At 71.2% G+C, this 57239-nt stretch carries 47 protein-coding genes, 8 tRNA genes and 1 riboswitch (2 of these 56 only partly in view); of the genes, 28 read left to right on the forward strand and 27 right to left on the reverse strand.

Annotation, left to right across the window (positions count from 1 at the left end):
* Positions 1-1446: the 5' portion of a serine/threonine-protein kinase gene (locus ACIRPT_RS23015; protein ID WP_403829897.1), read on the reverse strand. 276 nt of this gene lie to the left of the window's left edge; the window shows 1446 of its 1722 coding nt (coding positions 1-1446); it begins with the start codon at positions 1444-1446; the stop codon falls past the left edge of the window.
* 587 nt (positions 1447-2033) lie between these two features.
* On the opposite strand from ACIRPT_RS23015, the gene ACIRPT_RS23020 reads away from it, so the two are divergent.
* From ACIRPT_RS23020 to ACIRPT_RS23035, 4 genes are all read left to right on the forward strand, one after another.
* Complete coding sequence (locus tag ACIRPT_RS23020; RefSeq protein WP_403829899.1) at positions 2034-2828, forward strand: VTC domain-containing protein; 795 nt, start codon at positions 2034-2036, stop codon at positions 2826-2828.
* A 376-nt stretch (positions 2829-3204) separates the two neighbouring features.
* Entirely contained in the window at positions 3205-4584 is a 1380-nt protein-coding gene (locus ACIRPT_RS23025) for an aspartate aminotransferase family protein (protein WP_403829901.1), read from the forward strand.
* Between the two features lie 244 nt (positions 4585-4828).
* Positions 4829-5506: a GntR family transcriptional regulator gene (locus tag ACIRPT_RS23030; protein WP_403500714.1), complete on the forward strand. Its 678-nt coding sequence runs from the start codon at positions 4829-4831 to the stop codon at positions 5504-5506.
* Between the two features lie 182 nt (positions 5507-5688).
* The gene (locus tag ACIRPT_RS23035) at positions 5689-6336 is read left to right on the forward strand and encodes a hypothetical protein (protein WP_403500437.1); all 648 of its coding nucleotides are present in this window, start codon (positions 5689-5691) and stop codon (positions 6334-6336) included.
* Positions 6337-6426: 90 nt separating this feature from the next.
* On the opposite strand, the gene ACIRPT_RS23040 is transcribed toward ACIRPT_RS23035, so the two are convergent.
* A complete protein-coding gene (locus ACIRPT_RS23040; protein ID WP_403829903.1) occupies positions 6427-7308 on the reverse strand; it encodes an SLATT domain-containing protein in 882 nt (293 codons plus the stop codon).
* A gap of 291 nt (positions 7309-7599) precedes the next feature.
* Here ACIRPT_RS23040 and purD point away from each other — a divergent pair, with 291 nt between their 5' ends.
* The 4 genes from purD (at position 7600) to ACIRPT_RS23060 (ending at position 13872) form a co-directional block, all read left to right on the forward strand.
* A complete protein-coding gene (gene purD, locus ACIRPT_RS23045; RefSeq protein WP_403829905.1) occupies positions 7600-8862 on the forward strand; it encodes a phosphoribosylamine--glycine ligase in 1263 nt (420 codons plus the stop codon).
* Positions 8863-9183: 321 nt separating this feature from the next.
* A complete protein-coding gene (locus tag ACIRPT_RS23050; protein WP_403829908.1) occupies positions 9184-11022 on the forward strand; it encodes a hypothetical protein in 1839 nt (612 codons plus the stop codon).
* A 228-nt stretch (positions 11023-11250) separates the two neighbouring features.
* Positions 11251-12729 carry a N,N-dimethylformamidase beta subunit family domain-containing protein gene (locus ACIRPT_RS23055; protein ID WP_403829910.1) on the forward strand — a complete coding sequence of 493 codons (1479 nt, stop codon included), beginning with the start codon at positions 11251-11253 and terminating at the stop codon, positions 12727-12729.
* Positions 12730-12957: 228 nt separating this feature from the next.
* Positions 12958-13872, forward strand: a complete 915-nt coding sequence (locus tag ACIRPT_RS23060) for a phosphoribosylaminoimidazolesuccinocarboxamide synthase (RefSeq protein ID WP_403829912.1) — start codon at positions 12958-12960, stop codon at positions 13870-13872.
* A gap of 92 nt (positions 13873-13964) precedes the next feature.
* Here ACIRPT_RS23060 and ACIRPT_RS23065 read toward each other — a convergent pair.
* From ACIRPT_RS23065 to ACIRPT_RS23100, 8 genes are all read right to left on the reverse strand, one after another.
* Positions 13965-14037 (reverse strand) — tRNA-Gly (locus tag ACIRPT_RS23065).
* A 34-nt stretch (positions 14038-14071) separates the two neighbouring features.
* Positions 14072-14674: a response regulator transcription factor gene (locus tag ACIRPT_RS23070; protein ID WP_403500717.1), complete on the reverse strand. Its 603-nt coding sequence runs from the start codon at positions 14672-14674 to the stop codon at positions 14072-14074.
* Between the two features lie 11 nt (positions 14675-14685).
* A complete protein-coding gene (locus ACIRPT_RS23075; protein ID WP_403829914.1) occupies positions 14686-15987 on the reverse strand; it encodes a sensor histidine kinase in 1302 nt (433 codons plus the stop codon).
* Between the two features lie 58 nt (positions 15988-16045).
* Entirely contained in the window at positions 16046-16864 is an 819-nt protein-coding gene (locus ACIRPT_RS23080; protein ID WP_403829918.1) for an ABC transporter permease, read from the reverse strand.
* A complete protein-coding gene (locus ACIRPT_RS23085; RefSeq protein WP_403829920.1) occupies positions 16861-17958 on the reverse strand; it encodes an ABC transporter ATP-binding protein in 1098 nt (365 codons plus the stop codon). The genes ACIRPT_RS23080 and ACIRPT_RS23085 overlap by 4 nt, the downstream gene beginning before the upstream one ends.
* 183 nt (positions 17959-18141) lie before the next feature.
* Positions 18142-18214, reverse strand: a tRNA-Gly gene (locus ACIRPT_RS23090).
* Between the two features lie 75 nt (positions 18215-18289).
* Positions 18290-18361: transfer RNA gene (locus ACIRPT_RS23095), tRNA-Gly, on the reverse strand.
* Between the two features lie 126 nt (positions 18362-18487).
* Positions 18488-18808, reverse strand: a complete 321-nt coding sequence (locus tag ACIRPT_RS23100) for an Lsr2 family protein (protein WP_403500462.1) — start codon at positions 18806-18808, stop codon at positions 18488-18490.
* A gap of 298 nt (positions 18809-19106) precedes the next feature.
* On the opposite strand from ACIRPT_RS23100, the gene purS reads away from it, so the two are divergent.
* The 6 genes from purS to ACIRPT_RS23130 all read left to right on the forward strand — a co-directional run bounded on the left by purS (position 19107) and on the right by ACIRPT_RS23130 (position 24717).
* Positions 19107-19370: a phosphoribosylformylglycinamidine synthase subunit PurS gene (gene purS / locus ACIRPT_RS23105; protein ID WP_403500465.1), complete on the forward strand. Its 264-nt coding sequence runs from the start codon at positions 19107-19109 to the stop codon at positions 19368-19370.
* Positions 19367-20047: a phosphoribosylformylglycinamidine synthase subunit PurQ gene (gene purQ, locus ACIRPT_RS23110; RefSeq protein WP_403500468.1), complete on the forward strand. Its 681-nt coding sequence runs from the start codon at positions 19367-19369 to the stop codon at positions 20045-20047. Before purS ends, purQ begins: the two co-directional genes overlap by 4 nt.
* Positions 20047-22296: a phosphoribosylformylglycinamidine synthase subunit PurL gene (gene purL, locus ACIRPT_RS23115; protein ID WP_403829924.1), complete on the forward strand. Its 2250-nt coding sequence runs from the start codon at positions 20047-20049 to the stop codon at positions 22294-22296. The genes purQ and purL overlap by 1 nt, the downstream gene beginning before the upstream one ends.
* A 166-nt stretch (positions 22297-22462) precedes the next feature.
* Entirely contained in the window at positions 22463-22993 is a 531-nt protein-coding gene (locus tag ACIRPT_RS23120) for an ArsR/SmtB family transcription factor (RefSeq protein WP_403829927.1), read from the forward strand.
* 30 nt (positions 22994-23023) lie between these two features.
* Entirely contained in the window at positions 23024-23878 is an 855-nt protein-coding gene (locus ACIRPT_RS23125; RefSeq protein WP_403829929.1) for a M23 family metallopeptidase, read from the forward strand.
* 41 nt (positions 23879-23919) lie between these two features.
* Complete coding sequence (locus ACIRPT_RS23130) at positions 23920-24717, forward strand: sterol carrier family protein (RefSeq protein WP_403829931.1); 798 nt, start codon at positions 23920-23922, stop codon at positions 24715-24717.
* A gap of 115 nt (positions 24718-24832) precedes the next feature.
* On the opposite strand, the gene ACIRPT_RS23135 is transcribed toward ACIRPT_RS23130, so the two are convergent.
* Together ACIRPT_RS23135 and ACIRPT_RS23140 are read right to left on the reverse strand one after the other, a co-directional pair.
* Positions 24833-26353 (reverse strand): sulfatase, encoded by a 1521-nt coding sequence (locus ACIRPT_RS23135; RefSeq protein WP_403829933.1) that lies wholly within the window; start codon positions 26351-26353, stop codon positions 24833-24835.
* A gap of 235 nt (positions 26354-26588) precedes the next feature.
* Complete coding sequence (locus tag ACIRPT_RS23140) at positions 26589-26843, reverse strand: putative leader peptide (RefSeq protein WP_403829936.1); 255 nt, start codon at positions 26841-26843, stop codon at positions 26589-26591.
* Between the two features lie 4 nt (positions 26844-26847).
* Between ACIRPT_RS23140 and purF the strand changes: the two genes are divergently transcribed.
* Together purF and purM are read left to right on the forward strand one after the other, a co-directional pair.
* Positions 26848-28407, forward strand: a complete 1560-nt coding sequence (purF, locus tag ACIRPT_RS23145) for an amidophosphoribosyltransferase (RefSeq protein WP_403500490.1) — start codon at positions 26848-26850, stop codon at positions 28405-28407.
* 34 nt (positions 28408-28441) lie between these two features.
* Positions 28442-29515 (forward strand): phosphoribosylformylglycinamidine cyclo-ligase, encoded by a 1074-nt coding sequence (gene purM, locus ACIRPT_RS23150; RefSeq protein ID WP_403829939.1) that lies wholly within the window; start codon positions 28442-28444, stop codon positions 29513-29515.
* Between the two features lie 205 nt (positions 29516-29720).
* On the opposite strand, the gene ACIRPT_RS23155 is transcribed toward purM, so the two are convergent.
* The gene (locus ACIRPT_RS23155; protein ID WP_403829942.1) at positions 29721-29969 is read right to left on the reverse strand and encodes a DUF3073 domain-containing protein; all 249 of its coding nucleotides are present in this window, start codon (positions 29967-29969) and stop codon (positions 29721-29723) included.
* Between the two features lie 324 nt (positions 29970-30293).
* A complete protein-coding gene (locus ACIRPT_RS23160) occupies positions 30294-31412 on the reverse strand; it encodes a Leu/Phe/Val dehydrogenase (RefSeq protein ID WP_403829944.1) in 1119 nt (372 codons plus the stop codon).
* Positions 31413-31651: 239 nt separating this feature from the next.
* Here ACIRPT_RS23160 and ACIRPT_RS23165 point away from each other — a divergent pair, with 239 nt between their 5' ends.
* Entirely contained in the window at positions 31652-32488 is an 837-nt protein-coding gene (locus tag ACIRPT_RS23165; protein WP_403829946.1) for a hypothetical protein, read from the forward strand.
* 458 nt (positions 32489-32946) lie between these two features.
* The gene (gene bldC / locus ACIRPT_RS23170) at positions 32947-33153 is read left to right on the forward strand and encodes a developmental transcriptional regulator BldC (RefSeq protein ID WP_003949541.1); all 207 of its coding nucleotides are present in this window, start codon (positions 32947-32949) and stop codon (positions 33151-33153) included.
* A gap of 528 nt (positions 33154-33681) precedes the next feature.
* On the opposite strand, the gene ACIRPT_RS23175 is transcribed toward bldC, so the two are convergent.
* From ACIRPT_RS23175 to hrpA, 3 genes are all read right to left on the reverse strand, one after another.
* Positions 33682-33915, reverse strand: a complete 234-nt coding sequence (locus ACIRPT_RS23175) for a DUF6274 family protein (RefSeq protein WP_403829949.1) — start codon at positions 33913-33915, stop codon at positions 33682-33684.
* A gap of 252 nt (positions 33916-34167) precedes the next feature.
* A tRNA-Asp gene (locus ACIRPT_RS23180) sits at positions 34168-34242 on the reverse strand.
* Positions 34243-34336: 94 nt separating this feature from the next.
* Complete coding sequence (hrpA, locus tag ACIRPT_RS23185) at positions 34337-38362, reverse strand: ATP-dependent RNA helicase HrpA (RefSeq protein WP_403829951.1); 4026 nt, start codon at positions 38360-38362, stop codon at positions 34337-34339.
* Between the two features lie 127 nt (positions 38363-38489).
* Here hrpA and ACIRPT_RS23190 point away from each other — a divergent pair, with 127 nt between their 5' ends.
* On the forward strand, positions 38490-39566 hold the full coding sequence (locus tag ACIRPT_RS23190) for an ABC transporter permease (protein ID WP_403829953.1): 1077 nt from the start codon (positions 38490-38492) through the stop codon (positions 39564-39566).
* Positions 39567-39639: 73 nt separating this feature from the next.
* Positions 39640-39846 (forward strand): hypothetical protein, encoded by a 207-nt coding sequence (locus ACIRPT_RS23195; protein WP_403829956.1) that lies wholly within the window; start codon positions 39640-39642, stop codon positions 39844-39846.
* Positions 39847-39898: 52 nt separating this feature from the next.
* On the opposite strand, the gene ACIRPT_RS23200 is transcribed toward ACIRPT_RS23195, so the two are convergent.
* From ACIRPT_RS23200 to ACIRPT_RS23215, 4 genes are all read right to left on the reverse strand, one after another.
* Positions 39899-39972 (reverse strand) — tRNA-Phe (locus ACIRPT_RS23200).
* Positions 39973-39976: 4 nt separating this feature from the next.
* Positions 39977-40051: transfer RNA gene (locus ACIRPT_RS23205), tRNA-Asp, on the reverse strand.
* A gap of 48 nt (positions 40052-40099) precedes the next feature.
* Positions 40100-40172, reverse strand: a tRNA-Glu gene (locus tag ACIRPT_RS23210).
* A gap of 82 nt (positions 40173-40254) precedes the next feature.
* Entirely contained in the window at positions 40255-41877 is a 1623-nt protein-coding gene (locus tag ACIRPT_RS23215; protein ID WP_403829959.1) for a metallophosphoesterase, read from the reverse strand.
* Between the two features lie 129 nt (positions 41878-42006).
* Between ACIRPT_RS23215 and ACIRPT_RS23220 the strand changes: the two genes are divergently transcribed.
* The 5 genes from ACIRPT_RS23220 (at position 42007) to ACIRPT_RS23240 (ending at position 47257) form a co-directional block, all read left to right on the forward strand.
* Positions 42007-42357: a metallopeptidase family protein gene (locus ACIRPT_RS23220; RefSeq protein WP_403500519.1), complete on the forward strand. Its 351-nt coding sequence runs from the start codon at positions 42007-42009 to the stop codon at positions 42355-42357.
* 242 nt (positions 42358-42599) lie between these two features.
* Positions 42600-43169: a hypothetical protein gene (locus ACIRPT_RS23225; protein WP_403829962.1), complete on the forward strand. Its 570-nt coding sequence runs from the start codon at positions 42600-42602 to the stop codon at positions 43167-43169.
* A 238-nt stretch (positions 43170-43407) separates the two neighbouring features.
* The gene (locus tag ACIRPT_RS23230; protein ID WP_403829965.1) at positions 43408-45609 is read left to right on the forward strand and encodes a DEAD/DEAH box helicase; all 2202 of its coding nucleotides are present in this window, start codon (positions 43408-43410) and stop codon (positions 45607-45609) included.
* Positions 45610-45803: 194 nt separating this feature from the next.
* Positions 45804-45876: transfer RNA gene (locus ACIRPT_RS23235), tRNA-Lys, on the forward strand.
* A 241-nt stretch (positions 45877-46117) separates the two neighbouring features.
* Positions 46118-47257 (forward strand): PP2C family protein-serine/threonine phosphatase, encoded by a 1140-nt coding sequence (locus ACIRPT_RS23240; RefSeq protein ID WP_403830034.1) that lies wholly within the window; start codon positions 46118-46120, stop codon positions 47255-47257.
* A 41-nt stretch (positions 47258-47298) separates the two neighbouring features.
* Here the strand turns inward: ACIRPT_RS23240 and ACIRPT_RS23245 are convergent, their stop codons facing one another.
* Positions 47299-48456, reverse strand: a complete 1158-nt coding sequence (locus tag ACIRPT_RS23245; protein WP_403829967.1) for a DUF2332 family protein — start codon at positions 48454-48456, stop codon at positions 47299-47301.
* Positions 48457-48949: 493 nt separating this feature from the next.
* A riboswitch (cyclic di-AMP (ydaO/yuaA leader) is annotated at positions 48950-49083 on the forward strand.
* Positions 49084-49094: 11 nt separating this feature from the next.
* On the opposite strand from ACIRPT_RS23245, the gene ACIRPT_RS23250 reads away from it, so the two are divergent.
* Positions 49095-50273, forward strand: coding sequence for a M23 family metallopeptidase (locus tag ACIRPT_RS23250; RefSeq protein WP_403829970.1), 1179 nt, complete (start codon positions 49095-49097; stop codon positions 50271-50273).
* 118 nt (positions 50274-50391) lie between these two features.
* Positions 50392-51333 (forward strand): aldo/keto reductase, encoded by a 942-nt coding sequence (locus ACIRPT_RS23255; protein ID WP_403829972.1) that lies wholly within the window; start codon positions 50392-50394, stop codon positions 51331-51333.
* Between the two features lie 82 nt (positions 51334-51415).
* Here ACIRPT_RS23255 and ACIRPT_RS23260 read toward each other — a convergent pair whose 3' ends face one another.
* Entirely contained in the window at positions 51416-51718 is a 303-nt protein-coding gene (locus ACIRPT_RS23260) for a hypothetical protein (RefSeq protein ID WP_403829975.1), read from the reverse strand.
* Between the two features lie 293 nt (positions 51719-52011).
* On the opposite strand from ACIRPT_RS23260, the gene ACIRPT_RS23265 reads away from it, so the two are divergent.
* Positions 52012-53112 carry an MrcB family domain-containing protein gene (locus ACIRPT_RS23265; RefSeq protein ID WP_403829978.1) on the forward strand — a complete coding sequence of 367 codons (1101 nt, stop codon included), beginning with the start codon at positions 52012-52014 and terminating at the stop codon, positions 53110-53112.
* A 13-nt stretch (positions 53113-53125) separates the two neighbouring features.
* Here ACIRPT_RS23265 and ACIRPT_RS23270 read toward each other — a convergent pair whose 3' ends face one another.
* The 4 genes from ACIRPT_RS23270 to ACIRPT_RS23285 all read right to left on the reverse strand — a co-directional run.
* Positions 53126-54487 carry a PrsW family intramembrane metalloprotease gene (locus ACIRPT_RS23270; RefSeq protein ID WP_403829981.1) on the reverse strand — a complete coding sequence of 454 codons (1362 nt, stop codon included), beginning with the start codon at positions 54485-54487 and terminating at the stop codon, positions 53126-53128.
* Between the two features lie 52 nt (positions 54488-54539).
* A complete protein-coding gene (gene trmB, locus ACIRPT_RS23275; protein ID WP_403829984.1) occupies positions 54540-55433 on the reverse strand; it encodes a tRNA (guanosine(46)-N7)-methyltransferase TrmB in 894 nt (297 codons plus the stop codon).
* 120 nt (positions 55434-55553) lie between these two features.
* Positions 55554-56765: an L-2-hydroxyglutarate oxidase gene (gene lhgO, locus ACIRPT_RS23280; protein WP_403829986.1), complete on the reverse strand. Its 1212-nt coding sequence runs from the start codon at positions 56763-56765 to the stop codon at positions 55554-55556.
* 190 nt (positions 56766-56955) lie between these two features.
* Positions 56956-57239: the end of an MFS transporter gene (locus ACIRPT_RS23285; protein WP_403500557.1), read on the reverse strand. It continues 1165 nt past the right edge of the window; the window shows 284 of its 1449 coding nt (coding positions 1166-1449); its start codon lies off the right edge, out of view — the gene reads right to left on this strand; the stop codon is at positions 56956-56958.

Genomic DNA, 57239 nt, shown 5'->3' on the forward strand with positions numbered 1-57239 from the left:
GGCGTCGGCGCCGACCGTGGTCTCCCAAGTGCCCAGATAGTCCGAGGGGATGCTCCGCTTCCCGGTCGCCTGTCCCGTCTCGCCCTTCGCGTCCGCCGGCCGCACTCCCCCGTCGTCCCCGTTCAGCAGGAGGTACGCGGTGACCGCGCCGGCCGCGGCGACGGCCAGGGCGACGGCGGTGATCAGGGTGGAGCCCCCGCGCCGGCGGCGGCGGGGCGGCCGGTGCGTCCCCGGGGCGGTCGGCGGGACGGGCACGTACCCGTACTGCCCTGGTGGGGAGGCGTAGGGATCCTGGGGGAGGGGCGACGGCGGTGGGGTGTGGGGTGCGGCCGCGGGCGGGGCGCCGGTCGGTGTGGCGTGCGCACCGGGGTCCCCGCCGGGATGGGGGGAGAACGGGGCGCCGGGCCCGTCCGCGGCGCGCGGGTCCGGATCGCCCTCGGGGTTCTCCGCCTCCAGCAGTGCCACGGCATGCCGCCCCAGCCGGGCGACCAGCGCCCCCGGCAGCCAGGGATCGTCCTCGTCCGCGTGCTCCGCCGCGGAGCCCTCCGTCATCGCCAACAGCTGGGCGGGAGTGGGGCGTTGGGCCGGATCCTTGGTCAGGCAGGCGGCGACCAGGGCGTGCAGTCCCTGGGGCAGGGCGGAGAGGTCGGGCTCCTCCTGGGCGATGCGGTACATCACCGCGTGCACGCCGCTCTCGGCCGTGCCGAACGGCTGCCGCCCGGTGGCCGCGTACATCAGGACCGACCCGAGGGAGAAGACGTCGCAGGCGGGACCGATCGGTTGGCCGCGTACCTGCTCGGGGGCCATGAAGCCGGGCGAGCCCACCGTGGCGCCGGTGCGGGTCAGACCGTTGTCGGTCACCGCCTCCAGGGCGCGCGCGATGCCGAAGTCGATGACCCGGGGGCCGTCGAGGGTGAGCAGCACATTGGACGGCTTGAGGTCGCGGTGGACGATGCCGGCGGCGTGGATCGCCTGCAGCGCGCGGGCCAGTCCGGCCGCCAGGATCCGTACGGTCCGCTCCGGCAGCGGGGCGAGGGGGCCCGCCACCCGGGTGCCGGGAGGGGGCGAGCCCGCGACCACCTGCTGGAGGGAGGGCCCGGCGATATAGCCCGTGGCGACCCAGGGCGTTTTGGCCTCGGTGTCCGCGTCCAGGACGGGGGCGGTCCACTCCCCGCCGACCTGCTGCGCGGCCCGCACCTCCCGCCGGAAGCGGGCCCGGAACTCCTCCTGGTCGGCCAGTTCGCCGCGGACGAGTTTGACGGCGACCGTACGCCCCCGATCGGAACGGGCCAGGAACACCTTGCCCATTCCGCCCTCGCCGAGCCGCCTGATCAGGCGGTAGTCCCCGATGCGCTGCGGGTCCCCGGCCTGGAGGGGCTCCAGCCCTCCGGGCCGCCCCGCCCGCCCTGCGCGCCCCTGCTGTCCCGCACGTCCCGGCTGTTCCACGATCCGTCGCCCTTTCCCCCGAACCCGCCCTGCCCGCGGCCCGCGTCCGCGGTGAGGATATCCAGGGGCGCGCAGGCCCGGAGAGGGGGAGCGCCCCTGGCTCCGCCGCCCGCGAGGGGGGCGCGCCGCTCGTCACCCATGTCGCCGCCCGTCCACGGCCGTTGCCCGGAATCTTCCGCGCCGTCATCATCCCGGACGCGGTGCACTCCGGCCAGGATGCCCTCCGCGCCGACCTGGCCCGATGCCCCGGTGAGCCGCTGACATGGGCCGTGCAACGGGCCGACTTTGTCCGGGACTTGACGTTCGTGGATGTCGGATTCCGGGTCCCGGAACTTTCCGCGGGTACGGAACGTAGAACGCGTACCGCTACGTATCCCCTCGCGCAGAACCCGGCGCACGGCGCGGTGCACGGTACGGCGCAGACCCCGCCGCGGCGCGCACTGCACGGAGCGCAGTACAGGCCGCAGCGCAGAGCGCACCGCCGAGCACCGAACGCCGAACCTGAAGCCGCTCGTCCCGCCCGTCCCGCTCGTCCCCGCCCGTTCCCGCACGATCGCCCGTCCCCGCTTCCCTTCCAAGGAGACCGTGTGATTCCCGCCGTACGAGCCCTCGCCCGCGCCGCCATGGCCGCGCGCCCGGTCCCGCTCGCCGACGTCCAGGCACGGGCCGAACTCCTCTCCCGCTTCGGCAACAGCTATCTCGTCCCGGTCGAGGTCTTCGCCGCCTTCGCGGCCGAGCTCACCGACCGGCGGCGGCCCGGCGGCCCGTTCGCCGCGCTGTGCATCAACGGCCGCCGCTGGTTCCGCTACCACTCCGTCCATTACGACACCCCCGACCTGCGGTCCTTCCACGACCACCGGCAGGGCCTCCGGCTGCGCTACAAGATCCGCGAGCGGCTGTACGCGGACACCGGGGAGCGGCAGTTCGAGATCAAGCTCAAAGGGCACCGGGGCGAGACGGTCAAGCACCGGCAGCCGCTGCTGCCGGGCGACCCGGCCCTCGGCGAGGCCCCGCGCGGCTTTCTCGCCTCCGTACTGGACCGCTCGTACGGCATCGTGGCCCCCACCGAGCTGGGCCGCTCCATAGAAACCGACTACACCCGTACCACCTTCGTCGCCAATGGCCAGCGCATCACCTGCGATGCGGCCCTGCTCTGCCGGGACCTGGAGACCGGCCGTACGGTACGGGCCGACGGCGGACTGGTCTTCGTCGAGACCAAGACCACCGGCCGGCTGACCGAGGCGGACCGTCTGCTGCACGGCTATGGCCTACAGGCCGCCGAATTCACCAAGTACTGCGGCGGGTTGGCGGCGCTGCGTCCGGACCTCACCGCCCATCACTGGCGGCGGGCGGTGCGCACGGCGTTCCCCACGGCGGCCTGACGGCACCGGGCGGCTGGTTTCACGTGAAACCAGCCGCCTTCTGCTGGACGCAGAGGCGGAGGGGCGCCCGGGGCCCGGCGCCGGACGGTCCCCCACTGCCGGGCCTCCCGATGCGGGGCCTCCCGTGGACGACGGCGCGGCCCGCGGCCCGGCAGCCATCGCCCCGCCATCCGCCCCCGCGCCCCCTGCCTCCGGGGCCTGGAGGTTCCTCCAGACGCCGCAGACATTCCATGTCTCCCGTAGACATTCTGTCCGTGCGGGTGGTGAGCGCCATACACAGTGTCGGTACCGGTCACCGGGCCGTGATCCTTAGGCTGAGGGCGTTCGCCGGGCCTGTCCACCGGCGGCCCGAGCGACCCGATCCGAGGTACTGACCGTGACCACGACGCCCTCCGCCTCCTCTGCCGCCGACCCCGCCGCCGGCGCAGCAGTCAAGGCCGCCGACCGCGCGCACGTCTTCCACTCCTGGTCCGCGCAGGGCCTCATCGACCCGATGCCGGTCGCGGGCGCCGAGGGCTCGTACTTCTGGGACTACGACGGCAACCGCTACCTCGACTTCTCCTCCCAGCTGGTCAACACCAACATCGGCCACCAGCACCCCAAGGTCGTCGCGGCCATCCAGGAGCAGGCCGCCAAGCTGTGCACCATCGCGCCCGGCTTCGCCGTCGACGTGCGGTCCGAGGCCGCCCGGCTGATCGCCGAGCGCACCCCCGGAGACCTCGACAAGATCTTCTTCACCAACGGCGGCGCGGAGGCCGTGGAGAACGCGGTCCGGATGGCCCGGCTGCACACCGGCCGCAGCAAGGTGCTCTCCACCTACCGCTCGTACCACGGCGCCACCGCCGCCGCGATCAACCTGACCGGCGACCCGCGCCGCTGGCCCTCGGACACCGCCTCGGCGGGCGTCGTCCACTTCTGGGGACCGTTCCTCTACCGCTCGCCCTTCCACTCGGAGAGCGAGGCGCAGGAGTGCGAGCGCGCCCTCGCGCACCTCGAGGAGACCATCGCCTTCGAGGGCCCGCAGTCCATCGCGGCGATCATCCTGGAGACCGTCCCGGGCACCGCCGGGATCATGGTTCCGCCGCCCGGCTACCTGGCCGGCGTCCGCGAGATCTGTGACCGCTACGGCATCGTCTTCATCCTCGACGAGGTCATGGCGGGCTTCGGTCGCACCGGCCGCTGGTTCGCCGCCGACCACTTCGACGTCACCCCCGACCTGCTGACCTTCGCCAAGGGCGTCAACTCCGGCTATGTCCCGCTGGGCGGCGTCGCGATCAGCGCCGAGATCGCCGCCACCTTCGACCAGCGCCCCTACCCCGGCGGCCTGACGTACTCCGGGCACCCGCTGGCCTGCGCCTCCGCCGTCGCCACCCTCAACGCGATGGCCGAGGAGCGGATCGTGGAGAACGCCGCGGAGATCGGCGAGACGGTCATCGGTCCCGCGCTCCGTGACATCGCCGAGCGGCACCCCTCGGTGGGCGAGGTGCGCGGTCTGGGCGTCTTCTGGGCCCTCGACCTGGTCAAGAACAAGGAGACCCGCGAGCCCCTGGTGCCGTACAACGCCTCCGGCGCCGCCAACGCCCCGATGGCCGAATTCGCCGCGGCCTGCAAGCGCGGCGGTCTGTGGCCGTTCGTGAACATGAACCGGACGCATGTCGTCCCGGCCTGCACGGTCACCGAGGCCGAGGCCAAGGAGGGCCTGGCCGCCCTCGACGAGGCCCTGACGGCGGCGGACGCCCACACCGACGCGGCCTGAGAACGCAGCCGCGGGGGTCCCGTACCGGGCCCGGACGGGATTCGCGGCCGACCCGCGGGGCCCGTTGCGGACCCGTTCCGGAGCCTTGCCGGGCCCTCGCCGGACCTGTGAAGCGGCGGCCGCGCGCCCTGCCTGAGACGTATCGTCCCAGGTACGACGCGTGGCCGCCGTCTCCCTCGCCTATCGTTGGCGAGGGCCGCTTCCCATCTGCGCGGTCATGAAGTCGTCGAAGGAGACGCTCACGATGGCCGTCGGCGGAGACAGCTCAGTCATACGGCGCAGCACCCTGCGCCAGCAGATCGCCGACGCGCTGCGCGACGAGGTCCTGGCCGGCCGGCTGCCGTCCGGCCACCCCTTCACCGTCAAGGAGATCGCCGAACAGTACGGCGTCTCCGCCACCCCGGTCCGCGAGGCGCTGCTCGACCTGTGCGCCCAGGGCCTGCTCGACGTCGAACAGCACCGCGGCTTCAAGGTGCACGCCTTCACCGCCGACGACTTCGTCGCCATGGTCGAGGCCCGCACCCTGGTCATCGAGGGCATCTTCCGCAGCGGCGCCGAACGCGCGCTGCGCGCCACCCCCGCCGAGGTGCTGATCTCCATCCGCCGCCGCGCCGACGAGGCCGAGCGGGCCGCGCGGGCCGGCGACCTCGACGTTCTGATCGGCTACGACCTGCGGTTCTGGCGCGAACTCGGCAGCATCGTCGGCAACCCGTACATCAGCGACTTCCTCGACCGGCTCCGCGTCCAGACCTGGATGTTCGCGGTGCCGCTGCTGCGCCGCGCGGACGACATCGGAAGCCGGCTCTGGCACGGCCACAGCCAGTTGGCCAAGTCCCTCGTCCAGTACGACCTGGCCGAGGCCCAGCGGCTGATCGCCGAGTACAACGAGCACTCCCTCACCCTCGTCGGGAAGCGCGGCTAGGACCGGACGGTCCCGGCGGGCATCACCGGGCAGCCTTCCGGCTAGTACTACTGGGAAAGCGCTGCTGGGACTACGCTGTCCCGACCATCGGCCGTAATGGGTCGTACCCGTACCCGTAGCCGTATCCGTGACTTCCCCTGCGCGCCGGTGACCCGTCCCCGACCGGAAGCGAGCCCTCACTCGTGGCATGTGACCTGTGGCTGGTGCCCCTCGTAGACGTGCTGTGCCACAGCCCCGACAACCCGTTCTCCGAAGAGATCGCCGCCTACGACTCGGCCCTGACGGACGCGGGCCTGCCCCCGGTACCGGTGTTCAGCTATATGCCGGGCCTCTCCGGCGATGTCGCACCGGTCGCCGGCTTCGACTACGACGCGCTGCACTTCCTGCGCCGCGCCTATCTCCTGCGCCTGTGCGGGCTGGAGGTGACGCCGGTGGACGAACTGGGCGGCGACTACGAGCAGTTGCTGGAGATGTTCGAGGCGACGGCGCAGCAGTCCCACCTGGTCTGGCACTACGACCACGCGGGCGCCTATGTCCCGGTCGACTTCCCGCATCCGCTCGCCAACGACGCACTGCTGGAGGGCGGCGGCCCGCTGGGTTCCTCGCACGGGCTACTGCGCGAACTCGAAGTGGTCGCTCCGTCCTTGGGCATCGACCCGGCCAATCCGCCGGCCGCGCCGGAACCGCCGGCCGGGCCCACCACGCTGGAAGAGCGGGCTGCCGTCCCCCTGGACGACGGGCCGTTCGCCAGGGAGCGGCATGTGTGGCTCGGGCTGCACGCGGCCGCGACCAGGAGCCTGGGGCAGGGCTCGATGATCGTCTTCAGCTGACGGACGTGTCGGACGTGTCGGCCGTGACGTCGGTGACGTCCGTGACGGCCGTACCGGTGCGCCGGGGTGTCCTCCCCGGCGCACCAGCCCTCAGCGCCCCGGCTCCGGCGGCCGCTGCCGCGGCATGTTCGGCCGGGTGCCCGGCGGCAGCATGAACCGCGCCGGCGGCTCCACGGCCTCCTGCCGCGGCGCCGCCCACGGCACCAGTGCCCGCGTCGCCGACGGCGCGGGACCGGCCCGGAACTCCGCCATCCAGTCCGCCGTTTCGGCCCGGACGAGCTCCCCGAGGTCCTCGTTGAACCTCCGCAGCACCCCCAGGCAGCGCTCCGCCGCCTCGCCGGCCGTGCCCTCCGTCGGCCCGAGCACCTCGCGCACGCTCTCCGACGCCCAGTCGAACTGCAGCGCCTCCAGCCGCCGGTGAATCGCCTGGGCGGTCGCAAGATCCCGCATCCAGCCGGCCGTCACCCCGAAATACCGGTCGCAGCCCACGCACACCGCCGCGAACAGCAGCGACAGATACCCCCAGGGCGCCCCGCCGTCACAGGCCCCGGCGAAGTCCAGCAGCGGCAGCAGCCCGCCCACCGACACCCCGGCCGCGGTACCCAGCCGCAGCGCCCGCGCGCCGCGGCGCTTGGCCTGCCGGTCGTGCAGATACCAGTCGGCGGCCCGCAGCGCGCCCTCCTCCGTCCAGAGATAGAGCGCGTCCAGACGGTCGGCCGGCTCCCCCCAGTCGCCCAGGGGGAACAGCCGCCCGGCAAGGTCCTCGCGCCCCCGGATCAGATCGCCGGGCTCCCGGCCGTAACCGGCCTGCAAGTCGTCCCGGTCGCGCTCCCGGCCCCGGCCCCGCTCCCGGAAACGGCCGCGGTGCCGGTCCCGGTCGCGATACCGGTCCCAGCGCTCGCGGCCCTGCCACCGCCTCTGTCCGCCCTCCCTCCGGGGAAGCCCCTCGGGCTGCATCTCCGGCTGACTCACCCGTGCTCCCTCTATACGGCTCCGTGCGGTGCGCGCGTGACGGACGAGACGGCCGTTGCGCGCAGCCCCCATTCCTACCGCCGAACGGTTGGCGTCCCACGCAAGATCGCCTGATTTCCGCCCAGAAGTGGTGGTGGATCCGGTATAAGGCGACCCGGTACCTCACTCGAAAGAGTTGTTCCCGAGAGTTGCCCCGGTGACGGCGGGCGGTTTCCGGCCGAGGCGTGACCCTTGTGTGATCGGGGTACGGCCGACGTCCGGCCTTCTGGTGCGTTCGTCTAGGCTGCCTCCGTGAAGGTCCTTGTCATCGGCGGCGGCGCCCGCGAACACGCCCTGTGCCGCTCTCTGTCCCTCGACCCCGACGTCTCCGCGCTGCACTGCGCTCCCGGCAACGCCGGAATCGCCGAGGTGGCCGAATTGCATGGGGTCAACGCTCTCGACGGCGCGGCCGTCGCCGAACTCGCCGTCGGCCTGGAGGCCGACCTGGTCATCGTCGGCCCCGAGGCCCCCCTGGTGGCGGGCGTCGCGGACGCCGTACGCGACCGCGGCATCCCGGTCTTCGGCCCCTCGGCCCAGGCCGCCCAGCTGGAGGGCTCCAAGGCCTTCGCCAAGGACGTGATGGCCGCCGCGGCCGTCCCCACCGCCCGCAGCTACGTCTGCACCACCCCGCAAGAGATCGACGAGGCCCTGGACGCCTTCGGGGCGCCGTACGTCGTCAAGGACGACGGCCTGGCGGCGGGCAAGGGCGTCGTCGTCACCGAGGACGTCGAGGCCGCCCGCGCGCACGCCCTGGCCTGCGACCGCGTGGTCATCGAGGAGTTCCTCGACGGCCCGGAGGTCTCCCTCTTCGCGGTCACGGACGGCGAGAGCGTCGTCCCGCTCCAGCCCGCCCAGGACTTCAAGCGCGCCTACGACGGCGACCAGGGCCCCAACACCGGCGGCATGGGTGCGTACAGCCCGCTGCCCTGGGCCGACCCGAAGCTGGTCGACGAGGTCATGGCCACCGTGCTGCAGCCCACCGTCGACGAGCTGCGCCGCCGCGGCACGCCGTTCTCCGGGCTGCTCTACGCGGGCCTGGCGATCACCTCGCGCGGTGTGCGGGTGATCGAGTTCAACGCGCGCTTCGGCGATCCGGAGACCCAGGTGGTCCTCGCCCGCCTCAAGACCCCGCTCGCCGGTCTGCTGCACGCCGCCGCCACCGGCACCCTCGCCGCCCTCCCGCCGCTGCGCTGGAGCGACGGCGCGGCGGTCACCGTCGTCATCGCCTCGCACAACTACCCCGACACCCCGCGCACCGGCGACCCGATCTCGGGCCTGGCCGACGTGGCGGAGGAGGATGCCCCCGAGGCGTATGTGCTGCACGCGGGCACCCAGCGCGACGAGTCCGGCGCGGTACTCAGCGCGGGCGGCCGGGTGCTGTCCGTCACCGCCACCGGATCCGACCTCACCACCGCCCGGCAGCGCGCCTACCGCGCGGTCGGCCGGATCTCCCTGGACGGCTCCCAGCACCGTACGGACATCGCCGCCAAGGTGGCCGGAGACGCCGTTTCGTAAGCTGGGGCGCCTGGTTCCCGGCTTTACCCAAAGCCATTCCATCGAGTGACGACGCCAGGTATCCGCTGACGGAACCCCCACCCCCAACTAGGGTGCCGCGCAAGCGTCCTGCGACGGCCGCGCCGGAATTCGGCGCGGCTGCCGCGGTGGCGTCCGGCAAGTGGCTCACCGGCATTGCGATGTCAGTGGCGGGTGCCACAGTGGTGGTGGAGCGAGCTCGGTCCGATGAGCCCGCCCGCCCGCACAACGCGCAATTCTCGTCAGTCCGTCCCGTGTTCTCTCCGTCCGGCTCCATCAGGACAGCAGGGGGTGTACAGGCTCGTGGCAAGTCCGGAAACAGGCGTCCTGGCGGCGCGCGCCCGCGCCCTCGCCGTGCTGCGGATCCGCAGCTCAGCGACGGCCGTGGCGCTGTTGCCCGCGGCGGTTGCGGTGGTGCTCTTCGCCGGCCGCGCGACTGGCCATCTCGGCGCGGGAGGCGGCTGGGACACCGCGCGCTGGGCCGTGAGCGGCCTCGCGGTGCTGGTGCTGCTCCTGGCGGCGCTGGTCGCCGCCGTCATCGCCCGCGCCAGGCCCGCGCTCAGCCCCTCCGTGCCCATCTCAGAGAAGTCGGCACCCGACCTCTACCGTCTGGTACGCGACCTCGCCGAGCGGCTCGAGGTCCCGGCGCCGTCCGCGATAGCGCTCACTCCCGACTGCGACAGCTGGCTGGAGGACCGTACGCACCGCGCCCACGGCCCGCCCCGCGCCCCCGAGGACCGCCGGGCGTCCCAGGCACCGGTCCTGGTCATCGGCTCGCCGTTCCTGTGGTGGATGCGGGTCGCCGAGCTGCGCGCCCTGCTCGCCCCGGTAGTGGCCGGCACGGGCCCGTCGGCCAATCCGGACATAGCCGCCGCCCGCCGCTTCATCCGCGGCCTGGACGCCGCCGTAGCGGTCTCGGCCCGCGCCACGGGCCCGCTGCGCGGCCTGCCGCTCCGGTTCGCCGGCAGGGTGGCGCGTCTGCTGCTGCGGGCCTGCCGCGACCACGCCACGATCATGGAGCGCGGGGTCGCCGCGGCCGCCTCCGAGCGCGCCCAGGGCGTCGACTACGGCCTGCGGATCGTCGCCCAGGAGCAGGTCGGGCTGGCCTACGCCGGCTGGGACCGGCTGCTGACCCGGGTCGCGCTGCCCGCCTGGCGGATGGGCCGCTGGCCCTCGAGGCTGGACGCCGGTGTGGTCTCCGCGCTCACCGAGCTCTCCCGCCGCGACCGCCTCGCCGAGGGCTTCGCCTCCCGCCTCGGCGAGCGGCCCGCCTGCGACCTCCTGGAGGAGCCCGGCGCCATCGACCGCGCCGCCTCCCTGCTGGCCGCCCGGCTCTTCCACGGCGGTCCGGCCGAGCCCGGCCCCGACTGGTCCCCGGTGGGCTGGAACCAGTACCCGGAGGAGGTCGTGGACCGCAAATGGCGCCTGGAGGCCGCCCGCCTCCACCGCGTCCTCGACGACCTTCCGGCCACGGACCTCCCGGCGGCGGGCCAGGGAGCGGGCCCGGCGGCCGGTACGGCGACGCCGGCCGGTGCACCCGCCGCGGCGGGCACACCCCGCTCGTACGCCCGCACCCCCGCCCGTACGGCCGCCGGCCACCGGCTCCCGTCCCGCCAGGCCACCGATCACGCGCCGCCCGGCCTCGCCGCCCCCGACGGTCTGACGGCCGCCGCGGCGGGCCCCACGCTCGCCCGGGTCATCGACCGGCTGGCCCGCGACGCCCACGCGGGTGACCTGCTCGCCGCCCGGCTCGGCGCGGAGGTCGCGCGCGAGGAGCGCGAGGAAGCGGCCCGCCAGGCCGCGCGCGGAGCCTTCGCGCAGGACGCCGCCGCGGGCGTGGCCTGGGGCGACGGCCTGGCCGAGGGCGGCCTCCCGCTCTTCCCGCTCCAACCGCCCCGTACGGGCCGCGAGCTGCTCGCCGACCACGTCACCGCCATGGTGTGCTGCGCGGCCGTCGACACCGCGGGTGCCGCCCCGGGCCTGGACTGGCTGGACGGCCCGGCCCTGCTGGTCGACGGCGCCCGCCGCGCCGACCTCGGCCTCCCGGTGCTCAGCCTGGTGGATGACGGCGACGCCGAACCGCTCCGCGGCTGGCTGACGACGATCGGCGTCCGCCCCGAGAAGCCGGTCCGGCTGGTGTGAGCCGGGGCCCCGACCCCGGCTGCACCGGCTGAATGTTCCCCTCCAGCTCGTGTTTCGGGCCAAGGGGCCCTAAATTCACGACGAAGGGTGACGGAGCGGGTGCGTAATGTGATGTGCTGTGACATGGAGCCGCATTAGTGCGGCGGGGACATAACGCAACCCTCGTACCGAAACGGCCGGTGTCGGCCGCGACCGATGGGGGACGCGGACGCGGGAGGGGAGCGGAAGGTGGGCACGGAACAGATCAGGCGCTGGGAGTCGGGCGCGCTCGCCCACGCGGTCACGGACCCGTTCGGGCAGGGCCCGCTGCCCTGGCTGCGCGGCAGCGAGAACTACTTCGACTCGGGCCGGGTGGTGCCCTGGTACGTGGACCCCGCCGTCGCCCAGGGCGATCTGCGGGTCCCCGCACCGCGCAAGCACAACGGCCCGCGCACCGCCGATGACGTCCGCCGTCAGATCAAGGGCTTCGCCAGCACCGGCGCGGTGGCCCCCGGCGAGGCCATCGATTTCCGCGTTTCGGTCGATCCCCCGCAGCCGTTCAGCATCGACGTCTACCGCATCGGCCATTACGCGGGGGCCGGCGCCTCCAAGATCACGACCAGCCCGCGGCTGGCCGGCATCGTCCAGCCGGCGCCGCTCACGGTCGACCGCACCATCTCCTGCCACCACTGGTGGCTCTCCTGGCGCCTCCAGGTGCCCGCCTACTGGCAGCTCGGCGCCTACGTCGCCGTCCTGACCACCGCCGACGGCTACCGCTCCCACATCCCCTTCACGGTCCGCGACGACCACCCCGCCGACCTGCTCCTGCTGCTGCCCGACATCACCTGGCAGGCCTACAACCTCTACCCCGAGGACGGCCGCACCGGCGCCAGCCTCTACCACGCCTGGGACGAAAAGGGCGCCCTCCTCGGCGAGCAGGACGCCGCCACCACCGTCTCCTTCGACCGCCCCTACGCCGGCGCCGGACTGCCCCTCCATGTCGGCCACGCCTACGACTTCATCCGCTGGGCCGAGCGCTACGGCTACGACCTCGCCTACGCCGACGCCCGCGATCTGCACGCCGGCCGCGTCGACCCGTCCCGCTACCGCGGCCTGGTCTTCCCCGGCCACGACGAATACTGGTCGGTGCCCATGCGCCGCACCGTCGAGCGCGCCCGCGACACGGGCACCTCCCTGGTCTTTCTCTCCGCCAACACCATGTACTGGCAGGTCGAGCTCTCCCCGTCGCCCTCGGGCCCGGACTCCCTCCTCAACTGCCGCAAACGCCAAGGCCCCGGCCGCCCCGCCCTCTGGCGCGAGAACGGCGACCCCGAGCAGCGTCTGATGGGCATCCAGTACGCGGGCCGGGTGCCCGAACCGGCCCCCCTCGTCGTCCGAAACGGCGACCACTGGCTCTGGGAGGCCACCGGCGCCCACGAAGGCGACGAACTCCCCGGCCTGGTGGCCGGCGAGGCCGACCGCTACTTCCCGCGCACCAGCCTCCCCGAACACACCCGCCGCATCCTGCTCGCCCACTCCCCGTACCGCGACGGCGACGGCGTCATCCGCCACCAGGAGACCTCCCTCTACCGCGCCCCCAGCGGCGCCCTGGTCTTCTCCTCGGGCACCTTCGCCTGGTCCCCGGCCCTGGACCGCCCCGGCCATACGGACCCCCGCATCCAGCGCGCCACGGCCAACCTCCTGGACCGCATCTGCAAGCGGGACTGATCGCCTGCCGTACGGCGCCTGCCGTACGGCGCCTGCCGTCCCTCGCCCTGTCGTACGGCGGCGCCGACGGCGGCCAGGTCTCCGCAGGTCCGGCGCAAAGCCGGGGCCGCACGGCGTCGGCGTCCCGGCCGCCGTCCCCTCCACCCGCCAGGCGACCCTGAGGCGAAGATCCGCTTCCGCATACGCGAGAATCGGACCGACTCCTGGATCAACCTACGCGGAGGCAGCGTGTCCGGTTTCGTAGAAAAGCCCGAGCCCGTGCAGGTCCCGGGGCTCACCCACCTGCACACCGGCAAGGTGCGCGACCTCTACCAGAACGCCGACGGCCAACTGATCATGGTCGCCAGTGACCGGCAGTCCGCGTACGACTGGGTGCTGCCCACCGACATTCCAGACAAGGGCCGCGTCCTCACCAAGCTGTCCCTGTGGTGGTTCGAGCAGCTCGCCGACCTGGCACCCAACCACGTCATCTCCACCGACGTCCCGGCCGGCGCCCCGGCCGACTGGGCCGACCGCACCCTCGTGTGCACCTCGCTGGCCATGGTCCCGGTCGAATGCGTGGCCCGCGGTTACCTCACCGGCTCCGGCCTCGTCGAATACCGGCAGTCCCGTACGGTCTGCGGTCTCCCGCTGCGCGAAGGCCTGGTCGACGGTTCCGAACTCCCCGAGCCGATCTTCACCCCGGCCACCAAGGCCGCCGTCGGCGACCACGACGAGAACGTCTCCTACGAAGAGGTCACCCGCCAGGTCGGCGCCGATGTCGCCGCCGAGCTGCGCCGCACCACCCTCGCCATCTACGGCCGGGCCCGCGACATCGCCCGCGAGCGCGGCATCATCCTGGCCGACACCAAATTCGAGTTCGGCTACGACGAGCGCCCCGGTGGCGAGAGGGTGCTGACCCTCGCCGACGAGGTCCTCACCCCCGACTCCTCCCGCTTCTGGCCGGCCGACGAGTGGGAGCCGGGCCGCGCCCAGCCCTCCTTCGACAAGCAGTTCGTCCGCGACTGGCTGACCTCCCCGGCCGCCGCCTGGGACCGTACGGGCGAGCAGCCGCCGCCCGCCCTCCCGCAGGAGATCGTCGACCGCACCCGCGCCAAGTACATCGAGGCGTACGAACGCCTGACCGGACTGGCCTGGTCCTGACCGGGCCCCCGGCCCTGAGGGGCAGCGGGGCGGCACACGCAAAGACCCCGGTCGACAGGGATGCCGACCGGGGTCTTTGCGTTCTTCCGCTGAGCGGACGACGAGGCTCGAACTCGCGACCTCAACCTTGGCAAGGTTGCGCTCTACCAACTGAGCTACGTCCGCCTGCCCGCCGCCGAAGCGTGCGGTGCGGGGTCCACTATAGCCAACCCCGCTCACGAGCGATGCGCGCCGCCGCATGACGATTCTCCGCGCCCAGCTTCGCGGTGGCCGACGAGAGGTAGTTGCGCACCGTCCCCTGGGACAGCGCGGCCCGCTCCGCGATCTCCGCGACGGGCGCCCCGGCCGCGGCGAATTCCAGCACCTCCGCCTCCCGGACCGTCAGCGGAGAGTCCCCGGCGCTTATCGCATCCGCCGCCAACTCCGGGTCGACATAACGGCTTCCCGCCTGCACGGTACGGATGATCTCCGCCAGCCGCTGCGCCGAGACCGTCTTCGGTACGAACCCCCGCACCCCGGCCTCCAGCGCCCGCTTCAGATGTCCCGGCCGCCCATGACTCGTCACGATCATGGTCCGGCACTCCGGCACGTGCTCCCGCAAAGATGTGGCCACCGCCACACCGTCGGCCCCCGGCATCTGCAGATCCAGCACCGCCACATCCGGCCGGTGCGCCCGCCCCATCGCACTGGCCTCCGGCCCCGAAGCGGCCTCCGCCACCACCAGCAGATCGTCCTCCAGCGACAGCAACGCCGCCAGCGCCCCCCGGATCAGATGCTCGTCATCCGCCAGCAGCACCCGAATCACCCGGTCAGTCACCCGTCACTCACCCCGCCCGCCGCCCCGTCACCCACACCAACAAGGTCACCGTCCCCCGCCGCCCCCAACGGCAGCTCGACCGTCAGCCGATAGCAGCCGTCGAGCCCCGGCCCTGCCACCAAGGTCCCGCCCAGGGGCTCGAGCCGTTCCCGCAGACCCTTGAGTCCATTGCCCGGCGAGGTTTGGAGCACACCCCCCGCCGACGGCGCGACGCCGTCGTTCTCCACCGTCATCACGAGTACCGAGCGCTGCGCATCAATCCGGGTCCGCAACGTGCAGCGACGGACGTCGATGGCATGCCGCAGCACATTCGTGGTGCCCTCGCGGACGACCCAGCCGAGCGCCGACTGTGCCGCCGCCGGCAGCTGCGTACCCTCCTCGCCCTCTATGCGGCAATCCACCCCGGCCGCGCGCAATATCGAGCGCGCCCCGGCCAACTCCGCCTGCAGATCGGCCTTCCGGTACCCGCGCACCACCTCCCGCACCTCCCGCTGCGACTCCTGCGCCACCCGCTGCACCTCCACCATCTGATCGACGGCCTCCGGGCGCTCCCGCCGCGCCAGCTGGACCGCCAGCTCGCTCTTCAGCGCGATCACCGCCAGATTCCGGCCCATCACGTCATGCAGATCCCGGCCGAACCTCAGCCGTTCCTCGGCAACCGCGAGGCGCGCCTGGGCGCTGCGCGCCCTGTCCAGCTCCCAGAACATGGAAAGCAGCCACCCCGTCGGCCGCGCTATCACGAAGCTCCAGATCCCGCCGAACAGCACGATGGCCGCGAGTCCCAGCCCGCCTCCCCACTCCTGCGTCCCCAGACCGGCGAGCACCATGAGCGCCGCGGCCACGCCGACCAGTGATGCCAGATATTTCCGCTTCGACATCACCAGGCTGCACGCCAGGCAGAACAGCGCGGGGATCGCGATCGCCGCCAGCATCATGGCGACCAGATCGTCTTTGGCCCACTCTCTCCTGACCACGACGACCGCGAACACACAGACCTCGGCAACGACGGTCAGCGCGCCCGAAACGACCAGCAGCCGCGCCGGTGTCGGCCCCTGCTTGAGATAGCGCCCCAACGCACGGTCCAACAGCCGGATCATCAGGAGCCCCTGTGCCACGGTCAGCCCCAGCGCGAGGCCGGCCAGGGCCAGGGGCAAGGGCCTGCCACCGGCCTGGCCGAGCACCGGCGCCACGGCGGCGAGCACCATCAGCCAGGGGATGAGGTACAGCGACCAGCGGCAGTAGAAGTCGACCTGGGAAAACCGCGTCCGCGCCTGCCATTTCGCCCGTACACGTCCCATCACGCGGCCCCGCCCCCGTCGTCCCGATCTCCGTACGCCCGCTGGTCGCCGTACGCCCTCAGCGCCGCGGCTCCCAGCGGAACCACCGCCGCACAGCAAACACCGCGACTCCCGCCCACGCCAATCCAAGGACCAGCTGCTTCAGGGTGTCCCCGGGATCCGCTCCGCCGTTCCAGCCGGCGCGTATCAGCTCCATCGCCGGTGACAGCGGCAGCAGTTCAAGTACGGAGGCGATCCGGTCCGGCAGGATCTCCAGCGGAACGACCATTCCGGACCCGCCCAGCGACAGCATCATCAACGGCAGCACCACCAGCTGGGAGGCCTCGGTCGTCCTGGCGAGGGCGGACGACACCGCGGCGAACGCCACGACCACGACCAACCCGATCAGGATCCCGGCGATCAGCAGATCCGGGGAGTCGGGCGGCTCGACATCCAGCGTCGCCGAGCCCAGGACGACGAGCAGCGCACACTGCACCATCCCCAGCAACGCCGACGGCATCGCCATCCCGGCGAGTATTTCCAGGTCCCGCAGCTCGCCGGTGCGCAGCCGCTTGAGAACCAGCTCCTCGCGGCGCGCGACATAGGCGCCGGTCATGTTCGAGTAGACGCCGAAGAGCAGGACATAGCCGAGCGTCGCGGGCAACAGGGCCGCGGCCACCGACAGCCCCATACCCGAAAGGTCCATTCCGCCGAGCGCCGGTTTCATGGCGAACGCCAGCGTGACGGGCATGATCAGCGTCATGAACAGCGCGGTTTTGTTACGGCCGAGAAGCGTGAACTCCGCCCGTCCGAGGGCGAGTAGCCGGGCCCCGGCGCCGGTTTCCGTGCGCCGTTCCCAGCACTCTTCCGCATCGGCGGCGCATACCGTCGCGCTCATACGCCCACCACTCCTTCAGCCATCTCCTTCTCCTTCTCCTTGCCCATCTCGCTCTCCTTCTCCGCTCGCTTGGCGATGCCCAGAAATGCCTCTTCGAGGGATGCGGATCTGACATCCAGGCCGCGCAGCGTTATCCCCTTGCCCTGCGCCCACACCAGCACTCCGGTGGCGGCCCGCTGCAATTCGTCGGTCCGCAGCCGGACCGTGCGGCCGGCCGTCTCGTGCCCGATCACGCCCAGCTCTCCCAGCGGCGGAAGATCCCCCGGTGCGAACCCGTCGGGAAGCTCGAAGGAAATGTGCGAGGGCTGCGTGGCCACCACTTCCGCGACCCGTCCGGCCGCGGCTATCCGGCCCTTGTGCATGATCGCGAGCCGGTCCGCCAGCTCCTCGGCCTCTTCCAGGTAGTGCGTGGTCAGCACGACCGTCGTCCCGCCGTCGCGCAGCTCCCGCACCAACCTCCAGGTCTCGTGCCGCGCTTCGGTGTCCAGCCCGGTCGTCGGTTCGTCGAGGAACAGGACCTCGGGCCGTCCCAGCAGGGCCAGCGCGAGATCCAGCCGCCGCCGCTCGCCCCCGGAGAGCTGTTTGACCCGGACATCCGCCCGCCGCGCCAGCCCCACCAGCTCGAGGGACTCGCCGACCGGCCGTGCCCCGCTGGTGCACCCCGCCCACATCTTCAGCGTCTCGGCGGACGTGAGCTCGGAGGGGAAGCCGCCCTCCTGCAACATGACGCCGATGCGCGGCCGCACCTTCCGCCGCTCGGTGAACGGGTCGTGGCCGAGCACTCGCACCCGTCCCGCGGTCGGCGCCGCCAGCCCCTCCAGCAGTTCCACCGTGGAGGTCTTGCCCGCGCCGTTCGTCCCCAGCAGCGCGAACAGCTCCCCGCGGCCGACGGAGAAGTCGATTCCGCGCACCGCCTCGAAGGCTTTCCGCGTGCCCGAGCGCCGGCCGGCGGCGCCGTACCGTCTGCGCAGGCCCGTGACATCGATCACGTCGGCGTCCGAAGAGCCGGACTTTCCGGCACCGCCGAGGCCGACACCCCCGTGGCCGGCACCGCCGTGGCCGGAAAGTCCGCTGATGTGCTCCCCGAAGTTCATGTGTCCAGCGTTCCGCCGCCGCCGCGCTTCCGGCAGTGCGTCGTGTCATCGCAGCTGATGACAAATGTCAGTTGCGCGGGGGCAGTAGCGGGGAAGGGGATGCCGGGCAGCCGGGTAAGCCGGGCGAGCAAACGGGAAAACGAAGAAGGCCCCGGTCTCGATGACCGGGGCCTTCTTTCTTTGAGCGGACGACGAGGCTCGAACTCGCGACCTCAACCTTGGCAAGGTTGCGCTCTACCAACTGAGCTACGTCCGCAGGCATCCACTCGGCTTTCACCGAGCGGCGCGACAGCTACTCTACCTGATCCAAAGGAGAGGTAGAGACTGTCAGAGCGGGTGACAGGGATTGCACACTGCGCCTCCCCCTTGGAAAGGGGGCGCTCTACTACTGAGCTACACCCGCGTGACTCCGTGAGGTTCGGCCTTTCGGCCTCGCCCCTCGGCGTGCTCCAGACTCTAGCTGATCAGTAGGGGTGCTGTGCAAGTCGGCTGCACGCGGCCGCAGGGTGCCGGCAAGTTGGCGACCTGATTAGCAGTTGGCGGCGTTGAAAGCCTCGTAGACCTTCTTGGGGATCCGGCCGCGCGGGGGGACGTCCATCTGGTGGGAACGGGCCCAGGCCCGGACCGCCGCGGGGTCGGGGTTCACCGCGGTCCGGTGGTAGGCCTTCCCGGACTTCGCCCGCTTGCGGCCGGCCTCGACGAACGGGGCGAGCGCACCGCGCAGTTTCTTCGCATTGGCGGGATTGAGGTCGATCTCGTACGACTTCCCGTCCAATCCGAAGGCGACCGTCTCTGCGGCTTCTCCGCCGTCGATGTCATCGGAGAGCGTTACTACTACGCGCTGCGCCACGGATATCGGTCCTTTCGTGCAGCAACCCCGTGTTGACATGGGGTGATGCTGCAGATCCGGCTGATTGGGATCAATGCTTTTTCATTTGTACAGCGATGGGCATTGCATTGTGAAGCCCAGTTAATTTTCTCAGCGTGTCCCCCGCAATCCGGACTCTAGATCTTTTCAAGGATTTTTCTTGGCGCGCACTCCGGCCGATACCGGACCGTGATGGGCGTCCAGGATATCTATGCGCGTAGATTTTCGAACGGGGTACTGTGAGGACACCGCCTTACGCACCACACCACCGGGAGTGCCAGTGGCACGCGTCGTAGTCGACGTCATGCTCAAGCCGGAGATCCTCGACCCGCAGGGGCAGGCGGTGCAGCGCGCACTGCCACGCCTGGGATTCGAGGGGATCGCCGACGTCCGTCAGGGCAAGCGTTTCGAACTCGAGGTGGAGGGTCCCGTCGACGACGCCGCCCTCGCTCGCATCCACGAGATGGCCGAGACCTTCCTCGCAAACACCGTTATCGAAGACTTCACCGTTCACGTCGATGAGACCGCCGGGGCCGGGTCATGACCGCTCGTATTGGGGTCATTACCTTCCCCGGCACGCTCGACGACCGCGACACCCAGCGCGCGGTCCGAGTGGCCGGAGCCGAAGCGGTGCCGCTGTGGCACCGCGACAAGGATCTCAAGCAGGTCGACGCCGTGGTGCTGCCCGGCGGCTTTTCCTACGGCGACTACCTGCGGGCCGGGGCCATCTCCCGTTTCTCGCCGGTGATGGAGACCGTTATCGAGCAGGCCAGGGCCGGTATGCCGGTGCTGGGTATCTGTAACGGCTTCCAGGTGCTCACCGAGACCCACCTGCTGCCCGGCGCCATGCTGCGCAACAACCATCTGCACTTCATCTGCCGCGACCAGAAGCTGCGGGTGGAGAACGCGGACACCGCCTGGACCACCGATTACACGGCCGGCCAGGAGATCTCCGTACCGCTGAAGAACATCGACGGACGCTACGTCGCCGACGAGCGCACGCTCGACATGCTGGAGGCGGAGGGCCGGGTCGCTTTCCGCTACCTGGACACGAACCCCAACGGCTCCCTCCGGGACATCGCCGGCATCACCAATGAGGCGGGCAATGTCGTCGGCCTGATGCCGCACCCCGAGCACGCCGTCGAGCCGCTGATCGGTACGGGCCGTACCGACGGCCTCGGATTCTTCACCTCGATCCTGAAGAAGCTGGTCAACGCCTGATGACTCTGGACACCGTCAAGCACGCGGCACAGACGCCGGACACCGACCAGCCGTGGGCCGAGCTGGGCCTGAAGCAGGACGAGTACGAGCGGATCCGGGAGATCCTGGGCCGGCGTCCCACGGGCGCCGAACTCGCCATGTACTCGGTCATGTGGTCCGAGCACTGCTCCTACAAGAGCAGCAAGGTCCATCTGAAGCAGTTCGGCGAGAAGGCCCCGGAGAACGACGCCCTCCTCGTCGGCATCGGTGAGAACGCCGGCGTCGTCGACGTCGGCCAGGGGTACGCGGTCACCTTCAAGGTGGAGTCGCACAACCACCCCTCGTACATCGAGCCCTACCAGGGCGCGGCCACCGGCGTCGGCGGCATCGTCCGCGACATCCTCGCGATGGGTGCCCGGCCGGTCGCCGTCATGGACCCGCTGCGGTTCGGCGCGGCCGACCACCCCGACACCAAGCGGGTGCTCCCCGGTGTCGTCGCGGGCATCGGCGGCTACGGCAACTGCCTGGGCCTGCCCAACATCGGCGGCGAGGTCGTCTTCGACCCCTGCTACCAGGGAAACCCGCTGGTCAACGCGCTCTGCGTGGGCGTGATGAAGCACGAGGACATCCACCTCGCCAAGGCGTCCGGCGCCGGCAACAAGGTCATCCTCTACGGGGCCCGTACGGGCGGCGACGGCATCGGCGGCGTCTCCGTACTGGCGTCGGAGACCTTCGACGACACCAAGCCCACCAAGCGGCCGGCCGTCCAGGTGGGCGACCCCTTCCAGGAGAAGCTGCTCATCGAGTGCACCCTGGAGATCTTCAGGGAAGACCTCGTCGACGGCATCCAGGACCTCGGCGGCGCCGGGCTCTCCTGCGCCACCAGCGAGCTGGCCAGCGCCGGCTCGGGCGGTATGCGCGTCGAGCTGGACACCGTCCCGCTGCGCGACTCCTCCCTCTCGCCCGAGGAAATCCTCATGAGCGAGTCGCAGGAGCGGATGTGCGCGATCGTCGAGCCCAAGAACGTCGACCGCTTCCTGGAGATCTGCGAGAAGTGGGACGTCATCGCGACCGCCATCGGTGAGGTGACGGACGGCTCGCAGCTGGAGATCTTCTGGCACGGCGAGCAGATCGTGGACGTACCGCCGCGTTCCGTCGCCCATGAGGGCCCGACCTACCACCGGCCGTACGCGCGCCCGGACTGGCAGGACGCCCTCCAGGCGGACGACGCCGCGAAGCTGGCGCGCCCGGCGAACGCCGACGAGCTGCGGGCGCAGGTCCTCAAGCTGGTGGCCTCGCCCAACCAGGCGTCCAAGGCGTGGATCACCGACCAGTACGACCGGTTCGTGCAGGGCAACACCGTGCTCGCGCAGCCGGAGGACTCCGGCATGGTGCGCATCGACGAGGACTCCGACCTCGGCGTCGCGGTGGCCACCGACGGCAACGGCCGGTACGCCAAGCTCGACCCGTACACGGGCGCGCAGCTGGCGCTGGCCGAGGCGTACCGCAATGTCGCCGCCTCCGGTGCCAAGCCGCTCGCCGTCTCCGACTGCCTGAACTTCGGCTCGCCCGAGGACCCTGCGGTCATGTGGCAGTTCGCCGAGGCCACCCGTGGTCTCGCCGACGCCTGCCAGACGCTGGGCACGCCCGTCACCGGCGGCAATGTCTCGCTCTACAACCAGACCGGCGACGTGGCGATCCACCCGACGCCCGTGGTCGCGGTGCTGGGCGTGATCGACGACGTGAACCGCCGTACGCCGATGGCGTTCGCGGACGAGGGCCAGCTGATCTACCTCCTGGGTGACACCCGGGAGGAGCTGGGCGGCTCGGCCTGGTCGCAGGTGGTGCACGACCATCTCGGTGGTCTGCCGCCGAAGGTCGATCTGGCCCGTGAGCAGCTGCTGGCCGAGATCCTCATCTCGGCCTCGCGCGACGGCATGGTCGACGCGGCGCACGACCTCTCCGACGGTGGCCTGATCCAGGCGCTGGTGGAGTCGTGCGTGCGGGGCGGCAAGGGTGCGCGTCTGGTGGTGCCCGACGGCATCGACCCGTTCGTCTTCCTCTTCTCGGAGTCGGCGGGCCGGGCGATCGTGGCCGTGCCGCGCAGCGAGGAGATCCGCTTCACGGACATGTGCGGTGCGCGGGGGCTGCCGGCCACCCGTATCGGTGTGATCGACGGCGAAGAAATCGACGTCCAGGGGCAGTTCGGCATCCCGCTGAGCGAGCTGAAGGACGCGCATGAGGGGACGATCCCGAACCTGATCGCCTGATCGACGATGGCGTCCCGGCTCGCCCGGGACCAGCACGAACAGCCAGCCGCAACGGCCCGCCGGTACGCCCGGCGGGCCGTTGCGGCTGTTCGGCTGCCGGTCGGTCCGGCCCAAGGCCCACAGGCGATCGCTTGCCAGAGATTACGTAATTACGTAATCTCTCATCATGGATCTTGAGCGGCGCGTCGCCGAGCTGGAGCGTCGCCTGGCCGCGCTGGAGGAGGCTGCCGGGCAAGCACCTGACCGGGGGGCGGCCGTCCCCTCGCCGAAGCGCGAGCCGGACGACGAGTTCTGGGCCCTGCACGGTCTGAAGGACCAGCTCGCCGGGCTGGGCGCCGACAACGGCGGGGTGCTGTTCACCGGCGCCGTACGGACACCGACCGGCAAGCGCTACGAATGGCAGTACGGCCTGGTCACCGACACCGTGCTGGAAGGTGACTGGGCGGATGCGGCCGAGTCGTTCGCGGCGCTCGGCCAGCCCGTACGGCTGCGGCTGCTGCGCGAGATCCTCGGTGGCCGCTGCACCGCCGCCGAGCTCACCGAGCTCGACGGCACGGGCACCACCGGCCAGATCTACCACCACCTGCGGCAGCTGACCGCCGCCGGCTGGCTGCACACGGCCGCCCGCGGCCGCTACGAGGTGCCGGCCGACCGGGTCGTACCGCTGCTGGTGATGCTGACCGCCGCCGGGCGCTGACGCCGCCCGGCCGACTCCAGGGGGAACGAAATGACGTCCAGGTCCCAGAGCCTGCGCAAGATATCCGGGCCTGCCGCCCGCGTCTGCCTGCTGGTCTACGTGGTGATGGTGGTCGCGAGCTTCGTCGCCGACTTCCCCTATTGGTGGACGTGGATCCCGCTCGGCCTGTGGGTGCTGATCGGCTTCGGTGTGAACCGCCGGACGGCCCGCGCGGACGAGGGGCCGGTGACCGGCTCCGCCGCCGAAGCGGTGGAGATCGCCGTGCCGGTCACCGGCCGCTGGAAGGCCCTGAACAGCCCGGCCGACAAGGTCCCCAGCCATGGCACGCGGGCCTACGGGCAGGCGTACGCCATCGACATCGCGGCGGAGCCGGACGGGGTCGCCCGGCCCGGTTTCGGCTGGTGGCCGCTTGCCCGGCGCAGCGAGGCGTTCCCGGCCTTCGGCGCGGAGCTGCTCGCCGTCGCCGATGCCACCGTCGTCCGCGCCGAGGACGGCCAGCGTGATCACCTCAGCCGGACGTCCTGGCTCGCGCTCCTCTACTTCTTCGTCGTCGAGGCCATCGTCCGCTCACTGGGCGGCGCCCGCCGGGTGATCGGCAACCATGTGATCCTCGACCTGGGCGAGGGCACCTACGCGCTCTACGCCCATGTGCAGCGCGGCTCGCTCACCGTCCGCCCGGGCGACCGGGTGCGCACCGGGCAGACCCTCGGCCGGTGCGGCAACTCCGGAAACAGCACCGAGCCGCACGTCCACTTCCAGCTCATGGACGCCGCCGACCCGGACTCCGCGAACGGCACCCCGTTCACCTGGCGGGGCATCGGTGTCCCGCGCAACGGCGAGACGTTCGAGGCGGCCGGGACGCCGGCGGCGGCGCCCGGCGCCTGAATCCGGGGGCGGCTGTCAGTGGTGCCGCATACGCTGATCGCATGTCATCTGCCGCCCGCAAGCCGCGCGTTCGCCAGTACGACCCGAAGAAGACCCGTGCCGCCGTCACGGCCCAGCTCGAGCAGGTCCGGCGGGCAGTGGCGGGTCTCGGGCCTGAGCAGTTCGCGCTGCCGACCCGGCTCGGGGACTGGACCGTGCGGGATCTGGTGGCGCATCTGGCCATGGCGGTCGGCAGCGTGGCGCGGAATCTGCGGGAGCCGGCCCCGCCGCGGGTGGCGACCGAGCTGCTGGACTGGCCGTTCGCGACCGCTCCGGTGGCCGCCGGGATCGACGCCGACACCCGCGCCCTGGCCGCGGCCCACGACCCGTACGAGCTGCTCACGCACACCGCCGAGGAGCTGACCGAGGCGCTGCCGGGGGCCGCCGATGACCGGATCCTGACCACCCGCGTCGGTGCCATGCGGCTGGCGGACTACCTCGTCACCCGGTGCATCGAGCTCGTGGTGCACACCGACGACCTGGCGGCGGCGACCGGCGCGGAGATCCCGTACGACCGGCAGGCCCAGGCGATAACCACCCGGCTGCTGGCCGACGCCCTGGCCGTCAAGGCGCCCGGCGGCTCGGTGGAGGTGCGGGTGCCGCCGTTCGCGGTGGTGCAGTGCGTCGAGGGCCCCAAGCACACCCGCGGCACGCCGCCGAACGTCGTCGAGACCGACCCGCTGACCTGGATCCGGCTGGCCACCGGACGGACGACCTGGGCCGTGGCACTGGACGCTGCGCACGTCAGCGCCAGCGGGGAGCGGGCCGACATCGGCGGGCAGCTGCCGGTGATGAGCTGAGCGGGGAGCCGGGACCGGGGAGCGGGGAGCCGGGACCGGGTGGTCGGCCCGGCCTCCGGCCCCGCCCCGCCCGGTGGCGCGGTCCCCGGCCCGCTCCGCGGCCCGGCCGTCGGCGTCAGACCTTCGGATACGGCAGCAGGTCCTTGTCCACCGCCTCCCACGCCGCCCGCAGCCACCCCAGCAGCTGTTTCTCGACCGCCGCCTTGTCGGCCTGCTCGCGGGGATCGTTCGTCACGTCGAAAAGCCGGTCCGTGCCGTCCTTACCCCGGTAGTACTTCCAGTCGCCGCGGCGCAGCGCCCGCTCGCCGCGCACCCGCCAGAACAGATCGCGCTCGGCGAGCCGCTCACCGCGCAGCAGATAGCCCGCCAGGCTCGTACCGTCCAGCGGGTAGGCGCGGTCCGGGCGGGCCCCCGCGACCTCCAGCAGGGTCGCCGTCCAGTCCGGCGTGAACACCGGCTCATGGCTGACCTGGCCGCCGTCGAGCCGCGACGGCCAGCGCACGATCGTCGGCACCCGGATGCCGCCCTCCCGGAGCGAGGCCTTGTTCCCGGACAGCGGCCAGTTGTACGACCACCGTTCGCCGCCGTTGTCGCTGGCGAAGAAGACGAGGGTGTCCTCCTCCTGGCCGGAGTGCTCGAGGGCGGCCAGCACCTCCCCGACCGAGCGGTCGAGGTCCTCGACCATCTCCCGGTACTTCGCCAGCGAGCCGCCGTCCTGGTGCCACAGCGCGCCCGGCTCGCCCGCCTTGATACGGCGGACGATCTTCGCGCTCTCCTCCTCGTCGCCGTCCGCGATCCACGGCCAGTGGGGAGTGGTGAAGTTCAGATTGAGCAGCCAGGGCCGGTCCGGGCGGCGCCCCGCACCGTCCCGCCGGCCCGCCTCCGTGAGGTGGCCGACCGCCCGCTCGGTGATGATCCGCGTGTAATAGCGCAGGTCCTTGTACTGGGCGTCGCCCTCGTAGAGGTCGTACTCGCTGGCGAGTCCCAGCTTCGAGTAGTACTCCAGCGCCCCGCCGAAGTTCCCGAAGAAGGTGTCCCAGCCCGACTTGGTGGGGCTGTAGTCCGGCAGATAGCCGCAGTGCCATTTGCCGATCAGCGCCGTCGTATAGCCCGCGTCGCGCAACAGGGAGGCGAGGGTGGGGTGGCCGGGGGCGAGGCCGACGCCCTTGTCGGCGATGGGTTCGGCGAGGCCGCCCTTGGTACGGCCCGGATAGCGGCCGGTGTAGAGGGAGAAGCGGGTGGGGGAGCAGGTCGCGGAGCCCGCGTAGGCCTGGGTGAAGCGGACGCCCTGGCGCGCCAGCCGGTCCAGGTGAGGGGTGCGGATGTCCGGTGAGCCGTACGAGGAAAGGTCCGCCCAGCCCAGGTCGTCGCCCAGGATGAAGAGGATGTTGGGGCGGCGCGAGTGGCGGCCGGGGGCGGCGCGGAACGCCCGCTCGCGGGTCCCCGGCAGCTCGGCGGCGGCCGCGCCGGGTGCGCCCGCCACGGTGCCGAGCCCGCCCACGGCGGCCGCGGCACCCACGCCGCCGGCCAGACCGCCGAAGGCCCGTCTCGACAGGAGGTTCCCTGCCGAGGACGCCGGGACGGAGCTGTCGGACTTTTCGGGCGCGGAGGGGCGAGAAGGGTCGACGGAAGACATCGGTGCGGCTCTCCAGAGAGGTCGTGATGGGCCGTGATGCGGCGCGTCGGCCCCCGGGGACGGCGGCGGGCAGGGGTGCGTCGCGTATCTCACACGGGCGGGACAGGAGGAAAAGCGGCATAAGCCGCATCAAAGGTGAACCCGTCATCCCGGGCGAGTGGGGAAAGCTGAGGGAAGGCGCAGTTCAGAGGGGGTAACGCCAGCGTCCGAGGAGGGGCTTCGCTACCCGTGGCTACTACGCGGAAGCGGAGCGACAGAGGGCGCCGGCGACGCGACCGAGGTCGACGTGGCGGCGCCGCACCAGGGGCCGCGCGAGGCGGTGCACCCGGCGGCACACCAGGTGCGCCAAGGGCTGCGGGGTCTGCATGGGCAGAAATCCTGGCCGTGATCGCGTGGCCGCGTCAAGCACGCTTAACGCTGCGTTCATGCACTCATCCAGGTTCGGGGACGTCCCCGGTTCGGATGAATCCGCGACCTGCCCTAGACTCATTGACGTGCCACGTGGTGACGGACGACTCAACCACGACCTGCTCCCCGGCGAGAAGGGCCCCCAGGACGCTTGCGGCGTCTTCGGTGTCTGGGCTCCGGGTGAAGAGGTCGCCAAACTCACCTATTTCGGGCTGTATGCGCTGCAGCACCGTGGACAGGAGTCCGCGGGCATCGCGGTGAGCAACGGCTCCCAGATCCTCGTCTTCAAGGACATGGGCCTGGTCTCCCAGGTCTTCGACGAGACTTCCCTCGGCTCCCTCCAGGGCCATATCGCCGTGGGCCATGCCCGCTACTCCACCACCGGTGCCTCGGTGTGGGAGAACGCCCAGCCGACGTTCCGTGCGACCGCGCACGGCTCGATCGCGCTCGGCCACAACGGCAACCTGGTGAACACCGCCGAGCTGGCCGAGATGGTCGCCGCGCTGCCCCGCGAGGGCGGCCGCGCGACGCAGGTCGCGGCCACCAACGACACCGACCTGGTGACGGCCCTGCTGGCCGGCCAGGTGGACGAGGACGGCAAGCCGCTGACCGTGGAGGAAGCCGCGCCCCGCGTGCTCCCCAAGGTCAAGGGCGCCTTCTCGCTCTGCTTCATGGACGAGCACACGCTCTACGCCGCCCGCGACCCGCAGGGCATCCGCCCGCTGGTCCTGGGCCGACTGGAGCGCGGCTGGGTGGTGGCCTCCGAGACGGCCGCCCTCGACATCTGCGGCGCCAGCTTCATCCGGGAGATCGAGCCCGGTGAGATGGTCGCCATCGATGAGAACGGCCTGCGCAGCAGCCGTTTCGCCGAGGCCCGCCCCAAGGGCTGTGTCTTCGAGTACGTCTACCTCGCCCGCCCGGACACCGACATCGCCGGCCGCAATGTGTACCTCTCCCGGGTGGAGATGGGCCGCAAGCTGGCCGCCGAGGCGCCGGCCGACGCCGACCTGGTGATAGCGACGCCGGAGTCCGGCACGCCCGCCGCGGTCGGTTACGCCGAGGCCAGCGGCATTCCGTACGGCTCCGGCCTGGTCAAGAACTCCTACGTCGGCCGGACCTTCATCCAGCCGTCGCAGACCATCCGCCAGCTCGGTATCCGCCTCAAGCTCAACCCGCTCAAGGAAGTCATCCGCGGCAAGCGCCTGGTGGTCGTCGACGACTCGATCGTCCGCGGCAACACCCAGCGCGCGCTGGTCCGGATGCTTCGCGAGGCCGGCGCCCTCGAGGTCCACATCCGGATCTCGTCCCCGCCGATCAAGTGGCCGTGCTTCTTCGGCATCGACTTCGCCACCCGCGCGGAGCTGATCGCCAACGGCCTGAGCGTGGACGAGATCGGCAAGTCGCTGGGCGCCGATTCCCTGGCGTACATCTCCATCGACGGCATGATCGAGGCGACCACGATCGCCAAGCCGAACCTGTGCCGCGCCTGCTTCGACGGCGAATACCCGATGGAGCTGCCGGATCCGGAGCTGCTGGGCAAGCACCTCCTGGAGACGGAGACCGCCGCGCCGACGAAGTCCGACGTGGACGGCGTCCAGACGCTCACGGCCGGGGTCGGCGGCGCCGACGCGCTGCGTCGCCCGTAGAGCTCGTACACACCCGAAACGAAAGTTCTCAGCCATGTCCGCTGATTCCTCCGCCGGTGCCAGTTACGCGAGTGCGGGCGTCGACATCGAAGCCGGCGACCGCGCCGTGGACCTGATGAAGGAGTGGGTGAAGAAGGCCACCCGCCCCGAGGTCGTCGGCGGGCTCGGCGGCTTCGCCGGGCTCTTCGACGCGTCCGCCCTCAAGCGATACGAGCGCCCGCTGCTGGCCTCGGCCACGGACGGGGTCGGCACCAAGGTCGACATCGCCCGCAAGATGGGCGTCTACGACACCATCGGCCACGACCTCGTGGGCATGGTCGTCGACGACCTGGTCGTCTGCGGCGCCGAGCCGCTGTTCATGACCGACTACATCTGCGTCGGCAAGGTCTACCCCGAGCGGGTCGCGGCGATCGTCAAGGGCATCGCCGAGGGCTGTGTCCTGGCCGGCTGCGCGCTGGTCGGCGGCGAGACCGCGGAGCACCCGGGCCTTCTGGGCGCGGACGAGTTCGACGTGGCCGGCGCCGGTACGGGCGTCGTCGAGGCGGACCGGGTGCTGGGCGCGGATCGCATCCGTACGGGCGACGTGGTGATCGCGATGGCGTCGTCCGGACTTCACTCGAACGGGTACTCGCTGGTCCGCCATGTGCTGTTCGACCGGGCGGGAATGGCCCTGGACCGGGAGATCCCGGAGTTCGGCCGGACGCTCGGCGAGGAACTGCTGGAGCCCACCAAGATCTACTCGCTGGACTGCCTGGCGCTGACCCGTACGACCGAGGTGCACGCCTTCTCGCACATCACCGGCGGCGGGCTCGCGAACAACCTCGCGCGCGTCATCCCGGACGACCTGCACGCCACCGTCGACCGCGCCACCTGGACACCGGGCGCGGTCTTCGACCTGGTCGGCTCGGCGGGCTCCGTCGAGCGGCTGGAGCTGGAGAAGACCCTGAACATGGGCGTCGGCATGATCGCCGTCGTGCCGCAGGAGTCCGCGGACGTCGCCCTGACGACGCTGGCGGACCGCGGCGTGGACGCCTGGGTCAGCGGCGAGATCGTCGAGCGCGGCGACCACGCCGAGGCCGTGACCCTGACCGGCGACTACGCCGGCTGAGCTGAACAGTCGGGCTACGGGGCCGTCGCGAAGGCGGCCCCGGTGGCCTGCTGCGCGCTCATCTCGGCCTCCGCGATCACCCGAGCGGCCGTCGGCGGCCCACGGTCACCTGAGCCTGAGCAGCACAGAACCCGGCCCCGGGCAGTGCCCGGACCGGGTCCATGATGCTTTTCTCGATGACGCGTACGCCTGAGCGTGGAAAGCGTCAGGCGCGACGACGCTGATGCGAGGAGTCGCCCTCGTCCTCGTCGTCATCGTCGTTATACCGATCCGCGTACTGGGCGTACGGGTCGTCGTCCTCGTCATCCTCAAACGGTTCCCCGTTCGGCGGCTGCTGGCTCGACGGCGATGCACCCAGCTCGTCGGCCAGTCGTGAGAGATCGGTCCCACCGCTGCTGTACTTCAGCTGGCGGGCGACCTTTGTCTGCTTGGCCTTGGCCCGGCCGCGCCCCATGGGTCGACCCCCTCAATGACGGAGCCCAATGGCCCCAGAGTCTTGACACGCGTTCATGATTCAGAGCGGGCTCTCGACAGAGAGACCGGCCCGTAGAGCTTTAACGGTACCTGCTTCCGCGGCCATACGGTACGTCGCCCGCATCACCCACCGCTCGGCATGACCTGCGGGTCGCCCTTATCCCGCTGGTCAACTGCGATTTTAACCTGTCCTATACGGCGACCCGCCGACGGGTGGTGAGGGATGTCTCCCCAACCTCCCGCGGCGGGCCGCACAAGGGCACATTTTCGGCCAGAAGATCGTCGTGCCGGTCCTCCGGGCCCCTCAGGCGCGCTTGCCCTCCGCCATCCGCGCCTCGGCGAGCCGGTCGGCGGCCGCCGCCGGCGGAATGCCGTCCGTCTTCGCGCGAGCGAATATCGCCAGCGTGGTGTCGAAGATCTTCGCCGCCTTGGCCTTGCACCGGTCGAAGTCGAATCCGTGCAGCTCATCGGCCACCTGGATGACCCCGCCCGCGTTCACGACGTAGTCCGGGGCGTAGAGGATGCCGCGGTCGGAGAGGTCCTTCTCGACGCCGGGGTGCGCGAGCTGATTGTTGGCCGCGCCGCAGACCACCTTGGCGGTCAGCACCGGGACGGACTCGTCGCTCAGCGCGCCGCCCAGGGCGCACGGTGCGTACACGTCCAGGCCCTCGGTGCGGATCAGCGCCTCGGTGTCCGCGACGGCGGTCACCTGGGGGTGCCGGGCGAGGATCCGGTCCACCGATTCGGAGCGGACGTCCGTGATCACGACCTCGGCGCCGTCCTTGAGGAGGTGCTCGACCAGGTGGTGGCCCACCTTGCCGACGCCCGCGATGCCGACCTTGCGGCCGCGCAGCGTCGGGTCGCCCCACTGGTGCTGGGCCGAGGCCCGCATGCCCTGGAAGACGCCGTAGGCGGTCAGGACGGAGGAGTCGCCGGCGCCGCCGTTCTCGGGGGAGCGGCCGGTGGTCCACTTGTTCGTACGGGCGACGACGTCCATATCGGCGACGTACGTACCGACATCACACGCGGTGACGTAGCGGCCTCCGAGGGACGCCACGAACCGGCCGTAGGCGAGCAGGAGTTCCTCGGTCTTGATCACATCGGGGTCCCCGATGATCACGGCCTTGCCGCCGCCGTGGTCGAGCCCGGCCAGGGCGTTCTTGTACGACATGCCGCGCGAGAGGTTGAGCGCGTCCTGCACGGCCTCCTCTTCGGAGGCGTACGGGTGGAAGCGGGTGCCGCCGAGGGCGGGGCCCAGGGCGGTGCTGTGGAGGGCGATCACGGCCTTGAGGCCGCTGGCACGGTCCTGGCAGAGCACGACCTGTTCATGGCCACCCTGCTCCGATCGGAACAGGCTCTGCAGAACGCCGCTGTCGACGCTGACAGCGGAGGGACGTACGTCAGTCACTGTGGTGACTCCCATAAGTCGCGGAGGACGCCCCCCTGCGGGTGGGGAGGGCCGGTTGTGAAGAGCGTAAGACCTGCGGGGCGGGTTGATCGGCCGGGTGCCGGGGATCACCCCCTCGCGGGGGACGGGCATGGGACGATTTGCCGTATCCCCGGCCGGGTGGGGGCAGACAACTCCTGGTGACGGGCTTGTCTTTGAATGCAGTGAACGTACGTTGAACGGGTCTGAACGGACTTCCTTCCGAAGGAGCGGGCGTGGCCTTGGCGTCGTCGGTGATGGTCCCGTATATGGCATATCTGCGGGTCTACGAGCCGCTGGCAGCGTTCCCCGAGCCGGAGCGCTCCCACTGGGCGCGCTATGCCAAGCGCGAGGACACCCCCACCGCCCAGGACGAGCAGCGCCGGGCGCTGGCCGATCTGCTGCCGGTGCCGCCGGTGCCGGTGCCGGTCCACGAGAGCGCCGACGCGTTCATCGCCGTCCTGGACGAGGTGATCTGCGTCTGCCCTTGGCGCACCCGGCTGCGGGGCTGGCAGGCGCTGGAGGTGCTGGAGGAACTGCTCCCGGCACCGGTTCTGGATGCGGCGCTGCCTCCGGTGGTGCGCCGGCAGGCCGCCACCGACTACGAGCAGTGGCGGGAGCGCAACCCTGACGCGCGGCCCTGGATCCGGGGCGCCAGCTGGCATGTCCCGGTCCGCTGGTTCGTGCTGTTCGAGGACGCCGAGCGCGAGTTCACCAAGGGTGACGAAGGCCCTCTGCTGCGTTACCGCACGCCAATGGTGCAGGCCAGGCGGCGGGTCGCGCGCGGACTTCGTACGCTGCGGAATTCGTTGGAGGAGGGTCCCTTGATCGACGGCCTGGTAGATGTGGGGCGCTGGCTCGAAGAATTCCACCCGCGATCTCTCGTGGAGCTGGATTACGGAGGCCTGGTGCACGCGGTGCCCGAAGGGCAGCTCGCCGAGGACCGTTCCGCCGCGGAAGTGGCAGAGGGGCTGGCGGCGCTGCGCGACGGGGACGGCGAGCGGGCCGGCGCCGCCTACGAGAAGCTCTCGGACCGGTGGCGCGCGGTGCGCGAGCGCCAGTTCTCCAGCTGAGGGCCGCGGGCGCGGGACGTAGGTCCTTTTCCGGGCGTTTGGAATAAGCGTGACCTAAAGCACTGACTTCGGGCCTTGCCACCAAGACGTACCCTCGTGCCAAAATAGGACAAGGAGCCTTACTGGGGCTCCTTCCGTCCAACTAAGGGCGGATAGATCGGTATTGCGCTCCTTGAGGGGACTCGTTACGCCTGATCACGTTGTGACTGATCGTCACGGTCGCGTGACTGTCCGTTATGGCATGGTCCATCGGCTTCCGCCGAGGTTGAACACCTGAGAGGGCAATTCCATCGGTTTGGCCGACGTGGCTGGACAGATGGTGTAGTTGTAGTGCCGAGGACAAGCCGTTCGTCCTATAACCGACTCGGCCCGCGTCCGCCATTTCGGGCAACGCGGGTCAAGGTGCAGAATTTAGAGGAAAGAACCGTGATGGTTCGGTTCTCCCGAGGAGGCCGCTCATGACCGCTCGCACCCCTGACGCCGAGCCGCTGCTGACCCCTGCCGAGGTTGCCACGATGTTCCGCGTGGACCCGAAGACGGTCACCCGCTGGGCCAAGGCAGGCAAGCTCACGTCCATCCGCACGCTCGGAGGGCATCGGCGTTACCGCGAGGCTGAGGTCCGCGCACTGCTCGCGGGTATCCCGCAGCAGCGCAGCGAGGCCTGAATAACCGCATAACCAGGTCTTTTTCGGGGCCCCCAACCCGGGAAATGCCGACTTTGCACCACATAGCTCGACCTGCTCCACCAAGCACTACAGCTCCATACGACGCGGCGCCTGCCCCAACAGGCCCCACACCCGCACCATCTGGGTACGTCACCGATCGCGCTGGACTCCGCCGGGTCCAGCGCGATTTTTTTGTGTACGGCCGCCCTCCGGCCGCTCATCGCAACTGGGTCGCCCCGGCGCCGACGTCGCCTCCGGCAGCGCTCAGCACGCCGTCAGGGGGTCTGGAGGGGGCACTCTGTGCGGACCTGGCGACCCCGGTCCCGGGGTCGCCGACAGGTAGTGCAATTGCACATATTAAATTGACCCGTTGTAGGGCGGGGGTAAGTTCCCTATCTCATGAAACTTGTTCGGTGACACCCGTCACATGCCGCAGTCCTTGAAGGGGTGCGGCGGCTGCGGTAGTGAACTTCCCGCTCGCCGCCCAACGGCCTCGCACCACAAGCACGGTGAGGCGGACGTCGTACGTCACTGAGCGGGCGGACTCTGGTCCTCCGCCGCAGGTAGCCCGCAGACCGCCGGCGACGAGGCGGCCGGCTCCGCGGGCGCGGCGGCTCCCGGGCGGGTCTTGCGCGGCTCCATGGCGAGCCGCAGCAGCCGATGGCAGACGGGGCAGTGCCGCGTCAGATGGCGGTACCTCGTGGCCGCCGAAAGATGGGCACGCAACAGCGCCCTGGTCTCGTGCCTTGCCGCAGTCGTCATCCGCACGCACCTCCCCGGCCCCCACGCTTTCTCTGTGAGTACCGGGGGCCCGTGTCGCCGTCAAGACGGCCCGGAGGGGCGGGAAGCCCGTACGGACGGCAAAAGGGCCCGCACCCTCGGAGGATGCGAGCCGTAAGAAAGACGCGGTGTTGACCGGATCTGATCCGTCCGGTCGCGGCCGGCGCCGCGGGCGCGGCCCGTGCGGACAGCAATACGGCCCGCATCGAGTGAACGATGCGGGCCGTAAAAAAGCGGTCCTGACGGGATTTGAACCCGCGGCCTCCACCTTGACAGGGTGGCGAGCACTCCAAACTGCTCCACAGGACCTTGCGTTTGCTTTCCGCTTGCGGCGGGCTGCGAAGCAAGACTCTACAGCAGGCCAGGGGGTGCGGTCGAACTCGATACCGGTGGCCGCCCGTCCTCAGGGCGCCGCGGCGTCCACGGCCTTCACGATGCGCTTGTCCGAGACCGGATACGCGGTCCCCAGCGCATGCGCGAAGTAGCTCACCCGCAGCTCCTCGATCATCCAGCGGATCTCCCGGGCCGCGGCCGGCACCGGCCGCCCCTTGGGGAACTGCTCCAGCAGCCAGGCGTATTCGTCCTGCATCTCCTTCACCTTCGCCATCCGGGTGCGGTCCCGCTCGGCGTTGGTGGGCAGCTGCTGGAGCCGGCGGTCGGCGGCCACCAGATAGCGCATCAGATCCGGCAGCCGCTTGGCGCCGTGCGCCGTGACGAAGCCCGGCCTGATCAGCGCCGCCAGCTGCTCCTTGATGTCCGTCAGCGACGGCAGCAGCGAGGGGAACGTCGTGTCCTTCAGCCGGCGCTCGCACGCCTGCCAGGCGGCCAGCACCTCCTGGACCTGCTGGATGGTCTTCAGGGTGGCGTCCACCAGGTCCGCGCGCACCGCGTCGAACAGCTTGCGGAAGGACTCCTCGTCCCACGCCGGGCCACCCCGCGCCGCGATCAGCCGGTCGGCGGCGGCGGTCACACAGTCCTCGAAGAGCGCCCCGATGGAACCGTGCGGATTGCGGGAGAGCGCGAGCTTCTGCTGGTTGCTCAGCTTGCCCTGGGCGAACTTGGCGGGGTTGGAGGGGACGTTGAGCAGGATGAGGCGGCGGGTGCCGGCCCACATCGCCTCCAGCTGCTCGGCCTCGGTGTCGAAGAGCCGTACGGCGACGCTGCTGCCCTCGTCCACCAGCGCCGGGTACGCCTTCAGCGGCTGGCCCGCGCGCCGGGTCTCGAAGGTGCGCGGCAGCGCGCCGATCGTCCAGGACGTGAGCCCCGTGCGCTGCTCCAGACCGGCCAGCGCCGCCGCCCCGTCACCCTTGGCGCCCTTGCCGTCCTTGGCGGGCCGTTCGGCGGCCTGCTCGAAGGCCTTGGAGATGGCGGCCCGGGTCTTCGGCTTGAGCTGCAGCCGCAGCGCCTCCAGGTCCTTGGCCTCGGCGAGCTTGCGGCGCCGCTCGTCGATCACCCGGAAGGTGATCTTCAGGTGGTCGGGAATCCTGGCGGTGTCGAAGTCGGCGGCCTCGACGGGGACGCCCACCATCCGCTGCAGCCCGGCGGCCAGAGAGGTGGTGAGGGCGCCTTGCAGGGGCACCGTGGAGTCCAGGAAACGGGCCGCGAAGTTCGGTGCCGGCACGTAGTTGCGGCGGATCGGCTTGGGCAGCGACCGGATCAGCTCCGTCACCAGCTGCTCGCGCAGGCCCGGGATCTGCCAGTCGAAGCCCTCGGAGGAGACCTGGTTGAGGACCTGGAGGGGGATGTGGACGGTCACGCCGTCCGCGTCCGCGCCCGGCTCGAACTGATACGTGACCTTGAACTTCAGCTTTCCCTGCCGCCAGGAATCCGGATAGTCGTCCTTGGTGACAGCCTCGGCGGATTCATTGATGAGCATCGAGTGCTCGAAGTTCAGCAGCTCCGGCTCTTCGTGGTGCTTCTTCTTCCACCAGGAGTCGAAGTGTGCGCCGGAGACGATGTCCGCCGGAATGCGCTGGTCGTAGAAGTCGAAGAGCGTCTCGTCGTCCACGAGAATGTCGCGGCGCCGGGCGCGGTGCTCCAACTCCTCGACCTCGCCGAGAAGTTTGCGGTTGTCATGGAAGAACTGGTGGTGAGTACGCCAATCGCCCTCCACCAGGGCATTACGGATGAACAGATCGCGCGAGGTCTCCGGGTCGATCCGGCCGTAGGTGACCTTGCGCTGCGCGACGAGCGGGACGCCGTAGAGCGTGACCCGCTCGTACGCCATCACCGCGGCCATCTTCTGTTCCCAGTGCGGCTCGCTGTACGTGCGCTTGACCAGGTGCTGGGCGAGCGGCTCGACCCATTCGGGCTCGATCTTGGCGTTCACCCGCGCCCACAGCCGGGACGTCTCGACCAGCTCCGCGGACATCACCCAGCGCGGGGGCTTCTTGAAGAGTGCGGAGCCGGGGAACACCGCGAACTTGGCGCTGCGGGCGCCCAGGTATTCGTTCTTCGCGTCCGTGTCCTTCAGCCCGATATGCGAAAGCAAACCGGAAAGCAGTGCGGTGTGAATGTGGTCCGGTGCGGCATCCTCCTCGCTGAGGTGAATGCCCATGGACTTGGCGACCGTACGCAGCTGCGAGTAGATGTCCTGCCACTCGCGTATCCGCAGATAGTTCAGGAACTCCGACCGGCACATTCGGCGGAAAGCGGACGACGAAAGCGTCTTCTGCTGCTCGCGGACATAACGCCAGAGATTGAGGAACGCCAGGAAATCGGACGTCTCGTCCTTGAAGCGGGCGTGCTGCTGATCGGCCTGCTGCTGCTTGTCCGAGGGCCGCTCGCGCGGGTCCTGGATGGACAGCGCCGCCGCGATGACCATGACCTCGCGGACACAGCCGTTGCGGTCCGCCTCCAGCACCATCCGCGCCAGCCGCGGGTCCACCGGAAGCTGGGAGAGCTTGCGCCCGACCTGGGTGAGCCGCTTCTTCGGGTCCTTCTGCTTGGTGTCGAGCGCGCCCAGCTCGCTCAGCAGATCGACGCCGTCCTTGATGTTGCGGCGGTCCGGCGGATCGATGAACGGGAACTTCTCGATGTCGCCGAGGCCGGCCGCGGTCATCTGCAGAATGACGGAGGCCAGATTCGTCCGGAGAATCTCCGCGTCGGTGAATTCCGGCCGGGCGAGGAAATCGTCCTCGGAATACAGCCGGATGCAGATGCCGTCGCTGGTGCGGCCGCAGCGTCCCTTGCGCTGATTGGCGCTGGCCTGCGAGACGGGCTCGATGGGCAGCCGCTGCACCTTGGTGCGGAAGCTGTAGCGGGAGATGCGGGCCATGCCCGGGTCGATGACGTACCGGATGCCCGGGACGGTCAGCGAGGTCTCGGCGACGTTCGTGGCCAGCACGATCCGCCGGCCGGTGTGCCGCTGGAAGACGCGGTGCTGCTCGGCGTGCGACAGCCGGGCGTAGAGCGGCAGCACCTCCGTCGACCGGAGGTTCTTCTTTATGAGCGCGTCCGCGGTGTCGCGGATCTCCCGCTCACCGGAGAGGAAGACCAGGATGTCGCCCGGCCCCTCGGCCTGGAGCTCGTCCACCGCATCGCAGATCGCGGTGATCTGGTCGCGGTCACTGTCCTGACCGCCCTCTTCCAGGAGCGGCCGGTAGCGCACCTCTACGGGATACGTACGGCCGGAGACCTCGACGATCGGCGCCTCGCCGAAGTGCCGCGAGAACCGCTCCGGATCGATGGTCGCGGAGGTGATGACCACCTTGAGATCCGGCCGTTTGGGCAGCAGCTGCGCCAGATATCCCAGGATGAAGTCGATGTTGAGGCTGCGCTCGTGGGCCTCGTCGATGATGATCGTGTCGTACTGGCGCAGCTCGCGGTCCGTCTGGATCTCGGCGAGCAGAATGCCGTCCGTCATCAGCTTGACGAGCGTGTCGCCGCCGACCTGATCGGTGAACCGGACCTTCCAGCCGACCGCCTCGCCCAGCGGCGTGCGCAGCTCCTCGGCGACCCGCTCGGCGACCGTACGGGCCGCGATCCGGCGGGGCTGGGTGTGCCCGATCAGGCCCCGCACGCCCCGTCCGAGCTCCATACAGATCTTGGGGATCTGCGTCGTCTTGCCGGAGCCGGTCTCACCGGCGACGATCACGACCTGGTGGTCGCGGATCGCCGCGAGGATGTCGTCCTTCTTCTGGCTGACCGGCAGCTCTTCGGGATACGTGATCTCCGGCACGGCGGCGCGGCGCTGGGCGACCCGCAGCTCCGCCTCGTCGACGCCGTCGGAGATCTCGGCGAGCACGGCCGCGCGGGCCTCGGGCTTGCGGATCCGGCGTGCGCCGTCGAGCCGGCGCCCCAGCCGCTGCTGGTCGCGCAGCATCAGCTCGGGGAGGCGCTCCAGCAGGGCTGGCAGGGTGGGCGTGGTGCCGCCGGGCGAGGTGGGAGCGGTGCCGTCGGGCAGGGCGGAGGCAGGCTGACTGGACATACGTCCCCCAGGATCTCACCTTGCTGAATCGCGTGGCGAACCATTTGCGGGCGGCCGGCCACAAGACTGCGCGCGGTCGGGTGATCCGCGCGGGTATGTCAGGGAATCGTCCTTTAGCGTGTTTCTCATGTCCGAAAAGCGCGGCACATCCGCGCCGCACGGGGCGCACGGACGGCCGCTGACCAGCGACGAGAAATGGGCGACGATCAAGGCGTCGCCGTTCTTTCCCGCGATCGTCCTCGTCTTCATCCTCGCCGCGGCCGCGGGCCTCTTCGCCGGCTCGTACACCTATGCCATGGCCAACCCGACGCCGCGCCACATCCCGACCGCCGTGATCGGCCTCCGGGCCTCCCCCTCGGAGCGGGCGTTCGCCGGGGGCATGGAGAAGGCACTGCACGGCACGCTGCGGCTGACCGAGTACGCCGGCTACGCCGAGGCCGTGCGGGCCGTCGAGGAGCAGCGGGAGTTCGCCGTCCTGCGGCCCCGCGGCCGGGCGGTGGAGCTGGACGTGGCAGGCGCCGCGGGCGCGTCCGTGGCGCAGCTGCTGGCCGAGACGGGCGCCAAGGTCGGCAAGGCGGCCGGCGTGGACGTCCGCATCCGGGACATCAAGCCGCTCCAGAGGGGCGACCCCCGCGGCCTCGCGCTCTTCTACATCTCACTGGCCGCCGTGATCATCGGCTTCGTCGGCGCGATCCAGCTCAGCGTGCACGCCCGCGCCCTCAACCCGGCCGAACGCATCGCCTTCACGATCACCTACGCCCTGGTGGGAGGCTTCGCCATCGTCGCGGTGGTCGACTGGTGGCTGGGCGCCCTGCGTCTGCCGTTCATGGCGTCCTGGGCGATCCTGGCGCTGACGATGTTCACCACCGGCATGGTCTTCTCGATGTTCAACACCCTGATGGGCCGCTGGGCGATGATCCCCACCTGGGGGCTGATGGTCCTGCTGGGCAATCCTTCCTCCGGCGGGGCGGTCTCCTGGCCTCTGTTGCCGTCCCCCCTCGGCCATATCGGCCGCTGGCTGCCTCCCGGCGCCTCGGTCAACGCCCAGCACACCGCCGTCTACTTCGGCGGCTATCAGCACCTCTTCCCGTATCTGGTGCTGGCCGGCTGGGCGGTGGTGTCCTGCACCGTCTTCTGGGTGTGGCGGCACCGCCATCCGGGTGGGCGGGAAACCGGGACACCGGAACATGCGGCGGATGCCTGAGGTTGCCGGCCGCATGTCGCCGCCCGCGTGAAAAAAGGGCGCTCACCCGGACGGGCGACCCGACAATGCCCGCATGAACAAGGGATTACGTTGCACAGCCGGGGTCGCCACCATGGCCGCCGGTATCGCCTTCGCCGCCTGGCTGGTCTTCGGCGCGCCGCACGACTGGGAAGGCGAGGTGCGCTGGCTGCGCCTGGCGCTGGGGCTCGGGGCGACGGCGGTCATCAGCGGCGGCGCCCGGCTGATCTTCTGGGTGCCGACGAGCGAGCGCACCCCGTAGGGGAACGAAGAAGGCCCCGGTTCAAAGAACCGGGGCCTTCTTCCAATGGGTGTGGCTGGGGCCGGGGTCGAACCGGCGACCTATCGCTTTTCAGGCGATCGCTCGTACCAACTGAGCTACCCAGCCGCAGCGGTCCTGACGGGATTTGAACCCGCGGCCTCCACCTTGACAGGGTGGCGAGCACTCCAAACTGCTCCACAGGACCTTGCATTGCGCGAAAGCGGCCTGAGCCAGTCTCGCACACGGTGATGCGTGCCCCCAACGGGATTCGAACCCGTGCTACCGCCTTGAAAGGGCGGCGTCCTGGGCCACTAGACGATGAGGGCTGGTGGCCACCTTGGCGTCGTTACCGGCGCCGTCGGGGACGTGAGAAGCATATGGGATGGGAGGACGGTTCGCCAAAACGGTTTACCGGGGGCGGTTGCCGGGGCTGTGGGAAGGACTCCTGGTCGAGCGCTCGGAGGGATCGGAGGAGGAGCCGGAGGAGGGGCTCGGGGACGGGATGGCGCCCGGATGGTTCTCGCGGGGGAGGTGGCGGCTCACCTCGGCGCGGGACAGGCCCAGGCCGCCGAGGGTGATCTCGTCCCAGGCCTGCAGTCGTTTGGTCCTGCGGTCCAGATAGAGCACCGATGCCTCGACCGGAGCGGGCTTCTTGTTCTGCACGGCGCGCAGCCCGCCGCCGCCCGTCGAGCCCTCCACCATCAGCCGGGTGCCCTGGGGCAGCGTGGTGTTCTCGCGGTGGTGGATGTGCCCGGCGAGGGCCAGCGGGGCCAGGCCGTCGGCCTCGGTCGCGGCGGCGGGGTTGTGGGCCAGCGCGATGTCGACGGGCGTACCGGCCAGCCGCTGGGTGCGCAGCGAGTCGGCGAGCCGGCCGCCGGCCGTGCGCTCCGCGGGGTCGCCGGCCGCCACCACGGAGCGGTCCGGCGTGAACTGCGGGTCTCCGACGCCGGCGATCCGCACCCCGGCCACCTGGGTGACCTTGCCGCGGTCGAGGACGATGACGTGCCTGCGGCCGGTCAGGTACTTCTGCGTGGTGCGCGAGTCGTGGTTGCCGCGCACCCAGACGTACGGGGCGCCGAGGGTGGAGACCGGGTCCAGGAAGTGGTTCTCGGCGGCCGAGCCGTGGTCCATGGTGTCGCCCGTATCGACGATCACGTTGATGCGGTACTGCTCGACCAGGGAGGCGATGATCCGCCAGCTTCCGGGGTTGAGGTGGATGTCGGAGACGTGCAGGACGCGGATGGTGCTGGGGTCGGGCTGGTAGACGGGCAGCGTCGAGGCGGCGTCGTACAGCTTGGTCATGTTGGTGACCAGGCGCGCCAACTCCTGCTGATAGACGTTGAATTCGCTGACGATGTTGCGGGCGTTGCCGACCACGGACGGGGCCGAGGAGAGCAGTCCGGAGAACTTCGGCTCCAGCACGGACTGGGGGTTCCAGGTGGCGTACGCGGTGCCCGCGGAGGCGGCGAGGAGGGTGAGGGCGAGGCCGCCGGCGGCCAGGGCGCGGCGCGGGCGGCGGTGGACGGCCAGGCTCAGCGCGGCGGCGCCGCAGGCCACCGCGGCGCAGGAGTGGAAGGCCAGCCCGATGGCGCCGCGGGTGATGTCGTGGGTGACCTCGGCCTGGAGGCCGGCGAACCGCTCGGGGCGGTCGACCAGCGCCTGGGAGCGGACCGGATCCAGCCGATCGACGTCGACATCGAGCCGCAGTGGCGCGTAGTGGCTGTTCAGCTCCAGGTCGCCCAGGGGAGCGACGTCGATCCGGGTGCCGCCGGTCAGGGAGGGCCGCAGCCTCATGCTCGTGTCCATCGGGCCGACCGGGACATGGGCGGTGCCGAGGGTGAGCAGTCCCAGCCAGGCGCCCAGGACGGTGACGGCTATCAGGCCGAGGGCGCGGGCGTACGGCCGCGGCGGCTGGACGACATCGGCCATCAGGGGCGGTGGAGGTGCCTTCCGCGCCCGTGAGGCAGGTGCCCTTACGGCATCGGGGAGGGTGTCTGCGGTCGGTGTCCGGGAGCGCGCTGCGCGGTCCATTGGTCCCGTATGCCCCCAAGTGGCGGTCATTAAGCGGGGAGCGGGCGGCTCCGTGAGGCAGGGGGCGGGCCGCGCCGGGAGTGTGTCCATGGGGCGCACGGGGGCGGAGGTGCGGGGGAGAATGGTGGTGTGCTGGAAATGACGCGCGAGGAGTTCGAGGAACTGGTCGCCGAGGCGCTGGACCGGATCCCGCCGGAGCTGACCCGGCTGATGGACAACGTGGCGGTCTTCGTCGAGGACGAGCCCCCGGCCGCCGACCCCGACCTGCTCGGGCTGTACGAGGGGACGCCGCTGACCGAGCGCGGGGAGTGGTACGCGGGCGTGCTGCCGGACCGGATCACCATCTACCGGGGGCCGACCCTGCGGATGTGCGCGTCACGCGAGGACGTGGTCGCGGAGACGGAGGTGACGGTCGTTCATGAGATCGCCCACCACTTCGGGATCGACGACGAGCGGCTGCACGCGCTGGGCTACGGCTGACCGGATCCGGCGCCCGGCGCGCGTGTCCTCAAGTGGCGGGCGGGAGTTGGGCAGGGAGTCCGTACCGCCGCCCCTGCGCTCCGGATCCGGAGGTCCCACCCGTGCGCCCGATCGCGTCAGGTCATTCGTCTCATATCCCTTCCGTTCGCATTCCCCCGGCCCGCGTCCCGTCGGACGGAGCCCGCTCGGACGATGCGTCCCCGTCGTCGGCCGGGCGGCCGCTGGCCCGCGTCACCGCCGCCATGGTGACCGTCTCGGCGCTGGCCGCGTCGCTGGCCGGCTGCATGAGCGTCAGCGACGCGGAGCCGCCGAAGCCGTCGGGCAGCGCCGCGCAGCAGCACGGTGACGGCAGGGACGCCCAGGCGCGCCCCGGCGGGCTGGCGCCGGACGGGCGCGGCGGCGCGCCGCGCCGGACGGTGCGGGGCGACGGGGAGCGGCGGCCCGCGGACGACGGTGCGGACGAGGAGGACCCCTCGGCGGATGCCACGCCCACGACGCCCGAGCGCAGCCCGTCGCCGCGGCCGGCGGAGCCTTCCGGCCCGGTGCCCAGCGACGGGAAGGGCCACGGCGGGCACGGCCGGCCGTCCGGAGGCGGCTCCGCGGACCCGCTGCCCTCGAGCCCCGGCCGGCCGTCCTCCTCGCCGGCCTCGCCGACCCCCACTACGCCCACCGCCGAGCCGACCCAGCCGCCCAGCGGTCCCCCGCAGCCCAGCTCGCAGGCCTCCGGTCAGTCGCCTTCCGCTTCGATGCCCGAATCCGCGCCCGGTTCGATGTTTTCGCAGGTGGGGCCGGGTGAGTGGCCCGATGCGTAGGGGGCGCGGACAGGGGCGCGTACGGTGGTGAGGCCGGGTCGGCCGGGAGGGCATTTGCCTTCCGGGGGGCAGGGTGCGTATGGTGGTAGATCGTTTGATCCCATTTGCCCGGCGCCAGAACAGAAGCGCGCCGCGTGGCGCGTTCTCTCCCTTGCCGTGGCTGACCGCATAGAGGCGGTCGTGTGAAACACACGGAGTTTGGGCGCGTGCCGAGACTCCGGAAGGTTTCGCATTTCGCATGTCAATTTCCACTGAGCAGTCCGTCATGCCCGCAGCCGATGAGCAGACGGCTCCCGAGGCGATCGAGACGGTCGAGTCGACGGACACCGTCGAGGCCGCTGAGGCCGCTGAGCCCACCGAGGCTGCCGAGCCGACGATCACCTTCGCCGACCTCGGACTGCCCGAGGGCGTCGTCCGCAAGCTTGCGCAGAACGGCGTCACCACCCCCTTCCCGATCCAGGCCGCGACCATCCCGGACGCCCTGGCCGGCAAGGACATCCTCGGCCGTGGCCGCACCGGCTCCGGCAAGACGCTCTCCTTCGGTCTGCCGACCCTGGCCCAGCTGGCCGGCGGTCACACCGAGAAGAAGAAGCCGCGCGCCGTCATCCTCACCCCGACCCGTGAGCTCGCGATGCAGGTCGCGGACGCCCTCCAGCCCTACGGCGACGTCCTCGGCCTGAAGATGAAGGTCGTCTGCGGCGGTACGTCCATGGGCAACCAGATCTACGCGCTGGAGCGCGGCGTCGACATCCTCGTCGCCACCCCCGGCCGCCTGCGCGACATCATCAACCGCGGCGCGTGCTCGCTCGACGCCGTCCAGGTCGCCGTCCTCGACGAGGCCGACCAGATGTCCGACCTGGGCTTCCTGCCCGAGGTCACCGAGCTGCTCGACCAGGTGCCGGCCGGCGGTCAGCGGATGCTCTTCTCCGCCACGATGGAGAACGAGATCGGCACGCTGGTCAAGCGCTACCTGAGCAACCCGGTCAGCCACGAGGTCGACAGCGCCCAGGGCAACGTCACGACCATGACCCACCACGTCCTCGTCGTGAAGCCGAAGGACAAGGCGCCGGTCACCGCCGCCATCGCCGCCCGCAAGGGCCGCACGATCATCTTCGTCCGCACCCAGCTGGGCGCCGACCGCATCGCCGAGCAGCTCGTCGACGCGGGCGTGAAGGCCGACGCGCTGCACGGCGGTATGACGCAGGGTGCGCGCACCCGCGTCCTCGCGGACTTCAAGGACGGCTACGTCAACGCGCTGGTCGCCACCGACGTCGCCGCCCGCGGTATCCACGTCGACGGCATCGACCTGGTCCTGAACGTCGACCCGGCCGGCGACCACAAGGACTACCTGCACCGCTCGGGCCGTACCGCCCGCGCCGGCCAGTCCGGCACCGTCGTCTCCCTGTCGCTGCCGCACCAGCGCCGGCAGATCTTCCGGCTGATGGAGGACGCGGGCGTGGACGCCTCGCGCCACATCGTCGGTGGCTCCGGCGCGTTCGACGAGGACGTCGCCAAGATCACCGGTGCGCGCTCGCTCACCGAGGTCCAGGCCGACGGCGCCAACAACTCCGCCAAGCAGGCCGAGCGCGAGGTGGCCGAGCTCACCCGCGAGCTGGAGCGTCTGCAGCGCCGCGCCACCGAGCTGCGCGAGGAGGCCGACCGGCTGACCGCCCGTGCCGCCCGCGAGCGGGGCGAGGACCCGGCCGAGGCGCTCGCCGCCGCCGCCGAGACCGCCGAGGCCGAGGCCGCCGCCGCGGCCACCGTGCCGGCCCAGGCGACGTCGGACGAGGCGTCGAACCGCTCGTACGAACGCCGGGACGACCGGGGGAACTTCGAGCGCCGGGAGCGCCGCGACGACCGTCCGGCCGGCCGTTCCTTCGACCGTCGTGACGACCGTTCCGGTGGCGGTTTCAACCGCGACCGTCGTGACGACCGTTCCGGTGGCCGTTCCTTCGACCGTCGTGACGACCGCTCCGGCGGTGGCTTCAACCGCGACCGTCGCGATGACCGTTCCGGTGGCGGTTTCAACCGCGACCGTCGTGACGACCGTTCCGGTGGCCGTTCCTTCGACCGCCGTGACGACCGTCGTGACGACCGTTCCGGTGGCCGTTCCTTCGACCGTCGTGACGACCGTTCCGGTGGCCGTTCCTTCGACCGTCGTGACGACCGTTCCGGTGGCGGCTTCAACCGTGACCGCGGCGACCGCCCGAGCCGCCCGTTCAACCGTGACGACCGCTCCGCCGGCCGTCCCTCCGGTGGCTACCGTTCCGGTGGCGGCGACCGCCCGTTCAACCGTGACGACCGCTCCGGTGGCCGTCCCTCCGGCGGCGGCTACCGCTCCGGTGGCGGCGACCGCCCCCACGGCCACCGTGGCTCCGGCACCGCGACCGGCTCCTTCGGCCGCCGCGAGGACAAGCCGCGCTGGAAGCGCAACGGCTGATCGCTGATCCGCTGATCCACCGCAGGGCTCGTACGACACGCAAGTGCCGTACGGGCCCTGCGCGTTGGGTGCCGCGCGGGCGGCGGTGACGCCGGTTTCTCCGGCCCCGTCGAGGAGTCCGGGCGGCCCGTCGAGGGGGCCAATGGGTAATGCCTTCGGGCTGCGGCGCGTCCTCGGGCTATGCTGCTCGGTGCGGGCCATTAGCTCAATTGGCAGAGCAGTGGACTTTTAATCCATTGGTTCAGGGTTCGAGCCCCTGATGGCCCACCGGTTGAGTGCTGGTTCTGACGTCCTGTGGGGCTGTGACCAGTGGATTGGCCCCGGTACGCGAGAGCGGCCGGGGCCTTTCGCATATCCGCGCCACCGGCCCCGTGCAGCCGCGGCCGGTCCTTCCGCTTCGGTGCCCGGACTCGCGTGACCCGTACGGCCCAGGACAATTCGCTGACCGGCCGCGCACCCGAAACCCTTGGGAGTCGACAGCCTTGGCGGTGAGAAGAGGCCGGTGCGGATGCTTGGAGGCGGCGGGAACCGTACGGGTGCACAGGAGCGGGCGGCGCGCCGCGCCGGGATGACCCCGCTCGGCCGTCGCCTGGCCCGCTGGCTCCCCGCCGTCCTGATCGTCGGCGGCTTCGCGTTCGACATGAGCACGCCGCCCCAGTACACCGCCGCGCCGTTCTTCTCCGCGGCTCCCTTGATCGCGGCGCCCCTCTTCTCCCTGCGTGCCACGGCCGTCACGGTGATCGCCGCGGCCGTGAGCGAGTACGTGGTCGTCATGTACCACAGCACGAAGGACAACACCGAGTCGGTCACCGAGGCCCTGACCGTCTTCGTCGTCGCTTTTCTCGCGCTCGGCATCAACCGGGTCGTCCGGCGCAGCGACGCCCGGCTCGCCTCCGTACGCGATGTCGCCGAGGCCGCCCAGCTCGCCCTGCTGCCCACCCCGCCCGACCGGATCGGCGGGCTCGCGGTCGCGGCGCGCTATGTGGCCGCGCAGGCCGACGCCCGGATCGGCGGCGACCTCTACGCGGTGCAGGAGACGCCGCACGGCGTACGGCTGATCGTCGGCGATGTCCGGGGCAAGGGGCTGGAGGCGGTGGAGGCCGCGGTGGTCGTCATCGGCGCCTTCCGGGAGGCGGCGGAACAGGAGGCCACCCTGGAGGCGGTGGCGGGCCGGCTGGAGCGGGCGCTGCAACGGGAGGGCGGGCGGCGCGCGGGGCTGGACCAGGTCGAGGGGTTCACCACGGCCGTCCTGGCGGAGATCCCGTCCGGCACGCACTCCGTACTGCGCGTCCTCAACCGTGGTCATCCGGCCCCGCTGCTGCTCGCCCCCGACGGCGGGCTGTGCGAGCTGAGCCCCGCCTCGCCCGCGCTGCCGCTGGGGATGAGCGAGATCGCGGGGTGGCCGGACCGGGTGGACGAGACGTTCTTCCCGGCCGGTTCGCTGTTGCTGCTGTTCACGGACGGGGTGACCGAGGCCAGGGACCGGGCCGGCCGCTTCTACGACGCGCCGGACCGGCTGCGCGGCCGTCACTTCCCGGGACCGGATGTCCTTCTGGACGTGCTGGTCGACGACGTCGCCCGGCACACGGGCGGGCCGCAGGCGGACGACATGGCGCTGCTGGCGGTGCAGCGGCCGCTGGGGGAGTAGCTCGTCCGGCGGGTGTGGCTAGATCGTCCGGCGGGTGCGGTTCATCCGGCGGGTGTGTTCTCGGTGAGCAGGCGCAGGCTCGCGCCGTCCGGGCCGGTGAGGGCGACCGGGCGCTCGTCCAGCGCGAGGGTCAGCAGGTGGGCGTCCTCGGGGCGCGGGGCGTGCTGGGCCGGGGCGGCGATCCAGGGGAGGACGGTGTGGTGCTCGTGGGAGATCCAGTGGCCGGGGCCGTCCCGCTCGGCGAGCAGCGACCGTACGAGAGCGGCGAACTCCTCGCGGCGGGCGAGCGGGAGGGTGCCCAGGACGGCCGTGTGGAAGATGACCAGCGTCGCCTCGGACGGGGCCTCGGCGGCCAGCGCGGGCAGCTCGTCGAGGAGATCGCCGCGCACGATCCGGGGGCGGGGCGCGGGGCGTACGGCTTCCACGGCGGCCGCGAGCCGGTCGGCACGGTCCTGGCTGTGGGGGCTGTAGGCGCCGTGGGCGCCGTGGCTCTCGTCCGCGGGCCAGCGCAGGGCCTGGAGCCAGCGGAGGTCGTCGCGTTCGGCGACCGGGTCGAGCGGGTCGGGGTCGATGCCGGCGCGCCAGACGATGTCGGGGAGGCGGGTGAGGGCTGCCGGCGCGACGGGGGCGGGGCCCGGGGCGTGGCCGGGGCCTGCGGTGCTCGTACGGCACACGAAGGTCACCGGGCTCCCGGGCGCCCCGAATTCCGTTCCGGGGCCCGCGCCGTCCCCCTCGTACCGGTAGCGGTACCGATCGGGCTGCAGGCACAGGCCCGCCGCCGCCCCGACCTCCAGCAGCGCCAGCGGCTGCGGCAGGCGGGCGAGCAGCGGCAGCAGCGTGGCGCAGTGCGCCGGTTCGCCGGTCCGGTCGGCGCGCCGCATGATGACGGCACGGACCTCGTCCCAGTGCCGGACGGTCCACTCGCGCCAGCGTCCGTAGGCCGTCTCGTCGCGCGGTCCCAGCTCGGCGTGCGGCCCGTCGAGATAGCGGACGGCGGCCAGGAGGAGGGTGGGCCGCTGTTTGTTCCCGGCCGGCAGCGATCCCGACAACAGATCGCAGAACTCGGCGTCGTGGCTGATCCGGGCGGTCAACTCCGCGTGGGCGTCGGACCGTCCCCGCGCCTGCTGCCAGGAGAACTCCCGGTACCGATCCGCCACTGTCTGCGCGCTGTTCACGACGTTGACCACGTTGACGACCATGATCCGACGTTACTGCTCTCACGCTGCGTAATGAGCGGGCACCCCTCCGCATAACAACTGACGCACAATCACCGGAAGATCGTTTAGCCGGGCCCGGTCAACTCGCCCCCTTTGTGACCCTCGTGGGCGAAAAAGTCCATGCCAAAGCTCATGCGGAGCGCATACGGATTCCCCGGAAGGCTTGGAAAATGGCGGCGATCTCTATTACTGTCCGATAACGGAGCGCGGTCGTCCCAGCCGTCGCAGAGGCGGCGCCGCGCGCCTACGCCGAATCCCGCAAGCGCACGCCATGCACGTCGCACGTCATCACGGCACGCAGGAGCACCCGTACGGATCGAGCGCATGTGCACGGACGGGCGCCAGTGGGCACTGAACATCGCCGACCGGCACCGCACCGCACGACCGCTCGTTCCATGCGACCCGCGCCCCCGCGCCGCCCGTGCTGTCCGCGTCATCTGCACCATACGCACGATCCGCACCATCTGTACGGCATGCATGAACTGCACCGAGGGAACCGGGGAACCACCACCTTGGGGTGAATCGGACGCCTCCCACCAGAGGCGCCCGTAGGAGACCTTCCTGCTCCGAACCCGTCAGCTAACCCGGTAGGCGTGAAGGAAGGAAAGGAGTGCGCCCCAGTGGCGTCCAACAGGCCTGCCCCCGAGGTTCCGTCCGCCGCCCACCTCGATGACCGGGGTCCGTTCGACGACGGAGGCCGTTTCGAGGGCCCCGGAGTCGTCTACCAGGGCGGCGTCCGCGACCGCGAGCGCGACGGCGCGCGCGACGGCGACGGACCGTGGGAAGAGTGGAACCCCACCGAGGAGTCCGTCCGGTCCGTCCGCGGCAAGCACCGGGTGGCCAAACAGCGCGGCGGCGGACTCGCACGCAGCGGTACGGTCCTGGGCGTCGGCGTCATCGCGGCGGTCGGCGCGGGCGGCATGGCATCGGCCGAGGGCCGCCCGCCGGTCCCGATCTCCATGCCCGACATCGGCGGCATGGCCCACGACATCGCCGAGAAGCTGCCGGACGCCGAGTCCCTCCCCGGCATAGGCGGCCTCATATCCGACTCCGGGCCGTCGGGCTCCGGTACGGGCGCCGACTCCTCGTCCCCCCACGCCGCCGGCCCCCTCTCCCAGGCGGGCCTCACCCAGCACGAGGCGGCCCAGGGCACCGGCGCCGGCGAGGCGCTGCGCCACCGCATCCTCCAGCAGGCCGACGCGCAGCAGGGCGCCGCCGAGCAGGAGCAGCGCGAGGCCGCCGAAACCGCCGCCGTCGACCGGGCCGAGAAGGACGCCACCGCGCACCACGCCGCCGCCGAGAAGGCCGCGGCCGCCAAGCGGGCGGCGGAGCTCGAGGCCAAGCGGCAGGCGGCGGAGGCGGCGCGCAAGAAGGCCGAGGCCGAGCGCCTCGCCGAACTGGCCAAGAGCTTCATCACCCCGGTGGCCTCCTACACCCTCACCGCCAGCTTCGGCCAGGCGGGCGACCGCTGGGCGGCGGACCACACCGGGCAGGACTTCGCCGCACCGACCGGCACTCCCGTCAGGGCGGTTCACTCCGGCACCATCACGCAGGCGGGCTGGGCCGGTTCGTACGGCTACCGCCTCGTCGTCACCCTCGACGACGGCACCGAACTCTGGTTCTGCCACCTGTCGTCCATGGTGAAGACCTCCGGCAAGGTCAGCACCGGCGACGTCATAGCCCGCGTCGGCGCCACCGGCAACGTCACCGGCCCGCACCTCCACCTGGAGGTCCGCCCGGGAGCCGGCGATCCGATCGACCCGATGCCGTGGCTGCGGGACCACGGGCTGAACGTCTGATGTGACGGGGGGGGAGGCGAACAACCTCCCGAAGCGACCTGCCGGAGCACCTCCCGGGAACAACATCCCGGAGCAGCTCCCGGGAATAACTTCCCTCCCCCCAACGCTGCAACAACGCATGACCGCAACACGCACCCCCCTCGGCTCGCTCTCCGTCTCGCCCCTCTCCCTCGGTGGCAACGTCTTCGGCTGGACGGCGGACGAGGCCGAATCCTTCGCCGTACTCGACGCGTACGTGGCCGGCGGGGGCAACTTCATCGACACCGCCGACGTCTACTCGGCCTGGGTCCCCGGCAACCAGGGCGGTGAGTCGGAGACCGTCATCGGCAACTGGCTGGCCTCCCGCGGCAACCGCTCCGACGTCGTCATCGCCACCAAGGTGGGCGCCCGCCCCGACCTCAAGGGCCTGTCCGCCGCCACCATCAAGACCGCGGTCGACGCGTCCCTCACGCGCCTGCGCACCGACTACATAGACCTCTACTACACCCACTACGACGACGAGTCCCTCGAGGTCGGGGAATTCCTCACGGCCCTCGACGACCTCGTCCGGGCCGGCAAGGTCCGCGAGATCGCCGCCTCCAACATCTCGGCGAAGCGCCTGGAGGAGTCCCTGGCCTTCTCCGCCCGCGAGGGCGTGGCCCGTTACGTGGCCCTCCAGCCCCACTACAACCTGGTCTCCCGCGACACCTACGAGGGCGAGCTCGCCGACGTGGCCGCCCGCCACGGCGTGGCCGCGGTCCCGTACTACGCCCTCGCCTCCGGCTTCCTGACCGGCAAGTACCGCCCGGGCACCACCGTGGACAGCGCCCGCTCCACAGGCGCCGCCCAGTACCTGTCCACCGACCGTGGCCCCCGCGTCCTCCAGGCCCTCGACACCGTCGCCGCCGCCCACGACGCCGAGGTCGCCACCGTCGCCCTCGCCTGGCTCGCCGCACGGCCCACGGTCGCCGCCCCGATCGCCAGCGCCCGCACGGTCGCTCAGCTCCCGGCCCTCCTGGCGGTCACCGACCTGACCCTCACAGAGACCGAACTGACCCTCCTCAACGAGGCGTCGGCGTAACGGCCCGACCTCCTCGACCTCGACGCGCGGACGGGGCCGGCGGCACCTCGGCCCCGCCGGCCCCGTACCCGCCTCGACCCACCTACCCCCGCCGATCCACCACCGCCCACGACGCCACGGCAACCCCACCCGCCACCGCAAACACCGCGGGCCAGGCCCCGATCTTCTTGGCGAGGGGGTGGGAGCCGGCGAAGGCGGCCACATAGGCCCCACCGAGCCCCGCCGCCGTGGGCCCACCGGCCTTCCGCAGCCACTCCCTGCCCGCCACGGCCCCCGCCGCAGCCAGCACCACACCGCCTAGTGGCCGCTTCTTCGTCCAGCGGGCCACGCCATAGCCGCCGATGATGCCGCTTGCGGCCACTATTGCGGTCGGAACTCCAGCCATCACCACAACCTCCTCATCAAGGGACAAGCCGTCCTGACTTTACGCGCGGTGGATCGGAGGGAGCGGGGCGGTCGACCGTCCGGCCGGCCCATCTAGATGGCTGGTGGTCTCGACGTCGCGGACAATGTGGCCGTCAAAAAGACCCAGGTCCCTTAGGCGGAAGGCACACTCGAGGAAGGTGTTGCTACTGAGGTCCCGTACCGCATCCCAGCTGGTCCATGAATGCTGCTGGAAACCATCGACTTGGCGTGAACGTCATCCGTGACCCGTGGAGTCTCGTTAGTTTTTTGGCCATGGGTATACGCGATCTCCTCCTCGACGTGGCGGAAAAGTTCGACACCACGCTCACCACTACGAGCGGGAACCCGGGCCAAGACGTTTTGAAGGATGCAGGCGCTCGTCTGGCAGGCGCCCTGCCCTACGGCATGAAGGCGGAGGGGCACGGTGGACAGGGCGGGGCCGCGGCAACCCCGTGGATTCGGGTGTTTGATCCGGCTTCCGGGGGCCGCGGCACGAATGGGCTGTACCTCGCCTACATCTTTGCGGCAGACCTGGAGTCCGTTGCGCTGACGCTTCAACAGGGAGTCACCGTGTTCAGGGAGCAGCTGAACACAACTGGGCAGGGGCTCCGTACCCACTTGGCAGTCAGGGCCCAATCGTTGCTGGCCGAACTCCATCGTGGGCTTGTCGCGGACTGGACCGACAGGCCACAGTTCAAGGATCGCGGTTGGCGTCCCCGCGCGTATGAAGCCAGCAGTGTCGCTGCGCGCTGCTACGAGATCAGTCAACTCCCGAGCGAGGGCGACCTCTGCGCGGACCTTGGCAACATGACGACGATCCTCAAGGCGGCCCTTGATGTGGAACCGCTGATTGAGGTGGTGAGTAAACCCAGCGGGCCCATAGTGGAGTACACCGGCCACGCCCATGGCACGTACAGGGGGCTGGAGGGGTTCCGCCCCAAGACGGGCGACGATTACGTCGTACAGATCGCCGCACGTGAGGAGCGGAGGAAGCAAGTTCACGAAGGCCTGATTCAGCGATTCGGACCGTACATCCTGGGGCGAGGTTTCACACCGGTCACGGAGCAGGTGCACCCACGCGATCTTGTACTTCGGGCAAGTGGCGCCGAATGGCTGGTAGAGGCCAAAGCGGTGAAGAAAGGCAACTCCACTCAGGCGGTACGCGAGGCAGTCGGCCAGCTCTTGGAGTACAGCCACTTCTGGTACACGCAGAAGAACGAGCCCAGGCCGCACCTCTTGGGGCTTTTCTCGGAAGACATTGGCGTCTACGCCAGATATCTCGAACACCATGACATCGGGTCGATTTGGTGCACGACGGAGGGGTGGGCGGGGTCTGCCTCGGCGGTCGCATGGGGAATGACGGACGGGAACTAACCGGACGGGGCCGTCAGGAGTCGTACGGGCTCGCTTCATCGAGGCGATAGGACGGCTGAGCGGTCGGGAAACGCGGCAGGGGCGGCCAAGCCCGATGCGTACGCATCAACGCCTCCGCCAACGCCCCCTGCGCCCAAGGCTGATACCCCCAAAGCTGCAGCAGCAGCTCCTGCTCCCGTGTGCTGAAGTCGCCGGCAGGCCCCGTCAGATGGGCCCGCCGCCGGTGGAAGGACAGGGTCGTGGCCAGGTTGGTGTATTCGGCTACCGCTCGGGCGGCGGTGGGGCCTTGGGTGCGGCGGGCTATGGCGCGGGCCAGGGTGCGGGTTTTGAGGGAGGAAAGGGCGGTGGGTTCGGCGGGGGCGAGCCAGCCGGTGGCCGTGTAGGGGGCGAGGTAGTTGCGGAGGGAGAGGAGTTCCTGGTGGCGGGACCAGATCGCCAGCCAGGTGAGAGCGGTGAAGACGGGGACCATGAAGAGGCCGTAGACGGTGATGAAGCCGAGGTCGCCGAGGGAGGTCGCGCCGTTCCAGATGGCGTGGAGGAGGACGGCGGTGAGCAGGCCCAGGAGGACGATCGCGGCGCGGGTGGGGCGGCGGCGGTGGTGGCGGGTGGCGGCTATGCCGAATGCCAGGCCGGTGAGCATGGTGAAGAGGGGGTGGGCGAAGGGGGAGACGACGATGCGGATGAAGAAGGTGCCGGCGGTGAGGGAGTGCAGGCCGGAGTGGCCCATGGACTGGTCCTCGCCGAAGGCGTTGCCGAGATAGAGAATGTTCTCGGTGAAGGCGAAGCCGGTGGCGCTGAGGCCGGCGATGACGAGGCCGTCCGTGATGCCGTCGAAGTCGCGCCGGCGGAAGCGGTAGAGGAGCAGGACGGCGGCCGCCTTGACGGATTCCTCCACGACCGGGGCGATGACCGTCGAACCCCAGGCCCGGGCGTCGGACCGGGACGCGCCGATGACATTGGTGGCCAGCCAGTCGGTGGCGAAGCCGTTGGCGAGGATCGCGACCAACGTGGCCGCGCACGCTCCCCAGGCGAACGCGAACGCGAGGTTGCGCCACGGCTCGGGTTCTATGCGGTCCAGCCAGCAGAACGCCGCTATGAGGGGCGGCACGGGGAAGACGGCGAGGCCGAGGCCGACCAGGAAGCCCTCGGTGCCGGTCTGGTGGCGGACGATGGCGAGGATGATCACGCCGGAGAGCGCGAGGAGTGAGACCAGGGTGATCGCGCGGGCGGTCTTGCCGTGCCAGGGCGCCGGGCGGCGTCGCGGGTGTGGGCCCGGGTGTGGCTGCCGGTGGAGCCGGTGTGTGTCGGTGTCCGGGTGCGGGTGGGGCGCGTACGCCGGGAGGGGCGGCTGCGGGGGCGGCTGGGACGGGTACACCCATCGACCTTACGGGCCGAGCCGGCGGCGGTAACGAGGGCCTTTCCGGCGCCTAGGGACGCCGCCGGAACATCAGGTCGTGGACGACATGTCCCTTGTCCAGCCCCTGCCCCTCGAACTTGGTGAGGGGGCGGAAGTCGGGCCGGGGCGCGTACTCGGGGTGGAGGTTCTCGAGCGTCGGCTCGGCGGAGAGGACCTCGAGCATCTGCTCGGCGTACGGCTCCCAGTCGGTGGCGCAGTGCACCAGTGCGCCGGGGGCGAGCCGGGTGGACGCCAGAGCGACGAATTCCGGCTGGATCAGGCGGCGCTTGTGGTGGCGCTTTTTCGGCCAGGGGTCGGGGAAGAAGACGCGCAGGCCGGCGAGGGAGCCGGGCGCGAGCATCTCGCGCAGGAGGATGATCGCGTCGCCGTTCGCGACCCGGATGTTGGACAGGCCGTTCCGCTCCGCGAGACCGAGCAGATTGCCCTGGCCGGGAGTGTGCACGTCACAGCCGAGGATGCCGGTGTCCGGGTCGGCGGCGGCCATCTGGGCCGTGGCCTCACCCATGCCGAAGCCGATCTCCAGGACGACCGGCCGGCCGTCGAAGAACGCGTCCAGATCGATGAGGGAGAGCCCGTCGATGTCCCGGCCCCACTTCGGCCACAGACGTCGCAGCGCATCGGCCTGTGAGGGCGAGACGCGGCTGCGGCGGGGCTGGAAGGAGCGGATCCGACGCTCGTGATGCGAGCCCGCGGGGTCGGCGGCGGGGCCGGTCCCGTCGGGGAACATCGGCTCGCCGCGGCGCGGCACGGCCGCCGATGCGGCGGTGGCACCGAGGCGGGGGGCCTCCTGCGGCGCGGTGCTCGCGGCGGTGGCAGGGGCCTGCGCGCCGGTTTCCGGGCGGTCGGCCTCGGGGGCGTCGGCCTTGGTGGCGTCGGTTGCGGGGATGGCGGGATTCTCGGACACAGTGTGTTGATTCTACGGATGGTGGGGAGCGGCGGGATCCGGCCGCGGCGCGGGCGAGGATTACGGCCCGGGCGGCCCCGCTGACCCGGGGTGCTCACGCCCCTCAGCCGTCGGCGCCGGTCAGCCCCCCACCACCCCCAAAACCCTCCGCGCCACTTCCCGCCCGATGGGCAGCGACGCCGTGGCGGCCGGCGACGGCGCGTTGAGTACATGGACCATGCCCGGCGATTCCGCGAAGAGGAAGTCGTCGACGAGGGTGCCGTCGGGGAGGACCGCCTGGGCGCGGACGCCGGCCGGGGCGGGCAGGAGGTCCTCCTCCTGGGCGGCCGGGAGGAGGCGGCGGACCGCGTCGGTGAAGGCGTGGCGGGAGAGGGAGCGGTGGAGTTCGCCGGCGCCGTAGCGCCAGTGGCGGCGGGCTATGCGCCAGGAGCCGGGGTAGGCGAGGGTGCCGGCGAGGTCGGCGGGGCGGATGGTGCGCCAGTCGTAGCCCTCGCGGGCGAGGGCGGGGACGGCGTTCGGGCCGATGTGGACGGCGCCGTCGACGCCTCGGGTGAGATGGACGCCGAGGAAGGGGAAAGCCGGGTCGGGGACGGGGTAGACCAGGCCGCGGACCAGACCGGCGCGCTCCGGGGCGAGGGTGAAGTACTCGCCGCGGAACGGGACGATCCGCATGCCGGGGGCGTCGCCGGCCAGCCGGGCGATCCGGTCGCAGTGCAGGCCGGCGCAGTTGACCAGGGCGCGGGCGCGGTGGACCGTCCCGGAGGCCGTACGGACCGCCACCCGGCCGGAGCGGCGGCCGATCGTCGTCACCTCGGCGCCGTACACGATGCGGGCGCCGGCGTCCGTGGCGAGCGCGGCGTACTGGCGGGCGACCGCGCCGAAGTCGCAGACGCCGGTCGTGCCGACATGGATGGCGGCCAGGCCGCACACCTCGGGCTCGTACTCCGCTATCTGGGCGGGGCCCAGCTCACGCACCGGCAGGCCGTGTTCGCGGCCGCGCTGGATCAGGCCGTGCAGCCGCGGCAGCTCGCTGCGGTCGGTGGCGACGATCAGCTTGCCGGTGACCTCGTGCGGGATGTCGTACTCGGCGCAGAACTTGACCATCTCCGCCGAGCCCTGGAGGGCGTAGCGGGCCTTGAGGGAGCCGGGCGGATAGTAGATACCGCTGTGGATCACGCCGCTGTTGCGGCCGGTCTGATGGCGGGCGGGCCCCGGCTCCTTCTCCAGCACCACGACGCGCGTGCGCGGCGCGGCACGCGTGATCGCATACGCCGTAGAGAGCCCGATGATGCCGGCACCGATCACCAGCACATCGCAGTCGTACGCCGCCACTGCACCTCCCCAACCGGATCACCGCAGGTCCGCCCCTGGCCGGGGACCCGCGCGTCATTGCCGACGACGTACTCCATCATGACGGCCACCACTGACAATGCGGCGGGGACGAGCCGCGGCGGGCACGAGCCGTGGCCCGCCGCCCGGCCCGCGCAGGCCCGGCCTCGACGCTCCCGCCCCACCATGGCTCCTACGCGGGCGCCGCCAGCAGCGGCCGCGCCCGCTCGCGCAGCTCCACCACCCGCGGCTCGTCGCCGTACGGCTCCAGGCGGTGCAGCAGATCGCGGACGTACTCGGTGGTGCGGGCCGAGGAGATCCGGCCGGCCACCTCGACCGCGCGGGTGCCCGCGGCACACGCCGCGTCCAGGTTGCCCGACTCCAGTTCGGCCACCGCGGAGACCACCAAGCGCAGCCCGTGCGAGCGGACGAATTCCTCCGTGGGACGGGAGAGCGCCTGCTCCGTGAAGCGGCGGA

This window comes from Streptomyces sp. NPDC101227, assembly GCF_044767545.1.
Taxonomy (GTDB): Bacteria; Actinomycetota; Actinomycetes; order Streptomycetales; family Streptomycetaceae; genus Streptomyces.

What these genes read in the sequence shown, in the direction of transcription:
- purL (WP_403829924.1), top strand. Translation starts at nt 20,047, where the DNA reads ATGACTCTGGACACCGTCAAGCACGCGGCACAGACGCCGGACACCGAC.
- hrpA (WP_403829951.1), bottom strand. Translation starts at nt 38,362, where the DNA reads ATGTCCAGTCAGCCTGCCTCCGCCCTGCCCGACGGCACCGCTCCCACC.
- ACIRPT_RS23195 (WP_403829956.1), top strand. Translation starts at nt 39,640, where the DNA reads ATGAACAAGGGATTACGTTGCACAGCCGGGGTCGCCACCATGGCCGCC.
- ACIRPT_RS23160 (WP_403829944.1), bottom strand. Translation starts at nt 31,412, where the DNA reads ATGGGAGTCACCACAGTGACTGACGTACGTCCCTCCGCTGTCAGCGTC.
- ACIRPT_RS23120 (WP_403829927.1), top strand. Translation starts at nt 22,463, where the DNA reads ATGGATCTTGAGCGGCGCGTCGCCGAGCTGGAGCGTCGCCTGGCCGCG.
- ACIRPT_RS23260 (WP_403829975.1), bottom strand. Translation starts at nt 51,718, where the DNA reads ATGGCTGGAGTTCCGACCGCAATAGTGGCCGCAAGCGGCATCATCGGC.
- ACIRPT_RS23255 (WP_403829972.1), top strand. Translation starts at nt 50,392, where the DNA reads ATGACCGCAACACGCACCCCCCTCGGCTCGCTCTCCGTCTCGCCCCTC.
- ACIRPT_RS23265 (WP_403829978.1), top strand. Translation starts at nt 52,012, where the DNA reads ATGGGTATACGCGATCTCCTCCTCGACGTGGCGGAAAAGTTCGACACC.
- bldC (WP_003949541.1), top strand. Translation starts at nt 32,947, where the DNA reads ATGACCGCTCGCACCCCTGACGCCGAGCCGCTGCTGACCCCTGCCGAG.
- ACIRPT_RS23125 (WP_403829929.1), top strand. Translation starts at nt 23,024, where the DNA reads ATGACGTCCAGGTCCCAGAGCCTGCGCAAGATATCCGGGCCTGCCGCC.
- ACIRPT_RS23215 (WP_403829959.1), bottom strand. Translation starts at nt 41,877, where the DNA reads ATGGACCGCGCAGCGCGCTCCCGGACACCGACCGCAGACACCCTCCCC.
- ACIRPT_RS23080 (WP_403829918.1), bottom strand. Translation starts at nt 16,864, where the DNA reads ATGAGCGCGACGGTATGCGCCGCCGATGCGGAAGAGTGCTGGGAACGG.
- ACIRPT_RS23130 (WP_403829931.1), top strand. Translation starts at nt 23,920, where the DNA reads ATGTCATCTGCCGCCCGCAAGCCGCGCGTTCGCCAGTACGACCCGAAG.
- ACIRPT_RS23085 (WP_403829920.1), bottom strand. Translation starts at nt 17,958, where the DNA reads ATGAACTTCGGGGAGCACATCAGCGGACTTTCCGGCCACGGCGGTGCC.
- purM (WP_403829939.1), top strand. Translation starts at nt 28,442, where the DNA reads ATGTCCGCTGATTCCTCCGCCGGTGCCAGTTACGCGAGTGCGGGCGTC.
- ACIRPT_RS23135 (WP_403829933.1), bottom strand. Translation starts at nt 26,353, where the DNA reads ATGTCTTCCGTCGACCCTTCTCGCCCCTCCGCGCCCGAAAAGTCCGAC.
- ACIRPT_RS23030 (WP_403500714.1), top strand. Translation starts at nt 4,829, where the DNA reads ATGGCCGTCGGCGGAGACAGCTCAGTCATACGGCGCAGCACCCTGCGC.
- ACIRPT_RS23225 (WP_403829962.1), top strand. Translation starts at nt 42,600, where the DNA reads ATGGTGACCGTCTCGGCGCTGGCCGCGTCGCTGGCCGGCTGCATGAGC.
- ACIRPT_RS23075 (WP_403829914.1), bottom strand. Translation starts at nt 15,987, where the DNA reads ATGGGACGTGTACGGGCGAAATGGCAGGCGCGGACGCGGTTTTCCCAG.
- ACIRPT_RS23240 (WP_403830034.1), top strand. Translation starts at nt 46,118, where the DNA reads ATGCTTGGAGGCGGCGGGAACCGTACGGGTGCACAGGAGCGGGCGGCG.
- ACIRPT_RS23175 (WP_403829949.1), bottom strand. Translation starts at nt 33,915, where the DNA reads ATGACGACTGCGGCAAGGCACGAGACCAGGGCGCTGTTGCGTGCCCAT.
- ACIRPT_RS23155 (WP_403829942.1), bottom strand. Translation starts at nt 29,969, where the DNA reads ATGGGGCGCGGCCGGGCCAAGGCCAAGCAGACAAAGGTCGCCCGCCAG.
- purQ (WP_403500468.1), top strand. Translation starts at nt 19,367, where the DNA reads ATGACCGCTCGTATTGGGGTCATTACCTTCCCCGGCACGCTCGACGAC.
- ACIRPT_RS23245 (WP_403829967.1), bottom strand. Translation starts at nt 48,456, where the DNA reads ATGGTCGTCAACGTGGTCAACGTCGTGAACAGCGCGCAGACAGTGGCG.
- ACIRPT_RS23140 (WP_403829936.1), bottom strand. Translation starts at nt 26,843, where the DNA reads ATGAGTCTAGGGCAGGTCGCGGATTCATCCGAACCGGGGACGTCCCCG.
- ACIRPT_RS23230 (WP_403829965.1), top strand. Translation starts at nt 43,408, where the DNA reads ATGTCAATTTCCACTGAGCAGTCCGTCATGCCCGCAGCCGATGAGCAG.
- ACIRPT_RS23190 (WP_403829953.1), top strand. Translation starts at nt 38,490, where the DNA reads ATGTCCGAAAAGCGCGGCACATCCGCGCCGCACGGGGCGCACGGACGG.